The 56,576-nt window shown below is 69.6% G+C and carries 52 protein-coding genes (2 of these 52 running past the window's edge); 32 read left to right on the top strand and 20 right to left on the bottom strand.

Annotated elements, in window-relative coordinates; all coding sequences use genetic code 11:
- From NUG21_RS07085 to NUG21_RS07075, 3 genes are all read right to left on the bottom strand, one after another.
- On the bottom strand, positions 1-448 hold the 5' portion of the coding sequence (locus tag NUG21_RS07085) for a S8/S53 family peptidase (protein ID WP_263392672.1). It extends 1,400 nt beyond the left edge of the window; 448 of the gene's 1,848 nt are visible here — the first part of the coding sequence; the start codon lies at positions 446-448; its stop codon lies beyond the left edge, outside the window.
- Positions 449-765: 317 nt separating this feature from the next.
- Entirely contained in the window at positions 766-1,815 is a 1,050-nt protein-coding gene (gene queA, locus NUG21_RS07080; protein ID WP_263392671.1) for a tRNA preQ1(34) S-adenosylmethionine ribosyltransferase-isomerase QueA, read from the bottom strand.
- Between the two features lie 138 nt (positions 1,816-1,953).
- On the bottom strand, positions 1,954-2,385 hold the full coding sequence (locus NUG21_RS07075) for an Lrp/AsnC family transcriptional regulator (RefSeq protein WP_017909210.1): 432 nt from the start codon (positions 2,383-2,385) through the stop codon (positions 1,954-1,956).
- Positions 2,386-2,513: 128 nt separating this feature from the next.
- Between NUG21_RS07075 and NUG21_RS07070 the strand changes: the two genes are divergently transcribed.
- The 5 genes from NUG21_RS07070 to NUG21_RS07050 all read left to right on the top strand — a co-directional run bounded on the left by NUG21_RS07070 (position 2,514) and on the right by NUG21_RS07050 (position 9,979).
- Positions 2,514-4,010 carry an aminotransferase class III-fold pyridoxal phosphate-dependent enzyme gene (locus tag NUG21_RS07070; protein ID WP_160945770.1) on the top strand — a complete coding sequence of 499 codons (1,497 nt, stop codon included), beginning with the start codon at positions 2,514-2,516 and terminating at the stop codon, positions 4,008-4,010.
- A gap of 31 nt (positions 4,011-4,041) precedes the next feature.
- Positions 4,042-5,277, top strand: a complete 1,236-nt coding sequence (locus NUG21_RS07065) for a hypothetical protein (RefSeq protein ID WP_263392670.1) — start codon at positions 4,042-4,044, stop codon at positions 5,275-5,277.
- A 558-nt stretch (positions 5,278-5,835) separates the two neighbouring features.
- The gene (locus NUG21_RS07060; protein ID WP_263392669.1) at positions 5,836-8,133 is read left to right on the top strand and encodes a catecholate siderophore receptor Fiu; all 2,298 of its coding nucleotides are present in this window, start codon (positions 5,836-5,838) and stop codon (positions 8,131-8,133) included.
- Positions 8,134-8,196: 63 nt separating this feature from the next.
- Positions 8,197-8,889: a Fe2+-dependent dioxygenase gene (locus tag NUG21_RS07055; RefSeq protein ID WP_242080820.1), complete on the top strand. Its 693-nt coding sequence runs from the start codon at positions 8,197-8,199 to the stop codon at positions 8,887-8,889.
- A 169-nt stretch (positions 8,890-9,058) separates the two neighbouring features.
- Entirely contained in the window at positions 9,059-9,979 is a 921-nt protein-coding gene (locus NUG21_RS07050; RefSeq protein ID WP_263393049.1) for an FAD:protein FMN transferase, read from the top strand.
- A 182-nt stretch (positions 9,980-10,161) separates the two neighbouring features.
- On the opposite strand, the gene NUG21_RS07045 is transcribed toward NUG21_RS07050, so the two are convergent.
- From NUG21_RS07045 to NUG21_RS07035, 3 genes are all read right to left on the bottom strand, one after another.
- The gene (locus NUG21_RS07045; protein ID WP_160945767.1) at positions 10,162-10,890 is read right to left on the bottom strand and encodes a response regulator transcription factor; all 729 of its coding nucleotides are present in this window, start codon (positions 10,888-10,890) and stop codon (positions 10,162-10,164) included.
- A 96-nt stretch (positions 10,891-10,986) separates the two neighbouring features.
- Positions 10,987-11,595 (bottom strand): HutD/Ves family protein, encoded by a 609-nt coding sequence (locus tag NUG21_RS07040; protein WP_263392668.1) that lies wholly within the window; start codon positions 11,593-11,595, stop codon positions 10,987-10,989.
- Between the two features lie 231 nt (positions 11,596-11,826).
- On the bottom strand, positions 11,827-12,159 hold the full coding sequence (locus NUG21_RS07035) for a ComEA family DNA-binding protein (RefSeq protein ID WP_017909203.1): 333 nt from the start codon (positions 12,157-12,159) through the stop codon (positions 11,827-11,829).
- A gap of 204 nt (positions 12,160-12,363) precedes the next feature.
- Between NUG21_RS07035 and NUG21_RS07030 the strand changes: the two genes are divergently transcribed.
- The 4 genes from NUG21_RS07030 to murU all read left to right on the top strand — a co-directional run bounded on the left by NUG21_RS07030 (position 12,364) and on the right by murU (position 16,204).
- Entirely contained in the window at positions 12,364-13,854 is a 1,491-nt protein-coding gene (locus NUG21_RS07030; protein ID WP_263392667.1) for a M20 family metallopeptidase, read from the top strand.
- A gap of 250 nt (positions 13,855-14,104) precedes the next feature.
- Positions 14,105-14,374, top strand: a complete 270-nt coding sequence (locus tag NUG21_RS07025) for a GlsB/YeaQ/YmgE family stress response membrane protein (protein WP_010344083.1) — start codon at positions 14,105-14,107, stop codon at positions 14,372-14,374.
- Positions 14,375-14,447: 73 nt separating this feature from the next.
- Positions 14,448-15,476, top strand: a complete 1,029-nt coding sequence (locus tag NUG21_RS07020) for an aminoglycoside phosphotransferase family protein (RefSeq protein WP_263392666.1) — start codon at positions 14,448-14,450, stop codon at positions 15,474-15,476.
- Positions 15,473-16,204: an N-acetylmuramate alpha-1-phosphate uridylyltransferase MurU gene (murU, locus tag NUG21_RS07015; protein WP_263392665.1), complete on the top strand. Its 732-nt coding sequence runs from the start codon at positions 15,473-15,475 to the stop codon at positions 16,202-16,204. The genes NUG21_RS07020 and murU overlap by 4 nt, the downstream gene beginning before the upstream one ends.
- A gap of 169 nt (positions 16,205-16,373) precedes the next feature.
- On the opposite strand, the gene hda is transcribed toward murU, so the two are convergent.
- The 3 genes from hda to NUG21_RS07000 are packed head-to-tail and all read right to left on the bottom strand — an operon-like array spanning position 16,374 to position 19,359.
- Positions 16,374-17,093: a DnaA regulatory inactivator Hda gene (hda, locus tag NUG21_RS07010; protein ID WP_263392664.1), complete on the bottom strand. Its 720-nt coding sequence runs from the start codon at positions 17,091-17,093 to the stop codon at positions 16,374-16,376.
- Complete coding sequence (locus NUG21_RS07005) at positions 17,090-18,259, bottom strand: AI-2E family transporter (RefSeq protein WP_019796858.1); 1,170 nt, start codon at positions 18,257-18,259, stop codon at positions 17,090-17,092. The genes hda and NUG21_RS07005 overlap by 4 nt, the downstream gene beginning before the upstream one ends.
- Entirely contained in the window at positions 18,256-19,359 is a 1,104-nt protein-coding gene (locus tag NUG21_RS07000; RefSeq protein ID WP_242080813.1) for a DUF2066 domain-containing protein, read from the bottom strand. The genes NUG21_RS07005 and NUG21_RS07000 overlap by 4 nt, the downstream gene beginning before the upstream one ends.
- A gap of 106 nt (positions 19,360-19,465) precedes the next feature.
- Between NUG21_RS07000 and purM the strand changes: the two genes are divergently transcribed.
- The 4 genes from purM to NUG21_RS06980 all read left to right on the top strand — a co-directional run bounded on the left by purM (position 19,466) and on the right by NUG21_RS06980 (position 22,939).
- The gene (gene purM / locus NUG21_RS06995) at positions 19,466-20,524 is read left to right on the top strand and encodes a phosphoribosylformylglycinamidine cyclo-ligase (protein ID WP_242159394.1); all 1,059 of its coding nucleotides are present in this window, start codon (positions 19,466-19,468) and stop codon (positions 20,522-20,524) included.
- A 157-nt stretch (positions 20,525-20,681) separates the two neighbouring features.
- Positions 20,682-21,335, top strand: coding sequence for a phosphoribosylglycinamide formyltransferase (gene purN / locus NUG21_RS06990; protein ID WP_160948454.1), 654 nt, complete (start codon positions 20,682-20,684; stop codon positions 21,333-21,335).
- Positions 21,336-21,398: 63 nt separating this feature from the next.
- Positions 21,399-22,253 (top strand): DUF3108 domain-containing protein, encoded by an 855-nt coding sequence (locus tag NUG21_RS06985; RefSeq protein ID WP_263392663.1) that lies wholly within the window; start codon positions 21,399-21,401, stop codon positions 22,251-22,253.
- A gap of 2 nt (positions 22,254-22,255) precedes the next feature.
- Positions 22,256-22,939, top strand: a complete 684-nt coding sequence (locus NUG21_RS06980) for a DUF3108 domain-containing protein (RefSeq protein ID WP_019797113.1) — start codon at positions 22,256-22,258, stop codon at positions 22,937-22,939.
- Positions 22,940-23,359: 420 nt separating this feature from the next.
- Here NUG21_RS06980 and NUG21_RS06975 read toward each other — a convergent pair whose 3' ends face one another.
- Genes NUG21_RS06975 through NUG21_RS06965 form a run of 3 tightly spaced genes read right to left on the bottom strand, consistent with a single transcriptional unit; the run spans position 23,360 to position 25,237 of the window.
- The gene (locus NUG21_RS06975) at positions 23,360-23,674 is read right to left on the bottom strand and encodes a hypothetical protein (RefSeq protein ID WP_010344096.1); all 315 of its coding nucleotides are present in this window, start codon (positions 23,672-23,674) and stop codon (positions 23,360-23,362) included.
- A complete protein-coding gene (gene murA, locus NUG21_RS06970; RefSeq protein WP_017910669.1) occupies positions 23,671-24,945 on the bottom strand; it encodes a UDP-N-acetylglucosamine 1-carboxyvinyltransferase in 1,275 nt (424 codons plus the stop codon). Before murA ends, NUG21_RS06975 begins: the two co-directional genes overlap by 4 nt.
- A 49-nt stretch (positions 24,946-24,994) precedes the next feature.
- Complete coding sequence (locus NUG21_RS06965) at positions 24,995-25,237, bottom strand: BolA family protein (protein WP_160948451.1); 243 nt, start codon at positions 25,235-25,237, stop codon at positions 24,995-24,997.
- Positions 25,238-25,289: 52 nt separating this feature from the next.
- On the opposite strand from NUG21_RS06965, the gene NUG21_RS06960 reads away from it, so the two are divergent.
- The 17 genes from NUG21_RS06960 (at position 25,290) to NUG21_RS06880 (ending at position 40,697) form a co-directional block, all read left to right on the top strand.
- Positions 25,290-26,291 carry a KpsF/GutQ family sugar-phosphate isomerase gene (locus tag NUG21_RS06960; protein WP_263392662.1) on the top strand — a complete coding sequence of 334 codons (1,002 nt, stop codon included), beginning with the start codon at positions 25,290-25,292 and terminating at the stop codon, positions 26,289-26,291.
- An 88-nt stretch (positions 26,292-26,379) separates the two neighbouring features.
- Positions 26,380-26,928 carry a KdsC family phosphatase gene (locus NUG21_RS06955; protein ID WP_242159400.1) on the top strand — a complete coding sequence of 183 codons (549 nt, stop codon included), beginning with the start codon at positions 26,380-26,382 and terminating at the stop codon, positions 26,926-26,928.
- A complete protein-coding gene (lptC, locus tag NUG21_RS06950) occupies positions 26,925-27,491 on the top strand; it encodes an LPS export ABC transporter periplasmic protein LptC (protein WP_019797526.1) in 567 nt (188 codons plus the stop codon). The genes NUG21_RS06955 and lptC overlap by 4 nt, the downstream gene beginning before the upstream one ends.
- Complete coding sequence (gene lptA, locus NUG21_RS06945) at positions 27,469-28,062, top strand: lipopolysaccharide transport periplasmic protein LptA (RefSeq protein WP_263392661.1); 594 nt, start codon at positions 27,469-27,471, stop codon at positions 28,060-28,062. Before lptC ends, lptA begins: the two co-directional genes overlap by 23 nt.
- The gene (gene lptB / locus NUG21_RS06940) at positions 28,062-28,781 is read left to right on the top strand and encodes an LPS export ABC transporter ATP-binding protein (protein WP_152239442.1); all 720 of its coding nucleotides are present in this window, start codon (positions 28,062-28,064) and stop codon (positions 28,779-28,781) included. Before lptA ends, lptB begins: the two co-directional genes overlap by 1 nt.
- Positions 28,782-28,824: 43 nt before the next feature.
- On the top strand, positions 28,825-30,288 hold the full coding sequence (locus NUG21_RS06935; RefSeq protein ID WP_263392660.1) for an RNA polymerase factor sigma-54: 1,464 nt from the start codon (positions 28,825-28,827) through the stop codon (positions 30,286-30,288).
- A gap of 50 nt (positions 30,289-30,338) precedes the next feature.
- Entirely contained in the window at positions 30,339-30,656 is a 318-nt protein-coding gene (raiA, locus tag NUG21_RS06930) for a ribosome hibernation-promoting factor, HPF/YfiA family (protein ID WP_010344105.1), read from the top strand.
- 21 nt (positions 30,657-30,677) lie between these two features.
- A complete protein-coding gene (locus NUG21_RS06925; RefSeq protein ID WP_160948446.1) occupies positions 30,678-31,130 on the top strand; it encodes a PTS sugar transporter subunit IIA in 453 nt (150 codons plus the stop codon).
- A complete protein-coding gene (gene hprK / locus NUG21_RS06920; RefSeq protein WP_019795906.1) occupies positions 31,127-32,077 on the top strand; it encodes an HPr(Ser) kinase/phosphatase in 951 nt (316 codons plus the stop codon). Before NUG21_RS06925 ends, hprK begins: the two co-directional genes overlap by 4 nt.
- Complete coding sequence (rapZ, locus tag NUG21_RS06915; protein ID WP_019795905.1) at positions 32,074-32,952, top strand: RNase adapter RapZ; 879 nt, start codon at positions 32,074-32,076, stop codon at positions 32,950-32,952. Before hprK ends, rapZ begins: the two co-directional genes overlap by 4 nt.
- 146 nt (positions 32,953-33,098) lie before the next feature.
- Positions 33,099-33,491, top strand: coding sequence for a PTS sugar transporter subunit IIA (locus tag NUG21_RS06910; RefSeq protein WP_160948445.1), 393 nt, complete (start codon positions 33,099-33,101; stop codon positions 33,489-33,491).
- Entirely contained in the window at positions 33,484-33,753 is a 270-nt protein-coding gene (locus NUG21_RS06905; RefSeq protein WP_010344110.1) for an HPr family phosphocarrier protein, read from the top strand. Before NUG21_RS06910 ends, NUG21_RS06905 begins: the two co-directional genes overlap by 8 nt.
- Positions 33,754-33,811: 58 nt before the next feature.
- Positions 33,812-35,518 (top strand): phosphoenolpyruvate--protein phosphotransferase, encoded by a 1,707-nt coding sequence (gene ptsP / locus NUG21_RS06900; RefSeq protein ID WP_263392659.1) that lies wholly within the window; start codon positions 33,812-33,814, stop codon positions 35,516-35,518.
- Between the two features lie 368 nt (positions 35,519-35,886).
- Entirely contained in the window at positions 35,887-37,245 is a 1,359-nt protein-coding gene (mgtE, locus tag NUG21_RS06895; RefSeq protein ID WP_160948504.1) for a magnesium transporter, read from the top strand.
- Positions 37,246-37,505: 260 nt separating this feature from the next.
- The gene (locus NUG21_RS06890) at positions 37,506-38,324 is read left to right on the top strand and encodes a carboxylesterase family protein (protein ID WP_160948503.1); all 819 of its coding nucleotides are present in this window, start codon (positions 37,506-37,508) and stop codon (positions 38,322-38,324) included.
- 186 nt (positions 38,325-38,510) lie between these two features.
- On the top strand, positions 38,511-38,960 hold the full coding sequence (locus tag NUG21_RS06885; RefSeq protein WP_263392658.1) for a hypothetical protein: 450 nt from the start codon (positions 38,511-38,513) through the stop codon (positions 38,958-38,960).
- Between the two features lie 468 nt (positions 38,961-39,428).
- Positions 39,429-40,697, top strand: coding sequence for an arsenic transporter (locus NUG21_RS06880; RefSeq protein ID WP_263392657.1), 1,269 nt, complete (start codon positions 39,429-39,431; stop codon positions 40,695-40,697).
- 364 nt (positions 40,698-41,061) lie between these two features.
- Here NUG21_RS06880 and NUG21_RS06875 read toward each other — a convergent pair whose 3' ends face one another.
- The gene (locus NUG21_RS06875) at positions 41,062-42,438 is read right to left on the bottom strand and encodes an amino acid permease (RefSeq protein ID WP_263392656.1); all 1,377 of its coding nucleotides are present in this window, start codon (positions 42,436-42,438) and stop codon (positions 41,062-41,064) included.
- A gap of 517 nt (positions 42,439-42,955) precedes the next feature.
- On the opposite strand from NUG21_RS06875, the gene NUG21_RS06870 reads away from it, so the two are divergent.
- A complete protein-coding gene (locus tag NUG21_RS06870) occupies positions 42,956-43,438 on the top strand; it encodes a hypothetical protein (RefSeq protein WP_160946392.1) in 483 nt (160 codons plus the stop codon).
- Between the two features lie 342 nt (positions 43,439-43,780).
- Here NUG21_RS06870 and NUG21_RS06865 read toward each other — a convergent pair whose 3' ends face one another.
- The 7 genes from NUG21_RS06865 to NUG21_RS06835 all read right to left on the bottom strand — a co-directional run bounded on the left by NUG21_RS06865 (position 43,781) and on the right by NUG21_RS06835 (position 55,269).
- Complete coding sequence (locus NUG21_RS06865) at positions 43,781-46,036, bottom strand: methyl-accepting chemotaxis protein (protein ID WP_263392655.1); 2,256 nt, start codon at positions 46,034-46,036, stop codon at positions 43,781-43,783.
- A 796-nt stretch (positions 46,037-46,832) separates the two neighbouring features.
- Positions 46,833-49,091, bottom strand: a complete 2,259-nt coding sequence (locus tag NUG21_RS06860; RefSeq protein WP_263392654.1) for a methyl-accepting chemotaxis protein — start codon at positions 49,089-49,091, stop codon at positions 46,833-46,835.
- A gap of 462 nt (positions 49,092-49,553) precedes the next feature.
- Complete coding sequence (locus NUG21_RS06855) at positions 49,554-50,618, bottom strand: pectate lyase family protein (RefSeq protein ID WP_263392653.1); 1,065 nt, start codon at positions 50,616-50,618, stop codon at positions 49,554-49,556.
- A gap of 416 nt (positions 50,619-51,034) precedes the next feature.
- A complete protein-coding gene (locus NUG21_RS06850) occupies positions 51,035-53,038 on the bottom strand; it encodes a M1 family metallopeptidase (protein ID WP_263392652.1) in 2,004 nt (667 codons plus the stop codon).
- A gap of 192 nt (positions 53,039-53,230) precedes the next feature.
- The gene (locus tag NUG21_RS06845; RefSeq protein ID WP_263392651.1) at positions 53,231-54,178 is read right to left on the bottom strand and encodes an aspartate carbamoyltransferase catalytic subunit; all 948 of its coding nucleotides are present in this window, start codon (positions 54,176-54,178) and stop codon (positions 53,231-53,233) included.
- A 19-nt stretch (positions 54,179-54,197) separates the two neighbouring features.
- Entirely contained in the window at positions 54,198-54,695 is a 498-nt protein-coding gene (ruvX, locus tag NUG21_RS06840; protein ID WP_263393048.1) for a Holliday junction resolvase RuvX, read from the bottom strand.
- A 7-nt stretch (positions 54,696-54,702) separates the two neighbouring features.
- Positions 54,703-55,269 carry a YqgE/AlgH family protein gene (locus NUG21_RS06835; RefSeq protein WP_263392650.1) on the bottom strand — a complete coding sequence of 189 codons (567 nt, stop codon included), beginning with the start codon at positions 55,267-55,269 and terminating at the stop codon, positions 54,703-54,705.
- Positions 55,270-55,374: 105 nt separating this feature from the next.
- On the opposite strand from NUG21_RS06835, the gene NUG21_RS06830 reads away from it, so the two are divergent.
- Positions 55,375-56,576: the 5' portion of a DUF4153 domain-containing protein gene (locus NUG21_RS06830; RefSeq protein ID WP_263392649.1), read on the top strand. The gene runs 592 nt beyond the window's last position; 1,202 of the gene's 1,794 nt are visible here — the first part of the coding sequence; it begins with the start codon at positions 55,375-55,377; the stop codon falls past the right edge of the window.

Below are 56,576 nucleotides of genomic sequence, written 5' to 3'. Positions count from 1 at the left end.
GCGCCGCCTCGACCCCGCGCACCGACACCACCCAGTCGGCCTTGAGCAGTTGCGCCGCAGTGCGTTCCGGCATCCAGGCATAGACCGTGCTGGACACCGTGGAAAGCACCCGCTCGATCTTCACCCCCGGCAGCTGCGCGATCTGGTCGGCGAAGTGGACCATGCCGGTGCTGTTCTCGTGCGCACGGATCGCAGGATCAAGGGTGCGGTAGTCCGAAGGACGGGACTTGGCATACAGCCGCGTGGTCTCCTGCAGCACGAACGGGTTGAGGTCGATCGCGTACAGGCGCCGCCCCTGGGTGTCGGTGCGCGGCAGGGTCGCCTCCTGCAACGTGCGCTTGGCCGGGAACTTGCCGCCGCCCGTCGCGTGCGGCTGCGCGTGCGCGGAGGCGATGGCCAGGCTCGCCAGCAACGCAGCCAGCAGCAGTTCGGTCGATGTCTTCTTCATGGACTCATCCTTTGACTGGGGGATGCCCCGCTCTTCGGGGCATCGGAACAGGGGTTCCATCCATCAAGGACGAGGGGCGCACGCACCTCCCCTACCGCACGGGCGGCATCGTCTACTCAGGCAGACGCTGCACGCTGTGCATCACAGTCCGTGCATTCGTCGCATCGCCGCGGCAGCGCCGGCAAGCCGCCATGAAGTGGGCACCGAGGCCGCGATGCAACGCCGCAATCGTGCGCGCATGCACGCTGCATGACGCGCCTGACCCCACGACACGACGCACCGCGCCCGCTCGTGTGCGGGCGCGGCAACACGGCGTATCACGCAGCGCGGTCGGCGGGCGTCTCGCTGCTCCACAGCAGCATCGCATCGCCATAGCTGAAGAAGCGGTAGCGCTCGGCGATGGCGTGGCGGTAGGCGGCGAAGATGCGCTCGCGGCCGGCGAAGGCCGAGACCATCATCAGCAGCGTGCTCTCGGGCAGATGGAAGTTGGTTACCATCGCGTCGACGCTGCGGATGCGGTAACCGGGCAGGATGAAGATCTGCGTCTCGCCGGCGAACGGATGCAGTTCGCCGTCCTTGGACGCGCTCTCCAGCGCGCGCACCACCGTGGTCCCGACCGCGATCACACGCCCGCCGGCCGCGCGCGTGCGCCGCACCTGTTCGACCAGGCTGGCGCCGACGTTGAGCCACTCGCGGTGCATCTGATGCTGTTCCAGCGCCTCCACCCGCACCGGCTGAAAGGTGCCGGCGCCGACGTGCAGGGTCACGTGCCCGACCTCGACCCCGCGCGCCTGCAGCGCCTGCAGCAGCGGCGCGTCGAAATGCAGCCCGGCGGTCGGCGCGGCGACCGCGCCGGCCTCGCGCGCGAACACGGTCTGGTAGCGCTCGCGGTCGTCCAGGCCCGGCTCGCGGCGGATGTACGGCGGCAACGGCAACCGTCCGGCCTGCTGCAGCCAGTGCTCCAGCGCGCCATCCACATGGAACTGCAGCTGGTAGAACTCGCCGTCGCGGCCCAGCACCTCGGCCTCGCCGCCGGCGTCCAGGGCGATGCGTGCGCCGGCCTTGGGCGACTTGCTCACGCCTAACTGCGCCCGCGCGCGCTGGCCGCCGAGCAGCCGCTCGATCAGGATCTCGACCCGCCCGCCGGTGCTCTTCTGCCCGAACAACCGCGCCGGAATCACCCGCGTGTCGTTGAAGATCAGCAGATCGCCGGCACGCAGCAACTCCGGCAGGTCGCGCACGTGGCGGTCGGCGAAGGGCGCCGGTGCCGGTGGCACCAGCAGCAGGCGACTGGCCGAGCGCTCGGCCAGCGGCGCTTGCGCGATCAGGTCTTCGGGCAGGTCGTAGTGGAAATCGGACTTTTTCACGGCGCCGGGGACGATCGAGAGCAGGGCCGAATATTGTAGCGGCGCCGGGATTGGGGATTCGGGATTGGGGATTCGTTGAAGCAGAAGCGGGATCGCGCTCTTGCGAAGCCCCACTCCCTAATTCCGAATCCCGGCCTCTCAGCGCTCGAACTTGGTGGACAGAATGATCGATGAGGTCGTGCGCTCCACCCCATCCAGCGCACCGATGCGGTCGGTCAGTTCGTCCATGTCGTTGACGCCCGGCACCACGCCCAGCGCGATCAGGTCGAAGGAGCCGCTGACCGAATGCAGCACGCGCACCGCATCGATCTCGCGCAGCGCCTTGACCACCGAGGTCATCTTCTTCGGCAGCACGGTGATCAGGATGTGCGCGCGGATATGGCCCTGTTCGTAGTCGTCGCGGGTGCGCACGGTGTAACCGCAGATCACGCCCTCGCGCTCCAGGCGCTCGATCCGGCTCTGCACGGTCGTCCGCGACACGCCCAGGCGACGGGCGATCTGGGCGGTGGAGGCGCGCGCGTCCTCGCGCAGCAGCGACAGCAGGGCGTCGTCGGAGGCGGTGATCTTCATGGCCAGGGATTTTCGTCGAATCGACGAAATTGCGTCAATTCCTACACGGATTCACGCTGCCATTCGACGATCCTGTCCCGATAATAGACAGGATCGTCACCAGACAGCCCGCCTTCAGGAGATCGCCCATGACCGTACTCGGCCCCCTCGCCCCGCTCCGTGCCCACGCCGGCGACCGCCTGACCCACGGCCTGGACGACGCCAGCATCGAGCGGCTGGCGGCCTCGCATCCGGCGCTGCACGCGGCAATCGAGGCGGCGGGCCAAGACTACGCGCGCATCGCTGCCGAATTCGGCGAATTGCTGGAACTGGACGAAGCCGAGCAGATCCGCCATCTGCAGGCCGGTTTCGTCAATTTCTACGCCGACGACGCGGTGACCCCCTACGTGGCGCTGAGCGCACGCGGCCCGTGGGTGGTCACGCTGAAGGGCGCCGTGCTGTACGACGCCGGCGGCTACGGCATGCTCGGCTTCGGCCACACGCCGGACGCGGTGCTGGAGGCGATGGCGCGGCCACAGGTGATGGCCAACGTGATGACCCCCAACCTGTCGCAGTTGCGCTTCGAGCGCGCGCTGCGCGCGGAGATCGGCCACCGCCGCGGCGGCTGTCCGTACAGCCGCTTCATGTGCCTCAACTCCGGCTCCGAAGCGGTGGGCCTGGCCGCGCGCATCGTCGACATCAACGCCAAGCTGCAGACCGATCCGGGCGCGCGCCATGCCGGCGCCAAGATCAAGCGCCTGGTGGTCAAGGGCAGCTTCCACGGCCGCACCGACCGGCCGGGCATGTACTCCGACTCCAGCCGCAAGACCTATCTGCAGCATCTGGCCAGCTACCGCGGCGACGATGCGCTGATCGCCATCGCGCCCTACGACGTGGAGGCATTGCGCCGCGCCTTCGCCGAGGCCGAGCAGCACGGCTGGTTCATCGAGGCGGTGTTTCTGGAGCCGGTGATGGGCGAAGGCGACCCCGGCCGTGCCCTGCCGCCGGCGTTCTACGCCGCCGCGCGCGAGCTGACCCGCCACCACGGCAGCCTGCTGCTGGTGGACTCGATCCAGGCCGGCCTACGCGCGCACGGCGTGCTGTCGGTGGTGGACTATCCCGGCTTCGAGCAGCTCGACCCGCCGGACCTGGAAACCTATTCGAAGGCGCTCAACGCCGCGCAGTACCCGCTGTCGGTGCTGGCGGTGACCGAGCACGCGGCGCAGGTGTACCGCAAGGGCACCTACGGCAACACCATGACCAGCAACCCGCGCGCGCTGGACGTGGCCACCGCGACCCTGGCACAGCTGACCCCGCAGGTGCGCGCCAACATCCGCGAGCGCGGCGCCGAGGCGGTGCAGAAGCTGGAGAAGCTCAAGGCCGAGCTCGGCGGCGCCATCACCCAGGTGCAGGGCACAGGCCTGCTGTTCTCCTGTGCGCTGGCCCCGCAGTACAAGTGCTACGGCGCCGGTTCCACCGAGGAGTGGCTGCGCCAGCACGGCGTGAACGTGATCCACGGCGGCGAGAACTCGCTGCGTTTCACCCCGCACTTCGCGATGGACAGCGAAGAGCTGGACCTGCTGGTCGGGCTGATCGGCCGCGCCCTGCGCGAAGGCCCGCGCGTGGCCCAAGCCGCGGCAGCCTGAGTTCGCTCGGGGCTGCAAGCATTGCGGCCCCATGACCGGCCAGCATGGGCAGGCAATTCGCTCGTCCCGACCACAAGCGCATGCGCGATCGCCATGCGCTTGTTTTGTAGCGCTCGAGAACCGCGACCATCGCAAGACCTTCGCGTATCGAGTTGGATCGTTCGCCCGCCGTCGCTTTCAACGAATCACCTATACTGATTCGACGTCAGCCACGGTCCAGCGAATGCGCACTCCTCTTCTTCTTTCCATGGGCCTGCTCTTCGCAGCCGCTCATCCCGCGGCGCACGCCGCTGCCTTTTCCGAAGGCGAACTGCTATTCGACCAGCCCGGATGGGACTACTCCCCCAGTTCGCTCATCGATCTGGATGGAAAAGAGAAAGTGTGGTGGTGCGGTCACTTGAATGGCCATGACGTCGTCAAATACCGCGAGCGCACGGGAACGGGCAGTTGGAGCGCTCCCGTGATTGTCCTTCAAGCCAATCAGTTCTTGCGCGGCGCACGCCCGCTTACCTGGGAAGGCGTCCACACCTGCGACCCCACGGTGACCCGTGGACGCTGGAATTACCAAGGCCAGGAATACAGCTACGTGATGTACTACACCACGGAGCGGCCTGGCAGCAACGGCATCGACAATCGCATCGCCGTGGCGTTTTCCAACGATGGCATCAACTGGAAGAAGCACGACGCGCCCGTGATCCATGACGGCGACCCTGGCACCTATGGCACAGGACAATCCGTTGCCTGGAGCGCGGACGGCGCAGCCGGCATCAGAACCATCTACACCTATGTGGATGGCAACGGCGACATCACTTATTTCTACCGGGAGTCGCCGGACGCCATCAACTTCGGCGAGAAGCGCAAGCTCAGCCAGAAAGGCCTCACCTTGAACGGGCAAAGCGGCATATCGCATGCCAAGCCCGCGCTCGGCTTTGCGCCAGGATCCTACAACGGACACTATTTTTACTACATGGCCAGCGTCTGCGAGGCGCATCTGGACTCCAGCTATGGTCCCGCCTATCCCGAGTGGGGGACGGCGAAAGGCGTCTGCGTGTATCGCGCGGAAGGAGAGGACGCGTTTACCGGGACCTGGACCAAGGTGCTGGACAGCGCGCACATCAAGCCGGTGGAAGTCGAACCCGGCTTTCTGACCAACATTTACGGCAGCCTGGACGGGATCCTGCCCACGATTTCCATTCGCTATGGGTGCAGCGGATCCGGCGACCCGAACACCTGGGAGATCTGCTGGTCCGAGGGAAAACTCGACTAGCGCGTTTTCGCCTTGAGAGCGCGCTCGGGTCGAGGTGATCGACCCGATAGCGCATCCCGAGGCTGCGTCATGCCGGCATCTTTCGGTCACCGCGCGTCGCCGGCGCGCATTTCTCCACGACACGCCTGCGTACTCTGACGCCGGCGGTGTCGGCGGCCATCCTCGTAGCGACGCGCCATCCTGCGGCGTTCGCACCTTGGCCCCGCCCCGCTGTCGAGCGTAGGGCGAACATAGCCACGGACGCGCTGTCCGGCCTCGCCCTTCCGGGCAGCACTCCATCCGCCGACCGAACCCCGAACCGGGCACCCGTCCAACCGACCGGGCGGCGGACACCTGCTCAAGTGCCAACGACCATGCGGCAATGAAATCGTCGGCGCGAAACGACAAAGAGATTGCAAACAATTCGCATTTGCATGGAAAATGAACGCACTGCCCGCATCGCACTCGCGGCAGACACCCTTTCGCACTGCCGCCGACCCTGGCGCCGCGCCCGCTCCTAGTGAGGAACGGTCGGCGTCCGCGGCCGGGGTGTCATCCATCCTGCAAACCGAACCGCCCATGACCTCTCCGATCAAGCGCCGCAAACACACCGTGACCCGCCAGGCCGCGGCACCGACGACCCTCACCACCGCCATGCTGCTCGGCGGGCTGAGCCTGCTCTCCTCCGCGCACGCGGCGGCGGCCGACCAGCCCACGACGCTGGACCAGGTCGACGTGCAGGCCCAGCGCGCCAAGCGCTACCTGGTGGAAGTGCCGGATTCGCCGAAGTTCACCCAGCCGCTGATCGACACCCCGCAGACCCTCAACATCATCGGCAAGGACCTGTTCAACGAACAGGGCGCCACCACCCTCACCGAAGCGCTGCGCAACAGCCCCGGCGTGGGCACGTTCTATGTCGGCGAGAACGGCAATACCAGCACCGGCGATGCGATCTACATGCGCGGCTTCGACAGTTCCAGCAGCATCTTCGTCGACGGGCTGCGCGACCTCGGTTCGATCTCGCGCGACGTCTTCAACATCGAGCAGATCGAGGTCGAGAAAGGCCCGGCCGGCACCGACAACGGGCGTAGCGCGCCGACCGGCGCGATCAACCTGGTGAGCAAGCAGGCGCACCTGGACAACGCCAGCAGCGCCACGCTGTCCGGCGGCGACCATGGCCAGCGCCGCGCCACCGCGGACTGGAACCAGGCCCTGGGCGCCAGCAGTGCGCTGCGGGTGAACGTGATGGGCCAGGACAGCGACGCCATCGGCCGCGACCATGTCGCCAACAAGCGCTGGGGCCTGGCCTCGTCGCTGGCGTTCGGCCTGGGCACCGAGACGCGCTACCTGCTCGACCTGCTGTACGTGAAGCAGGACAACGTGCCCGACGGCGGCGTGCCGACCATCGGCCTGCCCGGCTACAGCTCGCCGGATCCCACGCGGCCGTGGCTCGGCGGCGCCGCACGCGTGGACAGCGCCAATTTCTACGGCACGCGCGCCGACCACGACGACGTGACCGCGAAGATGGCGACCTTCCGCATCGAGCACGACGTGTCCGACACGGTCAAGCTGACCAATACGGCGCGCTGGGGCCGCAACGAACAGGATTACCTGCTGTTCGCGTTCATGCCCAACGCCGCCAACCTGCGCACGCCGAATCCGGCCGATCCGGTGACCTGGACGGTGGCGCGCAGCCTGCCGACCTTCAAGGACCAGCAGTACACCCTGCTCGCCGACCAGTTGAACCTGCGCGTGGACTTCGCCACCGGCGCGGTGCAGCACAACCTCAGCACCGGCGTGGAAGCCTCGCGCGAGGAATTGCGCAGCTGGGGTCACAATCTCGTCGACCGGGCCGCCTGGCTAGCGGCCAATCCCGCCAACCTGTATGCGCCGGACTGGAACACCACGCCACTGCGCACGGCGCGCAACGGCGCGCGCAGCCATGGCACCACCACCACCTACTCGGCCTATGCCTTCGACACGCTGAAGTTCGGCGACAGCTTCCTGGTCACCGCCGGCGTGCGCGCCGACCGCTACAAGACCGACTTCGACAGCCTGGTCTGCACGTCCGCCACCTCCACCGCCGCGCCCTGCGCCACCGTGGTCGGCCTGGACACCGACATCGCCGACACGTTGTTCAGCTGGAAATTCGGCGCGGTCTACAAGGCCAACGAGGACGTGAGCGTATACGCGAACTTCGCCACCTCGCAGCAGCCGCCCGGCGGCAGCACGCTGGAACTGAGCGCCTCGGCCAACAACGCCAACAATCCGCGCTTCGACCCGCAGAAGGCCAGGACCGCCGAGGTCGGCACGAAGTGGAACTTCCTCGACGACGCGCTGTTCGCGACGTTGGCGCTGTTCCGCACCGACGTGAACAACGAGATCGTGCAGGGCAGCGACGGGCTGTACTACCAGAGCGGCGAGAAGCGCGTGCAGGGCATCGAACTGTCGGCGGTGGGCAAGCTGACCGAGCGCTGGTCGCTGTCCAGCGGCTACACCAAGCTGGATGCGCGGGTGCGGCAAGGCACGACGGTCTCGCAGGACGGCAGCCAGGACCTGGCCTACACGCCGGACAGTGCGTTCACCGCCTGGACCACCTACACCCTGCCGTTCGGGCTGACCGTCGGCGGCGGCGTCCGTTACTCGGGCGAGATGAAGCGCGGCCGCGACGGCGCGGTCGGCACGCCGGCGTTCGTGAAGTCGTACGCCGTGTGGGACGCGGTGCTGAGCTATCCGGTCAACGACCACGTGGCGCTGCGCCTGAACGCCTACAACCTGTTCGACAAGGACTACGTCGCCGCCATCAACAAGAGCGGCTTCCGCTACACGCCCGGCGCGCCGCGCTCGGTGCTGCTGACCGCCGAGGTCCGGTTCTGACCGACCGCGCCTGCCAATGCGCGGTGGACGCCCTATCCTGGGCGTCCACCGCCGGAGCGCCCGATGCTGCTGCACATTCCCGACATCCTCACGGCCGATGAGGTCGCGCGGTTTCGCCAGGCACTGCAATCCGCCGACTGGGTGGACGGCCGCGAGACCGTCGGCACGCAGGGCGCGCAGGTCAAGCGCAACCAGCAACTCGCCGATGCCTCGCCGCTGAAGCAGGACCTCGGCCAGGCGGTGCTGAGCGCCCTGGCGCGCAGCCCGTTGTACTTCGCCGCGGCGCTGCCGCTGCGCACCATCCCACCGCGCTTCAATCGCTACACCGGCGGCGGCAGCTACGGCCTGCACGTCGATGGCGCGGTGATGACCCAGGCCGCCACCGCCGCGCAGCCGACGCTGACCGTGCGCAGCGACCTGTCCTGCACCCTGTTCCTCAGCGCGCCGGAGGAGTACGACGGCGGCGAGCTGCTGATCCACGACACCTATGGCGAGCACGAGGTCAAGCTGCCTGCGGGCGATCTGATCCTGTATCCGTCCAGCAGCCTGCACCGGGTGGCGCCGGTGACCCGCGGCGCGCGCCTGGCCTCGTTCTTCTGGGTACAGAGCCTGGTGCGCGACGCCGGCCGGCGGCAGACCCTGTTCGACCTGGACACCACGATCCAGGCGCTGACCGCCAGCGGCGCGGACGCGGCAGCGCTGCTGCGCCTGACCAACGTCTACCACAACCTGCTGCGCGACTGGTCGGAGACATGAGCGCGCGCGGCGACCGCAACGCCGAACACATCGCCAGCAGAGGGTCGCGCATCGCCAGACGCGTGCGCTCTGACGCTGCATTCCCGCGTCAATTCGAAATATGAGTCACCCAGCTTCGCACACCGCGTCCCGCCCCAGCGCCGGCATCGCCACGCTGCACGGCAGCAGCATGGGCACGCGCTGGAGCGCCAGGCTGCTGCCGCCCCACGGCAGCGATCTGCATGCGCTGCGCGATGCGATCCAGGCGCAGCTCGATCTGGTGGTCGCCCAGATGAGCACCTGGGACGTGCAATCGGACCTCAGCCGCTACAACCGCGCCGATGCCGGCACCTGGCACACCTTGCCCGCCGCGCTGGACACGGTGCTGCACTGCGCGGTGGAGGTGGCGCAGCGCAGCGGTGGCGCCTTCGATCCCACGATCGGCACCGTGCTCGGCCTATGGGGCTTCGGCGCCACCGCCGGGAATCGGCGCGTGCCCGACGCCACGGCGCTGCGACAGGCCCGCGCCGCGGGCGACTGGCGCCGGCTGAGCGTCGACGCGCAAGGCCGCTGGCACCAGCCGGGCGGACTGCACCTGGATCTGTCGGCGATCGCCAAGGGCCACGGCGTCGACCTGGCGGTCCGGGCACTGCAGGCACGCGGCGTGGAAAGCGCGCTGGTCGAGGTGGGCGGCGATCTCTACGGCTATGGCCGCAAACCGGATGGGCAGGCGTGGCGGGTGCTGCTGGAGACGCCCCCGGAGGACGGCGTGCGCAGCGATGCACCGCCGCGCACGCTCGCGGTCGACGGCCTGGCGGTGGCCACCTCCGGTGACCGCTGGCACCACTTCGAACAGGACGGCCGGCGCTACGGGCACCTGCTGGACCCACGCAGCGGCCAGCCGATCGCGGCGACGCTGGCCACGGTCACCGTGGCGGCCGCCGATGCCATGCGGGCCGATGCCTGGGCCACCGCGCTCGGCGTGCTGGGTGCCGAGGCGGGCCTGGCCTGTGCCGAGCGCGAAGGCCTCGCGGTGCGCTTTCTGCTGCGCCAGGACGGTGGCGTGCAGGAACGGCGCAGCAGCGCCTTCGCCGCGCTGGCGCAGGCCTGAGCGCAGCGCACTGCTCCACGCGACGCGGTCACCAAGAACACCCGTCACCACGCGATACAACGCACCGGGCGTGTGCCGGACGACGCGCTGCGACACCACCCGCGGAGGCTGCGGTGACGACTGCGGGCTCTGCTTCGGCCGCGGCGACGCCAGGAGTGCCACACCGCCACACCCTCACGCCCTCAGCGCGCGGCCGGCAGCCCCATGCGCTGCAGTTCGAATACATAGCCCTTGCCGCGCACCGTGCGGATCCATTGCGGCACCAGCGGGTCGTCGCCGAGCTTCTGGCGCAACCGCGACACCTGCAGATCGATGCCGCGGCTGCCCGCCACTGCACTGGCCTCGCCGTCGCCCAGCGCCGTCCGCAACACTTCGCGGCTGAGCACCTCGCCCGGCTGTTCGAGGAACACCGCCATCAGCCGCAGTTCGCCCGGCGACAGCGGGATCGTCCGCCCGTCCGGCGCCACCGCCTGGTGACGCGCGGCATCGACCTGCCAACCGCCGTGTGCGGCCGGCGGCGGCTGCGTCGCACGCACCCGGCGCAGCACGGCGTTGAGCCGCGCCACCAGTTCGCGCAGGTCGGGCGGCCGCACCAGGAAGTCGTCCGCGCCCAGATCCAGCCCGATCACCCGGTCCACCGGTTCGGCGCGGTCGCCCATCATCACGATGGCGATATCGCCGCGGTCGCGCAGTTGCCGGCACAGGCGCAGGCCCTCGGCGCCGTCGAGGCCGGCGTCGAGGACCACCGCGTCGTAATGCCCGGCCGCCAATTGCGCCTGCAGGTGCGGCGCGCTGTCGGCGTCGTGCGTCTGCAGGTTGAAGCAGGCAAGGTAATCGCGGATCCGGTCGCGCAAGGCCGCGTCCGCGTCCGCTACCAGGATTTTCGCCAACCACCTGTTGTCCGAGAGCACCTGTCGGCTTCCGCTGTGCGGCCCGGATGGCCGCGCCCGCGCATTGGACGCGGTCGGCGCCGACGCCGCAAGACCCGCGCGCGGGGTCGCGCAGGCTCAGTCCGTGGGCGTCGGCGCGGCCTCGATGCGCATCGCCAGCAACTCCCCACCCCCGCTCAAAGCGAAGCGGCGCCTGGCATCGGCGGCCAACCAGGCGCTGTCGCCGGCCGCCAGTGGCGGCAGTCCGCTGGCCGCATCGAACTGCGCTTGCCCTGCCAGAAGATGAACGGCCCAGGCGACACCGGGTTCGGCGAAGAACAACATCGGCCCGACCAGCGGCCGGTGCAGCAGTTGCGTGCGCAGCCGGTCGCGTCGCCACATGAGGTTGAAATCGTGGGTCGGCCCGTCCAGCAACTCGCCGCGCAGCGGCCGCTCGCCGGCGAAGCGCAGGCGCGCATACGGGTCCTGCAGCACCTGCTCATCGCCATCGTCGAAACGCAGGCGCACGCCGTTTCCGCGCAGCAGGACCAGTTCGCGGTCGATCCCGGGGAAGGCGGAGAACGCGGCATCCTGCTCGATCTCGGCGATGGACAGGCGCAGCAGCCAGTCGTCGCCGGATGCCGGCAGGCGCAGGATCTCCCGGGTCCAGCCCAGGCCATTGCGCCAGCGTTCGCGGCGATACGCGTTGGCGGGAATCACTCGCGCGGGCAGCATGTACCAGTCCATCCACACATTCTGCACGATCGCGGCATCGGCGCCTGTCCCTGGCTAGCCGGCAGGGGCCACGCAAGACGCGCCATGCCCCCCAAAAAAACATCGCCCGGCTGCACGTCACTGTGCAACGCCGGGCGACGATGTACCTCCCTGTCGGCTTCCTGCCTTCCCCCTTCGCGTCCTGCTCAGTGAGGCTGCGGCCGCGCGTCCAGCACCGGCCCTATCCTTTCGTTGCAAATCCCTTTAACGCCTTTCCACCGGCTTGGCAGCTGCCTGCTTGGCGGCTGTCGGCGCGGGTGCCTTCGTGGCGCCCACGTCGATCCGGTCGCGGTTCCGTTCGACCGTCTTGAGTCCGATGCCTTTCACCAGGGCCAGTTCCTCGGCGCTCTTGAAAGGTCCGTGCGCCTGCCGGTAGTCGACGATCGCCTGAGCCTTGGAGGCTCCCACGTTCACCAACACCTGGTCGATTTCCTCCGCTCCAGCGGAGTTGATGTTGACTTTGTCCGCGGCGAGCGCGGAACCGGACAGCATCAGGGCAACGACCAGCGACTTCAGGACCACGATAAAAGACTGCATGGCAACGCTCCTTGTGACTTGGATGGGGACTTCGCCGGCCTTTCCTGCCGGCGTGGTCAGCATCGCTCGCCACATGGGTAAAGCCTATCGTCGGAGCGCGTCACAAACAGCAGGTAAACGGCGCGTCGCTGTGTAGGAAAAACCCTACACGGGCAGCGGGGCGTAGAATGGCTGCACACGTGTGCAATCAATTCGGAGTTTTTCATGGACAGTGCCAAGATCGACCGTTTCCTGAGCGAAAAGTGGGATGACGACATCGTCCCGCAATTGGTCGATTACATCCGCATCCCCAACAAATCGCCGATGTTCGACGCCGATTGGGTCGCACACGGCTACATGGCCGATGCGGTGGCGCTGATGGAGCGCTGGGCGCGGGCGCAGGCGATCCCCGGCCTGCAGGTGGAGGTGGTGCAACTGGAAGGCCGCACCCCGTTGATCTACCTGGAGGTAACGGCCAGCAGCGAGGCGACCGGCGAGGACACCGTGCTGCTGTACGGGCACCTGGACAAGCAGCCGGAAATGTCCGGCTGGGACGCCGATCTGGGCCCGTGGACCCCGGTGCTCAAGGGCGACCGCCTGTACGGCCGCGGCGGCGCGGACGATGGCTACGCGCTGTTCGGTTCGCTGGCGGCGATCCAGGCGCTGCAGGACCAGGGCATCCCGCACGCACGCTGCGTGGTGCTGATCGAGGCCTGCGAGGAATCGGGCAGCTACGACCTGCCCGCCTACGTCGACCACCTGGCGGCGCGGATCGGCAAGCCCTCGCTGGTGGTGTGCCTGGATTCGGGCTGCGGCAACTACGAACAGCTGTGGTGCACGACCTCGCTGCGCGGTCTGGCCGGCGGCAACTTCAGCGTCAAGGTGCTCAGCGAAGGCGTGCATTCGGGCGACGCCTCCGGCGTGGTGCCGTCGAGCTTTCGCGTGCTGCGCGACCTGCTGTCGCGGCTGGAGGACGAGGCCACCGGCAAGATCAAGGTCGAGGGCCTGTACGCCGAGATTCCCGAGGAGCGGCTGGCGCAGGCGCGCAAGGTCGCCGAGGTGCTGGGCGACGAGGTCTACAGCAAGTTCCCGTTCCTGCCCGGCATGCGGCCGATGCACGAGGACCTGTCGGAGCTGGTGCTCAACCGCACCTGGCGCCCGGCGCTGTCGGTGACCGGCGCCGACGGGCTGCCGCCGCTGGCCTCGGCCGGCAACGTGCTGCGCCCGGAGACCGCGGTGAAGCTGTCGCTGCGCCTGCCGCCGACGCTGGACGGCAAGCGCGCCGGCGAACTGCTGAAAGAGGTGCTGCTGCGCGACCCGCCGTATGGCGCCGAGGTGTCACTGGCGCTGGAGAAATCCTCCTCCGGCTGGAACGCGCCGGCACAGTCGCCGTGGCTGACCGACGCGATCGAATCGGCCTCGCAGGCAGCCTTCGGCAAGCCGGCGATGTACATGGGCGAAGGCGGCTCGATCCCGTTCATGGGCATGCTCGGCGAGAAGTTCCCCGGCGCGCAGTTCATGATCACCGGCGTGCTCGGTCCGCATTCCAATGCGCACGGCCCCAACGAGTTCCTGCACATCCCGATGGGCAAGCGGGTCACCGCCTGCGTGTCGCGAGTGATTGCGGCCCACCACGCCGCCAGCCTGCGCGGCGAGACCACCGGCAGCGCGGCGGTGGCCGGCGGCGAGCAGCATGGCGGGCACGGCTGCTGTTGAGAGGCCGGGATTGGGGAGTCGGGATTGGGGATTGGCGGAGCCGGTTTCCTGGCTGCCTGACTTCCCTGGTTTGCTGCAGGAGAGGCGTCGGTCCAAACGTGACGCCTCATCCGTGGCGTGATCGCTGGGTAGCGTGAGCGGCCAGCCCCGTTGGCTGGGCCGCCTGCGCCGCGCACGCAAGCATCGACGCCATCACAGTCGATCTGGCACGATCCGGCGCTGATTCCCTTCCACGTCCGGAACGCTCTCCATGCACACTCTGTTCGGCAGCGACAGCTGGCTCTACATCATCCTGGTGGGCTTCGTGGTCGGCCTGCTGGCGCGTTTCCTCGGCCCCAGCAGCGGGCGCTCCGGCTGCCTGTTCACCGTGTTGCTGGGCATCGCCGGCGCGTTGCTGGCCGGCTGGTTCGGCCACTACATGGGCTGGTACAGCCGCGGCGAGCCGGCGGGCTTCCTCGGTGCGTTGCTCGGCGCCATCGCCCTGCTCGCCTTGTTGCGGCTGTTCTCCAGCAAACGCTGAGGCACGCGGCGCCGCTCGCCACGGCGGCGGCGCCCGTTTACGCTGTGCGGCTCGTTTCCGCCACAGCCTGCCGATGAGCGCCAGCCCGACCGTTCCCGATGTCCTTGCGGCACGCGCCGCGCACCGCCTGGCCTGGGCGCGCACGGCCCTCGACGACGCACAGGCGACGCTGGAGCGCGCCTCGGTGGACGCCGGCCAGCGCAGCTACTGGCGCAGCCACGGCCGCGGCATCAGCCGCATCGTGATGGATTCGCCGCCGGACCTGGAAGACGTGCGGCCGTGGTTGCGTATGCACGCCCTGCTGCAGGGCGGCGGGGTACGGGTGCCGGAAATCCTGGCGCAGGACGCAGAGGCCGGCTTCCTGCTGTTGGAAGACCTGGGGCAACCGACCCTGGCCCAATGCCTGGACACGACCACGGCGGACGCGCACTTCGCCGCCGCGCTCGGCCAGTTGCTGCGGCTGCAGGCCATCGCGCCGCCACCGGGAATGGGCGTGTTCGGCGAGGCGCTGCTGCAACGCGATGCTGGGCTGTTCGAGGACTGGTTCCTGCAGCGCCACCTGGGGATCACCCTGGAGGCCGACGAGCGCGCAGCCCTGCACGGGGTGCAGCGCCAGCTCATGGACAACGCGCTGGCGCAGCCGCAGGTGCTGGTGCATCGCGACTTCATGCCGCGCAACCTGATGCCGGCAGCCGACGGCCCGGCGGTGCTGGATTTCCAGGACTGCGTGGTCGGGCCGGTGGCCTACGACCCGGTCAGCCTGTTCAAGGACACCACGGTCAGCTGGCCGCTGGCGCAGGTGGACGCCTGGCTGGCCGGTTATCACGCGCGCGCGCTGCAGGCCGGGATCCCGGTGCCGCCGCTGGCGCAGTTCCTGCGCGACGCCGAGTGGATGGGCATCCAGCGCCACCTGAAGAACCTGGGCATCTTCGCGCGGCTCAACTACCGCGACGGCAAGGCCTGGTACCTGGACAACGTGCCGCGCTTCATCGCCTACCTCGACGAGGCGTTGCCGCGGCACCCCAGCCTGCAGCCGCTGGCGCAACTGCTGCAGACGCGGATCAAGCCGGCTCTGGCGCAGCGCGCGGCTGCCGGGGCATGAAGGCGCTGATCTTCGCCGCCGGCCTGGGCGAGCGCATGCGACCGCTGACCGCGCACACGCCCAAGCCGCTGCTGGCGGTGGGCGGCACGCCACTGATCGTCTGGCACCTGCGCAAGCTTGCCGCGCTCGGCGTGCGCGAGGTGGTGATCAACACCTCCTGGCTGGCCGAACAGTTCCCGCAGACGCTTGGCGACGGCAGCGCGTTCGGGCTGCGCATCGCCTATTCCTACGAAGGCGCCACGCCGCTGGAAACCGGTGGCGGCATGCTTCACGCGCTGCCGCTGCTCGGCGAGGCGCCGTTCCTGCTGGTCAACGGCGACATCTGGACCGACTTCGATTTCGCCCGGCTGGCGCCGGAGCCGCCCGGCCTGGCGCAACTGGTGCTGGTGGACCCACCGGCCTATGCCGCGCACGGCGATTTCGCCCTGCAGGACGACGGGCGCGTCCGCAACGCCGGCGACCTGCTGCTGACCTACGCCGGCATCGGCATGTACCGCCCGGCCCTGCTGCACGACTGGCAGACCATCGCCGCGCCGGCACCCGCCGCGCCCGGCGCGCCGCCCCGCTTCTCGGTGGTACCGCTGCTGCGCGCGCAGGCCGAGCAGGGCCAGCTTCGTGGTCTACATCATCACGGCCGCTGGACCGACGTGGGGACGCCGCAGCGGCTCGCGGAATTGGATGAGGGGCTGGGAGTGGGGAATCGGGAATCGGGAATGGGGAAAAGCTGAGCTCCGCGAGCTTCGGCAGCCTCAATCGCGGCATGTGTTGTCGCTCACCCCAGATCGCAGGTTCAAATCCTGCACCCGCCACCATCTTTGCCTGCAGCGGCAATCAGTGCGTCGATTGCAACTGCTTTTTGCTTTTCCTGCTTCTGCGTACTGCTTCAGTTCTGGCGCTTCAGCTTTTCCCCATTCCCGATTCCCCACTCCCCATTCCCAGCCTCCGCAAGAACGGCACCGTCACTCGCCGCTGCGCCGCCAGCGATTCCCGGTCCAGGCGCTCCAGCAGGCCGATCAGGCCGGCCAGGTCGCGTCCGGCATGGGTCAGCAGCCAGTCGATCGCCGCGTCTTCCAGCACCAGGCCGCGGCGCTGGGCGCGTTCGCGCAGGACCGCGGCACGGCCGGCGTCGTCCAGCGGCGCCAGCGCGATGCGGGTGCACTGCGACAGCCGCGAGCGCAGATCCGGCAGGCTGAGCGCCAGGCCGTCGGGCATCGCCTGCGCGGTGTACAGCAGGGTCACCCCGGCGCTGCGCGCGCGGTTATGGAAATCGAACAGCGCCACTTCGTCCTCGCGCTGCCCGGCGATCGCTTCCAGGCCGTCGAGGGCGACCAGGTTGCGTCCTTCCAGCGCTTCCAGCGCATCGCGCAGGCGCCCGGCGGCGGCCTGCAGCGGCAGGTAGGCGGCGCTGCGCCCGGCCTGTTCCGCGGCCGCGCACACCGCCAGGGCCAGATGGGTCTTGCCGGTGCCGGCGGGCCCGGACAGGTACACCCAGTCGGCGGCGGCGCCGTCGGCCACCGCCTGCAACTGCGCCAGCAGCCCGTCCGGCGCGCCCAGATAGCGGTCCAGGCGCTGTTCCGGCGGATAGCGCAAGGCCAGCGGCAGTTGCGGCACGCTCACGGCTGATCGGGGCTGCGCGGCGGCAGTTCGATGATGGTGGTGCGCTCGGTGGCGGTATCCAGCAGGATCGCCGACTTCTCGCCCGCGTACAGATCACTCTGCCGGTACTGCTCGTGCAGGTAGTGCAGCAGCACGTTGGCCACCGCCGCCACCGGCAAGGCCAGCAGCATGCCGAGGAAACCGAACAGCTGGCCGCCGGCCATCACCGCGAAGATCACCGCCACCGGATGCAGGCCGATCTTGTCGCCGACGATGCGCGGGGTCAGCACGTAGCTCTCCAGCAACTGGCCGACGGTGAACACCACGCCGACCAGGATCAGCAACTGCAGGTCGAAGCCCTTGGCCTGCACCAGCGCGGCCAGCACCGCCAGCAGGATGCCGGTGGTGGCGCCCAGGTAGGGGATGAAGCTGATCAGGCCGGCGACGATGCCGATCAACAGGCCGAGCTTGAGGCCGACCAGGGTCAGGCCGCCGGCATAGATCACGCCCAACGCCAGCATCACCAGGAACTGGCCGCGGATGAACGCGCCCAGCACCTCGTTGGACTGCTGCGCCAGGCGGGTGATCGTGCCGACGTGGTTGCGCGGGATGGTCGCTGCCACGCGCGCGACCAGCAGGTCCCAGTCGCGCAGGAAGTAGAAGGTCAGGATCGGCAGCAGCACCAGGTTGACCACCCAGGTGACCATCGCGAAGCCCGAGCGCGACAGGTAGCCGAAGAAGGTCGCGGCGACGCCGCCGGCTTGCTGCCAGTGTCCGCGGATCCAGTCGATCAGCCGCTCCGGATCCAGCCAGGTCATCAGTTCCAGCCCGGTCTTCTGCTCCGCCCACGGGATCGCGGTGCCGATGAACCAGTCGCGCGCCTGCGGCAGCACGTCGATGAAGGTGACGATCTGCCGCTCCAGCATCGGCACCAGGATCACCAGCGCCAGCACCAGCAGCAGGACCATCAGCACGAACACCAGGGTCACCGCCATGTTGCGCGAGCGCCCGGCGCGCTCCAGGCGGTCCACCAGCGGGTCGCCGAGCCAGCCGAGCAGCAGCGCCAGCACGAACGGGGTCAGGATCGGCGCCAGCAGCCACACCACCCACAGCACGCCGACGATCACCGCCGTCCATTTCAGGCGGCGCAGGAACAGCGCGATCTCGGCTTCGGGCGACAACGTCATTTGAGGCGGTACTCCGTCGGCTCGCTGTTGAGGATCACCGGACCCTCGACCGGCGCGACCACCGGCTGCAGCGCGCCGTCCGGGCCGAGCATGCGGTTCAGGCCGGACACGCCGCTGAGCAGGTCCAGATCCAGTTCCAGGCGATCGCCGTCGGCGCGGATCGGCACGATGCGGCGCACCACCGAGGCGTTCTGCAGCGCGGCGGAGGCGCGCAGGTAGTCGTCGGCGCTGCGGATGCCGGTGATCACCACGCGGTAGATGCCGGCCGGGCCGGCGCTGACCGCCTTGGCGTAGCGCTTGACCAGGGCGTCGGCGGCACCGTCGGCGCCGCTGGCCATGGCGCGGCGCGCGTCGGCGTCGCTGGCCGACCAGGTCGACAGCACCTTGCCGCCGTCGACGAAGGTCCAGTCAGCGGTCCAGCCGCCGGCCTTGCCCCGGTAGAGCTTGCCGATCAGCTGCATCGGCGGGCTGTAGCGCGAAGACGCGCTGGCCACCGCGGCGGTGTCCTGGCGCCAGATCGCGCCTGCCAGGGCCTGCTCGGCGGCGTTGCCGGTGGGCAGGCCCAGGCGGAAGCCGCGCTCGATCGCGCGGTCGAGCAGGCTGCGCGCGGCATTGGACTGCTGCACGCCGACCAGGCGCGGGCCGCTGCCGTCGTCGATGGCCAGCCACACGACCGGCTTGGGCCGCGGCTGCGGCCACACCGGCAGGCCCAGCGCCGCGGCCAGGCCGTCCACGTCCTGCGGGCGGAAGCGCGCCACCAGGATGGTGCGGAAGGTCGGCGCGCCGCTCGGCGAGGTGCCCTGGTCCTGGCGGTAGTCGAAGGTATCGACCAGGTTCTTGGCGTTGCGCAGCGCCTGGGTCACCCCGGGCCGCGACATCACGCCCTTGTCGCCGGAGATCTTGCCCAGCACCACGCCGAGCGCGCGGGACAGCGCGCCGTTGCGGTCGCCCTCGCTCTGGCTGTTGACCGGCACTTCGGCATCGTAGGGGCCGGTGGCGCCGGCCACGTCGCCCTCGGTGCGCAGCTCGGCCTGGGCCAGGGCGGTCGCGGCGGGCAGGCACAGCGCGAAAGACAGGAGGAAGGCAAGGCTGCGGCGCATGAAGGGTCCAGTACTCGGCGTATCCGGGGCGAATTGTTGCCCGAATGCGGGCCTAGCGCCAATGCGGCCTGTTAAAATCGCCGTCTTTCCGCCGACCCCGCCGCCCGTGACCACTTCCCAGCCCCCCGCCGCCGCCCCGTTGACCTACCGCGACGCCGGCGTCGACATCGATGCCGGCAACGCCGTCGTCGAACGCATCAAGCCCCTGGTCAAGCGCAGTTTCCGCCCCGAGGTGATGGGTGGCCTGGGCGGCTTCGGCGCGCTGTTCGACCTGTCCGGCAAGTACCGCGAGCCGGTCCTGGTGTCCGGCACCGACGGCGTCGGCACCAAGCTGAAGCTGGCGCAGCAGCTCGGCCGCCACGACACGATCGGCATCGACCTGGTCGGCATGTGCGTCAACGACGTGCTGGTGCAGGGCGCCGAGCCGCTGTTCTTCCTGGACTACTTCGCCACCGGCAAGCTCGACGTGGAGACCACCGTGGCGGTGGTCGGCGGCATCGCCCGCGGCTGCGAACTGGCCGGCTGCGCGCTGATCGGCGGCGAAACCGCGGAAATGCCCGACATGTACCCGCCGGGCGAGTACGACCTGGCCGGTTTCACCGTCGGCGCGGTGGAGAAGTCGCAGTTGCTCGACGGCGCCCGGGTGCGCCAGGGCGACGTGCTGATCGGCATCGCCTCCTCCGGCCCGCATTCCAACGGCTACTCGCTGATCCGCCGCATCTACGACCGCGCCGGGCGCCCGGCCGAGTTGCAGGTGGGCGGCGTGGCCCTGGCCGACGCGCTGATGGCGCCGACCGCCCTGTACGTCAAGCCGATCCTGTCGCTGCTGCGCGACCAGGGCGAAGGCATCCACGCCATGGCGCACATCACCGGCGGCGGCCTGACCGAGAACATCATCCGCGTCATCCCGGACGGCCTGGGCCTGGACATCCGCGCCAGCGCCTGGACCCTGCCGCCGGTGTTCGAGTGGCTGCAGCGCGAAGGCGCGGTGGCCGACAGCGAGATGTGGCGCACCTTCAACTGCGGCATCGGCTTCGTGCTGGTCGCCGCGCCGGAGCAGGTGGCCGCCCTGGAACGCAGCCTGGACAGCCTGGGCCTGGCGCACTGGCAGATCGGCGCGGTCGTGGCCGCCGCGGACGCCGGCGAACGCGTCCACATCGGCTGAGCCGCGTGGCGGCAGCCAAGTGCACCTGGCGGGCCGCGGGCCGGTTCGGTGCGGCGCTGCCGGCAGCGGCGTTCCCGCCCGACACGGTGTCGGGCCGGAGGCCGCTGCAGGCGCGGCACCGCCCGTCCGCCAGTGCCCTGCCCCGGACGTTAGCCCGATGACGCTTCGCCTCGCCGTGCTCGCCTCCGGCCGCGGGTCCAACCTGCAGGCCATCCTCGCCGCGATCGCCGCCGGCACCCTCGACGCCGAGGTGGTCGGCGTGTTCGGCGATCGCCCCGAGGCGCCGGCGCTGGCCATGGTCGCGCCGGACCGGCGCTGGTCGGCGCGGCCCAAGACCTTCCCCGACCGCGCCGCATTCGACCTGGCACTGGGCGACGCCGTCGCCGCGGTACAGCCGGACTGGGTGGTGTGCGCCGGCTACATGCGCATCCTCGGCGCCGGCATCGTGCAGCGCTTCGGCGGGCGCCTGCTCAACATCCACCCTTCGCTGCTGCCCAAGTACCGTGGCCTGCACACGCATGCGCAGGCCTTGGCGGCCGGCGACGCCGAACACGGCGCAAGCGTGCATTTCGTCGTGCCGGAGCTGGACGCCGGCGCGGTGATCGCACAGGTGCGGGTGCCGGTGCAGGCCGGCGACGGTCCCGACGACCTGGCGCAGCGCCTGCTCCCGCGCGAGCACCGGCTGCTGTGCGCGGTGCTGCGGCTGGCGGCGGCGGGCCGCCTGGCTGAACGGGACGGCAAGGTCTGGCTGGACGGTCAGTGCCGGTTTAGTCCGCTGCGCCTAGATTGCGACGACGTGCTGCTTCCCTGAATGCGCTGCCGCACCCGTCCGCGGCCCCTCCCCTCCTCTCTCCCGCTCACGCCAGCCGATCCCATGAAGCTCGCTCCGCGTCCGTTCGCCTTCCTCGTCGCGTCCGGCCTCGGCCTGCTGGCGCCCATCGTCGGCGCGCAGGTCGCGCCGGCGCCCGCCGCGCAGCCGGCACCGCAGACCGCCCCGGCTCCGGCCACGCCCGCCACCAGCACCCCTGCGCCGGCTTCCGCCGCCCCGCCGGCGCTGCCCGCCGAGGCCTGGACGCCGCCGCCGCTGCAGCCGTTCGTGGCCACCTACGACGCCCTGTACAAGGGCAAGCCGGCCGGCGACGCGCGCATGGACGTGGTGCATACCGGCGGCGACCAATGGCGGGTCGACCTGGGCGTGCACGGCCGCAGCGGGTTCGCCAGCATCCTCGGCCTGAACATCGAGCAAAGCACGGTGTTCACGGTGGAGGACGGCCGCTACGTTCCGCAGAGCCAGAGCACGGTCAAGAAGGCGGTGTTCTTCGGCAAGAAGGTCACCGGCGTGTACGACTGGAAACAGGGCGTGGCGCGCTGGGACGGCGACCTGAAGAAGGACCGGCAGGCGCCGATCCCGCTGCAACCCGGCGACCAGAGCGCGCTGCTGCTCAACCTCTCGCTGATGCGCGACGCGCAGCCGGGCAAGACCATGACCTACCGCTTCGTCGACGTCGGCCGGGTGCGCGAACATGTCTACCGCGCCGCCGACCAGACCGAGACCGTGCAGGTCGGCGACATCAGCTACGACGCATTGCGGGTGTCGCGCACCAACGGCGGCCGCAATGAGACCATCCTGTGGATCGCCAACGGCGTGCCGACGCCGGTGCGCATCCTGCAGCGCGAAGACGGCGAAGACCGCATCGACCTGCGCCTGACCGAATACCAAGGAGCCTGACCATGACCCGCATCGCCCGCCCGCTGACCGCCCTCGCCGCCGCCCTGCTGGCCACGGCCAGCCTGCCCGCCCTGGCCCTGGAGCCGTTCACCGCGGACTACCAGGCCAGCTACATGGGCATGCAGGCCAACGGCGTGATGACCCTGGCCAAGGAAGGCGGCAACCGCTGGCGCTACAGTCTGGCGATCAAGAACCAGGTCGCCGACCTCAGCCAGAGCACCGTGTTCGAGGAAAAGGGCGGGCAGTTGCGTCCGCTCAGCAGCGACGACCGCTCGGTGTTCCTGATCAAGAAGAAGGCGGTGACCGCCAACTACGACTGGAGCACCGGCCAGGCGACCTGGGGCGGCGACCTCAAGCCCGACCGCCGCGGCCCGGTGAAGCTGCAGCCGGGCGACATGGACGCGCTGCTGATCAACCTGGCGATCGCGCGCGACGTCAACGCCGGCAAGACCCCGAGCTACCGCATGGTCGACGAGGGCCGCGCCAAGCCGATGACCTACCGCGTCGCCGGCAAGGAAGCGGTCACCGTCAACGGCAAGACCGAGCAGGCGACCAAGGTCAGCCGCACCGACGGCTCCAAGGAAATCGTGGCCTGGATCGTGCCGGACATGCCCGTGCCGGTGCGCATCCTGCAGCGCGAGAACGGCCAGGACGCGCTGGACCTGACCATCAAGGCGTTGCGGTAAGGCCGGGATTGGGGAATGGGGATTGGGGAATCGTGAAAGCAGCTCCCCGCCCGTGATCGCTCCCGTGTGAGGACTGGGATTGGGGAATCGGATTGGGGAATCGCAACAGCGGCTTCCCGCCCGGGTTTTTCCCATGTAGGCGCGGCTTCAGCCGCGACGCAGTGAGCCGGGATGTGGGATTCCGGATTCGGGAATCGCAACAGCAATTCCCTGCCCGTGGTGCTTCCCATGTGGGAGGGGCTTCAGCCCCGACGCGCAGATGCGAATCGTCTTGCGGAAACCCGCTGGCGACTTGCAGCAGACCCCAAGCGGCGCGCGTCGAGTCCTATCCACGGCCCATGGAGCGTGACGACCGGCCGTGCCGTTCTCTACCCCACTCCCAACGCGGGCGCCGCCTAGGCAGCGCCCTGCCCCACGCCGTTACTTCTTCTCCGCCGGCGCAGCCTTGAAGGTCGTGCGGCAATCCACGCGGATCTGCGCGCCGGTGCTGCGCCAGTAGAACGTGCTGCACTCGCGCGGGCCGTTCTGGGTGCGGCTGACGCCGACCGCGTAGAACGACTGCCAGATCTCGTCGCGGGTGACCTGGCCGTCGCCGTTCCAGTCCATGTCGCGCTCTTCGATGCCTTGGGTGATGGCGATGCCGGTGTACCAGGCATAGCCGACCCAGGCCAGCAGCACCACCACGATCGCCAGCAACACCTTGCGCCGGCGGCTGAAGCGGCCGCTGAGGATCATGCGACGCGCCGGATGGACGCGCCCAGCGCCCCCAGCTTCTCCTCGATGTTCTCGTACCCCCGGTCCAGGTGGTAGATGCGGTCGATGGTGGTGTCGCCGTCGGCGACCAGGCCGGCCAGGATCAACGAGGCCGAGGCGCGCAGGTCGGTGGCCATCACCGGCGCGCCGCTGAGCCGCTCGCTGCCGCGCACGATCGCGGTGTGCCCTTCGATCTGGATGTCCGCGCCCAGGCGCAGCAGTTCGTTGACGTGCATGAAACGGTTCTCGAAGATCGTTTCGTTGATCACGCCGACGCCGTCCGCCACGCAGTTGAGCGCCATGAACTGCGCCTGCATGTCCGTGGGGAACGCCGGATACGGCGCGGTGGTCAGGCTGACCGCGCGCGGGCGCTTGCCGTGCATGTCCAGGCGGATCCAGTCCTCGCCGGTCTCGATGCTGGCGCCGGCCTCGGTGAGCTTGTCCAGCACCGCGTCGAGGGTGTCGGCGCGCGCGCGGCGCACGGTGACGCTGCCGCCGGTCATCGCCGCGGCGACCAGGAAGGTGCCGGTCTCGATACGGTCCGGCAGCACCGCGTGGCGGCCGCCGGACAGGCGCTCCACGCCGTGCACGACGATGCGCGAGGTGCCCGCGCCTTCGATCTTCGCACCCAGCGCGATCAGGCAGTCGGCCAGGTCGCTGACCTCCGGCTCCATCGCCGCGTTCTCCAACACGGTGGTGCCGTCGGCCAGGGCCGCGGCCATCAGCACGTTCTCGGTGCCGGTGACGCTGACCATGTCGAACACGTAGCGGCCGCCCTTGAGCCGGCCGTTGCTGCTGGCCTTGATGTAGCCGTTCTCGACGCTGATCTCCGCGCCCAGCGCCTGCAGGCCCTTGATGTGCTGGTCGACCGGGCGCGAACCGATCGCGCAGCCGCCCGGCAGCGACACTTCGGCCGCGCCGAACTTGGCCAGCAGCGGGCCCAGCACCAGGATCGAGGCGCGCATGGTGCGCACCAGTTCGTACGGGGCGACGTGCTGGTGGACCTTGCGCGGGTCGACGGTGATCGCGCTGCCGCGCGAGAGCGTGCCTTCGTCGATGGTGACTTCCGCGCCCAGCTCGCCGAGCAGCTTCACCGTGGTGATCACGTCGTGCAGTTGCGGCACGTTGGTGATCTCCACCGGCGCATCGGCCAGCAGGGTCGCGCAGAGGATCGGCAGCACGGCGTTCTTGGCGCCGGAAATGTTCACTTCACCGTGCAGCGCGTTGCCGCCGGTCACTACGATTTTGGCCATGGGTCTCGTGGGGGAAAGGGAAAAGGGGAGAAACGGGCACGCGGGCGGCTCAGCCGTCGGCGCGCTCGGCCTGCTCGGGGGTCAGGGTGTTCAGGGCCAGCGCGTGGATCGCGCCGCCCATCAGATCGCCCAGGGTGGCGTAGACCATGCGGTGGCGCGCCAGCGGCAGCTTGCCGGCGAAGGCGTCGCTGACCACGGTGGCCTCGAAGTGCACGCCGTCGTCGCCCTGCACCTGCACGCGCGCGCCCGGCAGGCCGGCCTCGATGAGTTTACGGATGGTATCGGCGTCCACCGGGCTTTCCTCCTAAAATGGTCGGCCATTCTACCCTCCGACCGGCACCCGCATGGATGTATCGCCCCTGTCTCCCACGACGCCCGACGACGCCGGCCTGATCGCCAGCGGTCGCCGCGTGGTCGAGATCGAGCAGGCCGCGCTGGCGGCGGTCGGCGCCCGCATCGGTGCCGAGTTCGCGGCCGCGTGCCGGCTGATCCTGGGCTCGCGCGGGCGCGTGGTCGCCACCGGCATGGGCAAGTCCGGCCACGTCGCGCGCAAGATCGCCGCCACCCTCGCCTCCACCGGCACCCCGGCGTTCTTCGTGCACCCGGGCGAAGCCGGGCATGGCGACCTGGGCATGATCACCGACGCCGACGTGGTCCTGGCGCTGTCCTACTCCGGCGAGTCCGACGAGATCCTGATGCTGCTGCCGGTGCTCAAGCGCCAGGGCAACGCGGTGATCGCGATGACCGGCCGCGCCCAGTCCACGCTGGCGCGCGAGGCCGACCTGCACCTGGACGTCAGCGTGCCGGCCGAGGCCTGCCCGCTGGACCTGGCGCCGACCTCCAGCACCACCGCCTCGCTGGCGCTGGGCGATGCGCTGGCGGTGGCGCTGCTGGACGCGCGCGGCTTCACCGCCGACGACTTCGCCCGCTCGCACCCGGCCGGCAGCCTCGGCCGGCGCCTGCTGCTGCACATCACCGACGTCATGCACCGCGGCGACGAACTGCCCAAGGTGCGCGAGGACGCCAGCCTCAGCGAGGCGCTGGTGGAGATGAGCCGCAAGCGCCTGGGCATGACCGCGGTGGTCGACGCCGACGACCGCCTGCTCGGGCTGTTCACCGACGGCGACCTGCGCCGCGCCCTGGACAGCGCGCTGGACGTGCGCCAGACCCGCATCGCCGAGGTGATGACCCGGCAGCCGCGCACCATCGGCGCCGACCAGCTCGCCGCCGAGGCCGCACGGCTGATGGAGACCCATCAGATCAACGGCCTGATCGTGGTCGACGCGGCCGACCGCGCGGTCGGCGCGCTCAACATTCACGACCTGTTGCGCGCCAGAGTGGTTTAACAGGCTGAACCCGTTCACTGCCCGCGGCGCCCCACGCCGCTGGCCCTGGCCGCTGGAAAGCCGGCCTCCCCGCCCCGATATCCCGAACATGCCCTATTCCCCGCTGGCCGACCTCCCCGCCGACCTGATCGACCGCGCCGCCCGGATCCGCCTGGCGTGCTTCGACGTGGACGGCACGCTGACCGATGGCCGCCTGTACTACGACCGCGACGGCAACGAGAGCAAGGCCTTCCACGTGCTCGACGGCCAGGGCCTGGTGCAGTTGCGCCGGCACGGCATCGAGGTGGCGCTGATCACCGCGCGGCCGAGCCTGGCCGCGGAGAAGCGCGGCCAGGAGCTGGGCCTGCTGGTGCAGATCGGGGTCAAGGACAAGCGCGCCGGAGTGCAGGCCCTGTGCGACGAGCGCGGCATCGGCCTGGAGCAGGTCTGCTTCATGGGCGACGACCTGCCCGACCTGGCGCCGTTGCGCGTGGTCGGCCTGGCTGTGGCCCCGGCCAACGCCCACCCCTGGACCGCCGAACACGTGCACTGGACCACCCGTGCGCGCGGCGGCGAAGGCGCCGCCCGCGAACTGTGCGACGTGCTGCTGGCCGCCCAGGGCCACGTCCCCACCCTGCTGCAGGAGCATGGCGCATGAACTGGCGCACCACCCTCGGCGGCCTGCTGCTGGTCGGGGCGCTGATCAGCGGCTGGTCGGCCTGGAACCAACGCAGCAAGCCGAGCCGCAACCCTTCCGACGAAGCCAGCGTGGACTACATCGCCCGCGACTTCGAGATCGTCAGCCTGGACAAGCAGGGCAAGGAAGCGATGACCCTGCGCGCGCCGCAGATGGAACGCAGCCGCGCCGACCAGACGATGTCGATCGTGACCCCGCTGTTCCTGCTGCCCGACGCCAACGGCCAGCACTGGGAAATGCGCAGCAAGACCGGCTGGGTCAGCGCCGACGGCGACGAACTGCGCCTGCGCGGGGATGTGGCCGGCGACAGCCCCAAGGTGCCCAGCATCCCGCCCACCACCTTCCGTACCCAGAGCCTGGACGTCTTCCCGCAGACCAACAGCGCGCGCACCGCCGACCCGGTCACCATGACCCGGCCCGGTATGATGCAGACCGGCGTCGGCTTTCAGGTCGACCTGAAATCCCGGCAGTACAAGCTCCTTTCACAGGTCAAGTCCCGTTATGAACCGAACGCTGCCCGCTAAGCTCGCCCTGCTCGCCCTGCTTCTGCCGACCCTGGCGCTGGCCAAATCGACCGACCGCAACCAGCCGATGGACATCAAGTCCGATGCGCAGGACGGCAACATGATGGCCGACGACGGCAAGGTCCGTTTCTTCGGCAACGTCGTGATCACCCAGGGCACGCTGGAAATCCATGCCGATACCGCCGACCTGTTCCGAAAGAACGGCGACATCGACCGTGTCGTCCTGACCGGCAAGCAGGCCACCCTGAAGCAGGAACTGGACGACGGCTCGCCGATGGACGCCGTCGCCGACAACATCGACTACAAGGTGCCGACCGACACGGTGATCCTCACCGGCAATTACCGGATGACCTCGCCCAAGGGCACCAATGCCGGCCAGCGCATGGTCTACAACACCAAGAGCGGCGACATGCAGGGCGGCGGCGACGGCACGCGCGTGCACACGGTGATCCAGCCGAAGAACGCGGCCGCTGCGCCGGCCGGCGCGCCTGCGAACGGCGCCAAGCCCGCCGCCAAGCCTGCCGCGACGCCCGCCAAGCCGGCGAAGCCGACCAAGCAAGGAGGCCAGTGATGCTGCTCGCCGAAGGCCTGCGCAAGCGCTACAAGCAGCGCGAAGTGGTGCGCGACTTCGCGCTGACCCTGGAGGCCGGCGAAGTGGTCGGCCTGCTCGGCCCCAACGGTGCCGGCAAGACCACCTGCTTCTACATGATCGTTGGCCTGGTCGACGCCGATGCCGGGCGCATCGTGCTCGACGGCAACGACATCACCGCGCTGCCGATGTACAAGCGCGCCAAGCTCGGCGTCGGCTACCTGCCGCAGGAACCATCGGTGTTCCGCAAGCTCAGCGTCGCCGACAACATCCGCCTGGTGCTGGAACTGCGCGAGGATCTGGACAACGCCGGACAGGAACGCGAACTGGTGGCGCTGCTGGACGAACTGCAGATCAGCCACGTCGCCGACCAGCTCGGCGCCAGCCTCTCCGGCGGCGAGCGCCGCCGCTGCGAAATCGCCCGCGCGCTGGCGGCCAAGCCGCGGCTGATGCTGCTCGACGAACCTTTCGCCGGCGTCGACCCGATCTCGGTCGGCGAAATCCAGCGCATCGTCACCCACCTCAAGCAGCGCGGCATCGGCGTGTTGATCACCGACCACAACGTCCGCGAAACCTTGGGAATCTGCGACCGGGCGTATATCCTCAACGAGGGCAGCGTGTTGGCGCAGGGGGCGCCGGAAGCGCTGCTGGCCAACAGCGACGTGCGCCGCGTCTACCTCGGGGAAACCTTCAGGCTCTGACCGCGCACGCGCCGGCTACGCTCCTTCCGCGCTCGGTACAGGCATGAAAGCACGGCTGCAGACATCGCTGGGACAGCACTTGGTCATGACGCCGCAGTTGCGTCAGGCGATCAAGCTGTTGCAGATGTCCAGCGCCGAGCTGGAAGTGGAGATCGCCGAGGCGGTGGAGAGCAATCCGCTGCTGGAATGGTCCGAAGACGCCGCACCGGCGTTCGAACGCAGCGAAGGCGCCGACCAAGGGCTTGACCACGACCACGCCGCAGGCGACACACGCAGCGACGGCGATGGCGACCGTGGCGAGGCCGCGCCGGCTGCCGACGGCGCCGACTGGTCCGACACCGAATCGGCCTGGAGCGGCGGCAGCGGCGGTTCGTTCGACGACGACGACCTGGGCAGCGCGGCCGAGCGCGTGGCCGAGCCGGACACCCTGATCGACCACCTGCTGTGGCAGTTGCACCTGTCGCCGCTGTCCGCGCGCGACCGCAGCATCGGCGCGGCGCTGATCGATGCGCTGGACGACCACGGCTACCTGCGCGAGCCGCTGTCCGCGATCGCCGAGACCCTGCGCCCGGACATCGCCGCCGAGGAGGACGAGATCCTCACCGTGCTGCACCAGATCCAGCGCTTCGACCCGGCCGGCATCGCCGCGCGCACCTTGGGCGAATGCCTGACCCTGCAGCTGGACACCCTGCCCGAGGACACGCCGGGGCTGGCGCTTGCCCGCACCATCGCCCATGGTCCGCTGGAACGGTTGCCGCGCAGCGGCGTGGCCGGGCTGGCCCACGAGCTCAAGCGCCCGACGGCGGAGGTCGACACCGCGGTCGCGCTGCTGCGCTCGCTCGACCCGCGCCCGGGCAAGCAGATCGGCGAGCTGGGCGGCGACACCTACGTGGTGCCCGACTGCGTGGTCTGGCGCCAGCGCGGGGTGTGGCATGCGGCGCTGTCGGCGCACGCCCAGCCCAAGGTCACCATCCACCGCGGCTACGAGCGGCTGATCCGCCAGTGCGGCGAAAGCGACGCCGGCTACCTGCGCGGGCAACTGCAGGAAGCGCGCTGGCTGCTGAAGAGCCTGGAGGCGCGCGGCGAGACCCTGCTCAAGGTGACCCGCTGCCTGCTGAAGCAGCAGGCCGGCTTCCTGGAATTCGGCGAACAGGCGCTGCGTCCGCTGACCCTGCGCGAGATCGCCGGCGAACTGGGCCTGCACGAAAGCACCATCTCGCGCGCCATTGCCCGCAAGTACGTGCGCACCCCGCGCGGCACCATCCCGCTGCGCGCCTTCTTCGCCTCGGGCATCGACACCGACAGCGGCGGCGAAGCCTCCAGCACCGCGATCCAGGCGATGATCCGGCGGCTGATCGATGCGGAGAATCCGCGCAAGCCGCTTTCTGACGCCAAGCTGGCCGACCTGCTGAAAAGTGCCGGGGTCCCTGTAGCGCGCCGCACCGTGGCGAAGTATCGTGAGGCCATGAACATTTCCGCCTCCCACGAACGCGTCCGAATCGGCTAGCGGCGGCGGCGATGGTTCATAGGTGTAAAACCCGAACCAAGGAGTATCCGATGCGTATCGAGACCTACGGCCAGCAGATCGAAGTCACCCCCGCCCTGCGCGAGTATGTGGAGACCAAGCTGCAACGGCTGAAGCGACACTACGAGGAAACCATCGAGGTCCGCGCCCAACTGGCGCTGCGCAAGCCCGACCATCACGTCGAGGCCACTGTCAACGTCCCCGGCCGCACCCTGCACGCCGACGCCAGCGCACAGACCATGTACGCGGCGATCGACCTGCTCGCCGACAAGCTGGACCGGCTGATCATCAAGCACAAGGAAAAGAAGCACGACCACCATGCGGCCGAGGTGCGCGACAATCTCGCGTGATCCTCCCCACGTTGCGCCGCCATGCCCTTGACCGATCTGATGGCGGCCGTCAGCACCCAGGTGCTTCCGGCCGCCGATCGCGACACCCTGCTGCACACCGCCGCCGGTCTGCTGGCCTGCCAGCAGGCCGGCGCCGATGAACTCTTCGCCAGCCTGCGCGAGCGCGAACAGCTCGGCAGCACCGCCATCGGCCATGGGATCGCCATCCCGCACGGCCGCGCGCCGGACCTGGATGCCCCACGCGGCGCGCTGCTGCGTTTGCTGCAGCCGATCGATTTCGATGGCCAGGGCACCCTGGTCGACCTGATCTTCGCCATGGCCGTGCCCGCGCACTACACCCACCAACACCTGATGCTGCTGTCCGAACTGGCCGAACAGTTCTCCATCGAAGAGTTCCGCGACGCCCTGCGCAACGCGCCGGATGCCGCCGCACTGTATGCGCTGCTCGGCGGCGCGCCACGGGCGGCCGCATGAACACCAGCATCGACGCACGCGAACTGTTCGACCAGCAGCGCGACCGCCTGGGCCTGCGCTGGATTGCCGGGCATAAGGGCGAACACCGGGTGCTGGAGGCCGGCAATGCGGTCTCGCGGCGTCCGTCGCTGGCCGGCTATCTCAACACCATCTACCCCAACAAGGTGCAGATCCTCGGCACCGAGGAACTGGCCTGGCTGGACTCGCTGGACGCGCGCCAGCGCTGGGAGACCATCGAGAAGATCGTGCAGGTGCGGCCGCTGGCGCTGGTGGTCACCAAGAACCAGTCGTGCCCGGAAGACCTGCGCGCGGCCGCCGACGAATCCGATACGCCGCTGTGGGTCTCGCCCAAGCGCGGCCACGAACTGCTCAATCACCTCTCCTACCACCTGGCCCGCACGCTGGCGCCGCGGGTGATCCTGCATGGCGTGTTCATGGAGATCTACTCGATCGGCGTGCTGATCACCGGCGAGGCGGGTTCGGGCAAGAGCGAACTGGCACTGGAACTGCTCAGCCGCGGCCACCGCCTTGTCGCCGACGACGCCCCGGAATTCACCCAGATCGCCCCCGACGTGCTCGACGGCACCTGCCCGGAACTGCTGCAGGACCTGCTGGAAGTGCGTGGGCTGGGCGTGCTCAACGTGCGCGAGATGTTCGGCGACACGGCTGTAAAGAAGAACAAGTACCTTCGGCTCATCGTGCATCTGACCCGGCCCATGACCGAGCCCACGCCCCACGGCTACGAGCGCCTCACCGGCGATTCCGGTACCCGCCACGTGCTGGACCTGGACGTACCGCTGATCACCCTGCCGGTGATGCCCGGCCGCAACCTGGCGGTGCTGACCGAGGCCGCCACGCGCCTGCACATCCTGCGCACCAAGGGCATCGACCCGGCGGCGATGTTCATCGCCCGCCACAGCAACCTGCTGGAGCGGCGCAATCCATGACCGCAGGCGCCAACACCTCCACCCTGGTCATCGTCAGCGGCCTGTCCGGCTCCGGCAAGTCGGTGGCGCTGAAGACCTTCGAGGACCTGGACTACTACTGCGTCGACAACCTGCCGGTGGAACTGCTGCCGGCCTTCGTCAAGAGCCTGGTGCGCGAGGACGCCGGCCCCAGCAAGCTGGCGGTGGGCATCGACGTGCGCAGCCGCCACAGCGACCTGACTCAGTTGTCGCGCTGGCGCGAGGCAGTGGCGCAGTTCGGCCTGGACGCCCGCCTGCTGTTCTTCGACGCCAACGACGAGGCGCTGATCAAGCGCTACGCCGACACCCGCCGGCGCCATCCGCTGTCGCACCAGGGCCTGTCGCTGCCGGAGGCGATCGAGCGCGAGCGCGCCCTGACCGAGCCGCTGCGCGAGGCGGCCGACGCGGTGATCGACACCAGCACGCTCAACGTGCACCAGCTGCGCCGGCGGGTCACCACCGAGTTCGCGCTGTCCGCCGAGAACACCCTGTCGCTGCTGTTCGAGTCCTTCGCCTACCGGCGTGGCGTACCGGCCGAGGCGGATTTCGTGTTCGACGCGCGGGTGCTGCCCAATCCGCACTGGGACCCGGAACTGCGCCCGATGACCGGCCGCGACAGCGGCGTGCGCGAATACCTGGACGCGCAACCGGACGTGCAGCGCTACACCGCGCAGCTGATCGACTTCCTCGACACCTGGCTGCCGCGGCTGCGCAACGACACCCGCAGCTACGTGACCATCGCCTTCGGCTGCACCGGCGGCAAGCACCGCTCGGTGTATCTGGCCGAACGCCTGGCCCGCCATGCCCGCGAACAGGGCTGGCCGGAAGTGGCGACCTTCCATCGCGAGCAGGATTGATCGAAAAGCCGGGATTCGGGATGGGGATTCGGGATTGGCAAAAGCGGCATTGCGCTGGCTCTTGCGGATCCCCAATCCCGAATTCCCAATCCCGCCCCCCCCCCCAGCCATTCCCTGTGCCTTGCCTGACCTGTTAACGTTCTCCCATGGCTTGCGGCATTCTCCTCATCACTCATCCCGGGATCGGCACGGCGCTGTTGCGCGTGGCGACCGGACTGTTGCGGCAGTTGCCGCTGAAGACCGAAGCGTTCGACGTGCCGTTCGATGCCGACCTGGATGCGCTGCTGCCGCAGGCGTCGGCGGCATTGCGGCGGGTGGACGACGGCGATGGCGTGCTGGTGGTGACGGATCTGTATGGCGCCAGCCCGAGCAATCTCGCCGCGCGGCTGGCGCGCCTGGGCACGCCGGTGCGGCGCGTCTCGGCGTTGAGCCTGCCGATGCTGCTGCGGATCATGAACTACCCCGAACAAGGACTGGAGCAGTTGCCCGCGACCGCCGCCGCCGGCTCGCGCAACGGCGTGGTGATCGACGATGCTTGAACGCGAACTGCTGGTCTCCAACCGCCTCGGCCTGCACGCCCGCGCCACCGCCAAGCTGGTGCAGACGCTGTCCTCGTTCCGCTGCAATGCCACGCTGGCGGCCAAGGGCCGCGAGGTCAACGCCAAGAGCATCATGGGCGTGATGCTGCTGGCCGCTGCGCAAGGCACGCCGGTGACGGTGCGGGTGGACGGCGCCGACGAAGCCGAGGCGCTCAAGGCCGTGGTCGACCTGTTCGAGCGGCGCTTCGACGAGGACAGCTGAGCATGCGCCGCCGGCGGCCGCAGGCAGGGACGCGGTGCCGCCGCACGGGGCACGCGCGGTGAGCGTGCGCATCGCCGGCCATGGCGCTTCGCGCGGCAATGCCCTGGGCCGGGCGCGGGTGCGCCTGCCGCATGCGCTGGAGGTGGCCGAGCAACGCATCGGCGCCGCGCAGATCCCCGAGGAACTCGATCGCCTGCACCGCGCGGTGGACGCCGCGCGCGAGGAGATGCACGGCCTGCGCCAGCGCCTGCACGGCGCCCTGGCCAAGGAGGTCGGGGAATTCCTCGACCTGCACGCGCTGCTGCTCGACGACCCGGAGCTGCTGCACGGCCTGGACGAACTGATCCGCACCGGCCGCTACAGCGCCGACTACGCGCTGCGCCTGCAGCGCGACCGCCTGGCGACCGTGTTCGACGACATGGAGGACGCCTACCTCAAGAGCCGCATGGACGATCTGGACCATGTGATCGGGCGGATCCATGCGTTCCTGCAGAAGCGCCAGCCGGACAGCGAAGGCCTGGCCGGCGAGATCCTGGTATGCGAGAACGTGGCGCCGTCGGAACTGGCGCAACTGCAGGCGCAGGGCGTGGTCGGCATCGTCACCAGCGCCGGCAGCACCCTGTCGCACAGCGCGATCCTGGCGCGCAGCCTCCACCTGCCGCTGGTGGTCGGCGTCGCCGACGCGCTGCAGAAGATCAACGACGGCGACGTGCTGATCATCGACGGCACCCAGGGCGCGGTGCTGGTCGACCCGACCCCGGACGACCTGCGCGACTACCGCAGCCGCGTGCGCGAGCAGGCCAAGCTGCAGCGCAGCCTGGGCAAGCTGCGCTCCAAGCCCAGCCGGACCCGCGACGGCGTGGACATCACCCTGCTGGCCAACGCCGAGTCGCGCGACGACGTCACCCGCGCGCACGCGCTCGGCGCCGACGGCCTGGGCCTGTACCGCACCGAATTCCTGTTCCTGCAGCGCGACGCGCTGCCCGACGAGGAAGAACAGTTCCGCACCTACCGCGACGCCGTGCTGGGCATGAGCGGTCGGCCGGTGACCATCCGCACCCTGGACCTGGGCGCGGACAAGGCCGATCGCACCGGCCTGACCATGAGCAACGAAGAAAACCCGGCGCTGGGGCTGCGCGGCGTGCGCCTGTCGCTGGCCCGGCCCAAGGTCTCCGACACCCAGTTGCGTGCGCTGCTGCGCGCCTCCGCCTACGGCCCCGTGCGGGTGCTGGTACCGATGGTCAGCGCGCGCGAGGAACTGTTGGCGATGCGCCGCCACCTCAAGCGCATCGCCGCGCAGCTGCGCCGCGATGGCCATGCCATCGCCGAGCAGGTGCAACTCGGCGCGATGATCGAGGTACCGGCGGCGGCGCTGGCCCTGGACACCTTCATCGACACCATCGACTTCCTGTCGATCGGCACCAACGACCTGGTGCAGTACCTGCTCGCCGCCGACCGCAACAACGAGGCGGTGGCCGAGCTGTATTCGCCGCTGCATCCGGCGGTGCTGCGGCTGATCGCGCAGGTGATCGCCACCGGCCAGGCCCACGGCAAACCGGTGCCGGTGTGCGGCGAAATCGCCGGCGACCCGGCCCTGACGCCGATGCTGCTGGCGCTGGGGCTGCGCGAGTTCAGCCTGCACCCGGCGACGATGCTGGAAGTGCGCCAGGTGATCCGCGACACCGACCTGCAGGCCCTGCGCCAGCGCGGCGCCAAACTGCTGCAGGCCCGCGACCGCAAGGGCATCGAGCGCTGGCTGGCTTGAGAGCCGGGATTGGGGATTGGGGATTGGGGATTGGGCAGGATGTCCTTCCTCTGATCGCAGGCAAGCGATTTTCTGAAAGGCGCGCCGCTTGGTCTCTGCGTGCACAGCGCTCTTTCTCGTCAAGAAACCCATCGATCTTCTGTAGGAGCGGCTTCAGCCGCGACGGGCGTTCCCGGGAATGCCGTCGCGGCTGAAGCCGCTCCTACATGCGCAGACGTCCGCATGCGGAAACCCGCAAATCCCCAATCCCGACTCCCCAATCCCGGCCGTCCACTGTGCTTCCCGCAACATGCAGGCGATAATGTTGGGATGAACATCTGACCGACCGCGTTTCTCCGGAGCGCGGCCTCACCCCAAGGGAGCAGCGCATGGCCGACGCCGTCCGCCACGACAAGACCGCGCGGCAGCTGCGCATGCTGTCCGATGCGCTGGACAGCGGGCGCCTGGGCCCGGTGCGGCGACTGGTCAATACGCTGGCGCCGGCCGAGATCGGCAACCTGCTGGAGTCGTTGCCGCCCGGCAAGCGCGAAGTGGTGTGGGGGCTGGTCGATCCGGAGGACGACGGCGAGGTGCTGGTCCATGTCGGCGAAGAAGTGCGCGAGAGCCTGCTCGCGGACATGGACCCGGACGAAATCGTCGCCGCGGTCGAAGACCTGGACATCGACGACCTCGCCAACTTGGTTGAGGACCTGCCCGACACGGTCATCGACGAGGTGCTCAAGTCGATGGACCGCGAGAACCGCGAGCGGCTCGAGCAGGTGCTGTCGTATCCCGAGGACAGCGCCGGCCGCCTGATGAACCCGGACGTGGTCACCGTGCGCGCCGACGTCAACGTCGACGTGGTGCTGCGCTACCTGCGCCTGCGCGGCGAACTGCCGGACCACACCGACCACCTGTTCGTGGTCAGCCGCCGCCACCAGTACCTGGGGCGGGTGTCGCTGGCGGCGCTGGTCACCCACGAGGACTCCACCCCGATCAACCGGCTGATCGACGACGAGCAGCCGGCCATCGACGTCGGCGAAGGCGCCGACGAGGTCGCGCGGCAGTTCTCCGACCACGACTGGATCTCCGCGCCGGTGGTGGACGACAACAACATCCTGCTCGGCCGCATCACCATCGACGACGTGGTCGACATCATCCGCGACCAGGCCGAGCACCAGGCGATGAGCGCCGCCGGCCTGGACGAGGACGAGGACCTGTTCAGCCCGGTGCGGCGCGCGTTCCGCCGCCGCCTGCTGTGGCTGACGATCAACCTCGGCACCGCCTTCATCGCCTCCAGCGTGGTCGGCCAGTTCGAGGGCACCATCGCCAAGCTGGTGGCGCTGGCCGCGCTGATGCCGATCGTGGCCGGCATGGGCGGCAACGCCGGCACCCAGGTCCTGGCACTGATGGTGCGCGGCCTGGCGCTGGGCCAGATCGGCGCGTCCAACGTGATCGTGCTGCTGCGCAAGGAGCTGGCGGTGGCCCTGATCAACGGCCTGTCGCTGGGCATCGGCCTGGGCCTGATCGTGCTGCTGTGGTTCAAGCAGCCGCTGCTGTCGCTGGTGATCGGCTCGGCGCTGACCATCAACCTGCTCACCGCCGCCCTGGGCGGCGTGCTGGTGCCGTTGACGCTCAAGCGCCTGGGCTTCGACCCGGCGCTGGCCGGCGGGGTGATCCTGACCACGCTGACCGACGTGATGGGCTTCCTCAGCTTCCTCGGCCTGGCCACCCTGGTCCTGCTGTAGCGCGTGTCCGAGCGACGGGCGCGGCTCGAAGCGGCCGCTGCGTTCGTCGCGCAGCCGTGATCGGCGGGCGCGCCTGCCGGCCGCGATCGCCGCGCGGCGGATCGGGCGCATCCACCGCCCGCTGCCGCCATCCGCCCCTGCATGGCGCGAGCACGCTGCGCCGCCCGTCGGCTGACTGCCGCATGTCCGCCGCCCTTACCCGGGTTGTCGTGGAGACGCCCAGGCCACGATACTGCGGCCTTCCCACCCGAGGGCCGGCCATGTCGATGCGTTCGTTGCTGCTTCTGCTGTGCCTGTCGATGGTCGGATGCAGCAGCTTGCCCAGCGACCCGGCGACCGGCCACTTCGTCGGCCGCCAGCTCACCCTCGACGGACGCGTCTACCGCTACCAGGTATTCGTGCCGGCGCCAGCGCATCGCCAGGGCCCGGTGCCGGTGGTGCTGTTCCTGCACGGCTCCGGCGAGCGCGGCGACGACGGCCGCGACCAGACCACCGCCGGGCTGGGCCCGTACCTGCGCCGCCACCTGGCCGATTTCCCGGCGCTGGTGGTGATGCCGCAAGCGCCCGATGGCGAGGAGTGGAATGGCGTCAACGCGACCATGGCGCTGCAGGCGCTGGACGACAGCAGCGCCGAGTTCAACGGCGACCCGCAGCGCACCTACCTGACCGGCATGTCGATGGGCGGCTACGGCACCTGGGAGATCGCCCTGAAGCAACCGCAGCGCTTCGCCGCGCTGGTGCCGATCTGCGGCGCGATCCTGTCCCCGCACGAGGACCGCGAGTATCTGGTGGTCACGCCGGTGGCCTATCTGGCCGATCCGTATACGGCGCTGGCGCAGCGCCTGCGGCACGTGCCGGTGTGGATCTTCCACGGCGCCCAGGACGACGTGGTGCTGCCGCACGACGATCGCAAGATCGTGCGTGCGCTCAAGAACGTCGACGCCGACGTGCGCTACACCGAATACCCGCAGGGCAACCACAATGCCTGGGATGCCACCTACCGCGATCCGAAGATGTGGCAGTGGCTGTTCGCGCAGAAGCGCAGCGACGCCGGCAACGAGACCACCGCCGACAAGTAAGCAGCTTCCACCATCGGCGCGCGTGCCAGGTGGTGCCCACGACAGTCCGCGCAACCAGGGCCCGCATCGACGCAACGCTCAGCGTTCATCCAAGGGCGTCCATACGATCTGCCGCCGCGTCGTCGCGGCCTGTGCAGCGAGCCCACCAAACCGCGTACAGTCCGCGCTTTCGCGTACAGGCCAAGCATGGCGACCACCCCTTCCGCATCGCAAACCGCCTTCCGCGCCCGCCTGCGCGCCCTGGATCCGAGCGCCGCGACGATCGCCGGCGCGGGCATTCCGCCGTTGCTGGTGCCGGCACATGACGACGCCGCGACCTTGCAGCTCAGCGACAGCGGGCGCTGGCTGTTGCAGGTGCTGGACGCGCTGGACGCCTTGCACCAGGCCACGCAAGTCACCCGCCTGTCTGCCGATGCGCTGCGCCGCGACCAGAAGTTCGCGCCACCTGGGCGCCCCTCGCTGCACCTGGTGCAGTTGCGCCAGCAGCAGGCGGCCGCGCAGCAGGCGCTGCGCCGTGCCAACCAGGCGCTGGCCCAGGCTGCGGCCGGCTTCGTGCGCGGCGCCGGGCTGACGCCACCGCCACGGACCGGGCCGGTGGCGTTCGTGCAAGGATGGATCGCGCGTCATCTGGGGTAAGGCCGCCACGCGGCGTGGGGCGCATGGCTGGCGTCCATGGCGGCGCGCCATGGGTGAAGCGGGCGAAGGTCGGTGCGGTTCTGCAGGAACGGCGCTCGCGCGCCCTCCCGGGATCCGCCGCGATCGCGGCTGACGAAAGACGACGCCACTGCCCATGGCATGCGCCGCGTGCGAGCCAGAAGCGCCGGCAACTACGACGTTACACACGGCACCGCGACCGCATTGCATCGCGTCGTGCGGCGGATGTGCCGAATGCGCCACGCAAGGCGCGTCTACGCAAGCTAAACCGCAAGCGCCAGGCCGTTCGCGCCGGCCTGGGTTGGGCCTGTCCCGCTGCTATCCTGCACGCCCCTCGGACTCCGCTGCCCGACGCCCCATGCCCGTGCCCTCCCCCGCTGCCCGCCCCTGCCCTGCCCCTGCGGCCTCTTCGCGCGTGCGTCTGCCCGCACGCGCCACGGCAGCGGCGGCATGAGCATGCCCGGCGCGCACACGGCCAATCTCGCCACCTGGAGCATCTGCGCGCTGGCCACCGCCGGGGTGATCACGCGGCCGTTCAAGCTGCCCGAGGCGTGCTGGGCGGTGGGTGGCGCGCTGCTGCTGATGGCGTTGGGACTGATGCCTGGCGGCGAGGCCTGGCAGGCGGTGCTCAAGGGCCTGGACGTCTACCTGTTCCTGATCGGCATGATGCTGTTGTCGGAAACCGCACGTGCCGAAGGCCTGTTCGACTGGGTGGCGATGCATGCGGTGAATCTGGCCAAGGGCTCGCCCCAGCGCCTGTTCGCGCTGGTGTTCGGCGTCGGCATCGTGGTCACCGCGTTCCTGTCCAATGACGCCACCGCGGTGGTGCTCACCCCGGCGGTGTACGCGGCCGCGCGCAAGGCCGGGGCCAAGCCGCTGCCGCTGCTGTTCGCCTGTGCGCTGATCGCCAACGCCGCCAGCTTCGTGCTGCCGATCTCCAACCCCGCCAACCTGGTGCTGTACGGCGGCAAGATGCCGACCCTGGGCGCGTGGATGGCCGCGTTCGCCCTGCCGTCGCTGCTGGCGATCGCGGTGACCTTCGTGATGCTGCGCTGGGCCGAGCGCAAGGACCTGACCGGCCGCTGCGCCGCGCGCGTGGACACGGTGCCGTTGACCCGCGGCGGCACCTTCGCCCTGGTCGGCATCCTCGCCACCGCAGTGCTGCTGGTCGGCGTCTCCGCGCTGGGTCTGGACCTGGGCCTGCCGACCTGCCTGGCCGGCCTGGCCACCCTCGGCGCGGTCTGCCTGGGCGGCCGGCAGTCGCCGCTGCCGATGGCCAAGGCGGTGTCGTGGGCGGTGCTGCCGCTGGTGGCTGGCCTGTTCGTACTGGTGGAGGCGCTGTCGCGTACCGGCGTGATCGGCCTGCTCGCACGCACCCTGGCCGACGCCGCCGCGCACTCGCCGCAGGCCACCGCCGGCGTCGCCGGCACCCTGCTGGCGTTCGGCTCGAACCTGATGAACAACCTACCGGCCGGCCTGATCGCCAGCACCACCGTCGCCCAGGCGCAGCCGCCGCAATTGGTGGTGGACGCGCTGCTGATCGGCGTGGACTTGGGCCCGAACCTGTCGATCACCGGCTCGCTGGCGACCATCCTGTGGCTGACCGCGATCCGCCGCGAAGGCGAGGACGTGGGCTTCTGGCGCTTCCTCAAGGTCGGCGCGCTGGTGATGCCGCCGGCGCTGCTGTGTGCGTTGGGCGCGCGCCTGCTGCTGGGCTGAGCGGCGCGCGTGCACTTGGTGAATTGCCCATGGCCAGGCGCCCGGGACGGGCGCCAAGGCCTGGCGTGCAGCGACCGTCCATCGCAACGCGTCGCGGCTGAAGCCGCTCCTACGACGGCAGCGACAGCGCGCAGAATTCCACTGTAGGAGCGGCTTCAGCCGCGACAGGCCTTACCGCGGACACCTGCTGCGGTTGCTCCATGAAAGGCAACAGGCGCCGCTGCTACGGCAGCACACATGACGCGGGCGAAGCCCCCTGTGGAAACGACGTCAGTCGCGACGCGCGCGACGCCATCGGCCATCGCCCCCGTCGGGACTGAAGTCCCTCCCACAACGGTGCGACACACCGATGCAACGCGCCGCCCTACCCCGCGCGCAACCGCCGCGCCACGCCGCTGACCAGGGCGATGACCGCGGTCAGCGCCGCCATCGACAGGAACTGCGTGCGGGTGTCCGGCGAGGCCACCAGCAGGCCGAAGATCAGCGCCAGGATCGCCAGCGCCAGCACGGTGAGCACCGGATAGCCGCGCATGCGGAACGGCAGGCGGGTGCCGGCGCGGTCGGCGCGCGCGCGCAGGATCAGCTGCGACAGCAGCGAGATCGTCCACACCAGCAGGCAGGTGGCGCCGACGATGTTCAGCAGCACCGGCAACACCCGGTTGGGATACAGCAACTCCAGCACCGCGGCGACGAAACCGAACAACACGCTGGCCAGCACCGCCAGCCACGGCACCTGCTGCCGGCTGGACGCGGCCAGCGCGCGCGGCGCTTCGCCGCGCTGGGCCAGCGAGAAGATCATCCGCGAGGCGCCGTACAGATTGGCGTTGAGCGCCGACAGCAACGCGATCACCGCGATCAGGGTGATGGCGGTGGCGGCGCCGGGGATCCTGGCCACCTGCAGCACCGCAGCGAACGGCGAGCTCAGCGCCTGGCTCTGCCACGGCACCACCGCGATGATCACGCTCAGCGAGCCGATGTAGAACACCAGGATGCGCCAGGCGACCGTGCGGATGGCGCGGGCGATGCTGCGCTCCGGGTCGGCGGTCTCGGCCGCGGCCACCGCCACGATCTCGGTGCCGCCGAAGGCGAACACCACCACCAGCAGCGCGGCACCGATGCCGGCCAGCCCCTTCGGCGCGAAGCCGCCGTTGCCGGTGACGTTGGACAGGCCCGGCGAGGCCACGCCTGGCAGCCAGCCGGCCAGCAAGGCGATGCCGACCAGGATGAAGCCGACGATCGCCGCCACCTTGAGGATGGCGAACCAGAATTCGAACTCGCCGAAGTTGCGCACGCCCAGCAGGTTGATCGCGGTGAACGCGGCCATGAACGCGATCGCGGCCAGCGGCACCGGCAAGCCCGGCCACACCGTGGCCAGCAGGCCGGCCGCGCCCACCGCCTCGGCGGCGATCACGATCACCAATTGCAGCCACCACAGCCAGCCCACCGTGGCGCCGGCGGTCGGCCCCATCGCGTCGGCGGCGTACACCGAGAACGCGCCGCTGGCCGGCTTGGCCGCGGCCATCTCGCCCAGCGCGTTCATCACGATGATCACCAGCGCGCCGGCGACCAGGTAGGAAATCAGCACCGCCGGCCCCGCCGCGCGCACGCCGACGCCGGAGCCCAGGAACAGGCCGGCGCCGATCGCGCTGCCCAATCCCATCATGATCAGTTGCCGCGGTTTCAGCGCGTGGCGCAAGGCGGGTGCGGCGGCGGGCGGGACAGGCGCGGACGAATGCGGCATCGGCTCGGTCGGGTGCGGAAAACGCGACACGATACAGGCTGAGGGCGACGACGTGCGGCTGCGCACGCGTTTGGCCGCTTGCGGCCGCGGATCGGCCCGCAGCAGCGGGATGGCTGCTGCAACGCAGCGCGGATCCGCGCACGCGGCCGCCGCTGGACACCACCCGCCGGGCGCCGGCGATGACCGCCCTGGCTTGCTGCCTGCCCCGACCACGCAGCGCCACCGCCGCGACCGCACGAAGTGCGGAAATACCAAACAACCACTCCCACCGTGGATTTCCCGCATCTCGTTGATTTTGCGTGTTGACAGCGATACTAACGTCAGAAATACTGAACTCGACGCCAGCCAGATCTCCTTTCTCCGTACCTGCCGATGAGCGCGCGAACACGGAGCGAAGGGACGGCAGGCGACGACGGACCGGGAGACGGCCCGTTGCGGGCGCTCCGGCCGGCAAGGACCACGGCTGCCGCTCGTCCCATGGCGTACAGGTCCGTACATCCAGACAAGGAGAGACACCATGATCAAACCGCTGCTCACCCTGACGATGCTGGCGGCCACGCTGGCCGTTCCAGGCCTGAGGGCCGCCGAGCGGGCGCCGCTCAACGCCGCCGATGCCATCCAGGGCATGGGCGAACGCCTGCCCATCGGCAAGAAGAACGTCAGCCTGTCGCCGTTGTTCAAGGTCTACACGTTCGAGAAGGCCGGCCTGCGCTTCGTGCAGATCAACTCGTTGCAGGACGAGGTCATCACCGTGCTCAGCGCCACCCCGGGCACCGAGGCACGGCTGCCGATCGGCAGCGCCGCCGAGGAGCAGATGATCGCGGTCAACGACGCGAAGAACCAGCCGCTGGGCATGGTCACCGCCGCGGCGAGCTGCCCGTGCAACGCCACCGTGGTCTACCGCGACGCCACCACCACCATCGTGGTGGTCTACGGCTCCAACGGCGAGTACATCACTTCGTACGTCATCAAGACGCCGCAGACCAAGCCGCCGCAGTAAGCGCCGAGCGCGTGCCGCGGCCGCACCCTGCGGCCGCGGCACGATTGGCGGCTGGCGCTGATGGTTCCGGTCGCTCGATGAGGAGCGGTCGCCACCGCGCCTCGGTGAGTGCATGGCCTTCGCAGGTTGCATCGTCCCGCCTGCCCTGCCCAAGGAAGAATCCCTGGGGCAATGTGGTGCTTCGCACCGCACGTCTCCGCACCCGGCCCACCGCTCCGCCGCCTGCCTGCCTCGCATCCGGCGCTCCATCGCGCACGCTAGGAGGCGCCTGGCAAACGCAAGCGGCCGCCTTCCGAGAAAGGCGGCCGCACGCGAGCCGTCCGGCGCACGGACCGCGCTGGCTCAGAACTCCTGCCAATCCTGGTCCAGCGCCACCGCCGCCGCGAACGCCGGCGCGCGCCGCGCCGGCGCGGCCGCAGCCAGCGGGCGCGGGCTGCGCGTGGCGGTCGGCGCAACATGCCTGGCGCGCGACGGCGACGGTGCTGGCGACGGCGTTGCGGCATGCGCGCCCTCCAGCTTGAACAACGCCACCGCCTGGGTCAGCTCCACCGATTGCTGCTCCATCGAGCGCGCTGCCGCCGTGGCTTCTTCCACCAGCGCCGCATTCTGCTGGGTGCTTTCGTCCATCTGCGTGACGGTCTGGTTGACCTGCTCGATGCCGGCCGACTGCTCCTGCGAGGCGGCGGAAATCTCGCCCATGATGTCGGTGACGCGCTGCACCGAGGCCACGATCTCCTGCATGGTGCTGCCGGCCTTGTCGACCAGCGCCGAGCCTTCGGCGACGCGGGTCACCGAATCGTCGATCAGCGTCTTGATCTCCTTGGCGGCGTTGGCCGAACGCTGCGCCAGCGTGCGCACTTCGCTGGCGACCACCGCGAAGCCGCGACCCTGCTCGCCGGCACGCGCCGCTTCGACAGCCGCGTTGAGCGCCAGGATATTGGTCTGGAACGCGATGCCGTCGATCACGCCGATGATGTCGGCGATCTTCTTGGAGGAGGCTTCGATGCCGCTCATGGTCTCGACCACCTGACCGACCACCGCGCCGCCCTGCGAAGCGACCGATGCCGCGCCACTGGCGAGTTGGTTGGCCTGGCGCGCGTGTTCGGCGTTCTGCTTCACGGTGGAGGTCAGTTCTTCCATCGACGCGGCGGTTTCTTCCAGGCTGGCGGCCTGCTGCTCGGTGCGACGCGACAGGTCGTCGTTGCCGGTGGCGATCTCGCTGGCCGCGGCATTGATGCTGACCGCGGCGGTCTGGATGCGGCCGACGATGCCGGTCAACTGGTCGGCGGTGGCATTGGCGTCGTCGCGCATCCGCGCGAACACGCCGTGGAACTCGCCGTGCATGCGCGCAGTCAGGTCGCCGGCGGCGATGGCCTGCAGCAACGCCGAGAGCTTGCCCAGGTTGCGGTCGCTCACCTCCATCATCGCATTGAGGTCCTGCACCATCAGCCGGAAGTCGTGCTGGAAGTGCACCGCATCGCCGCGGGCGCTGAAGTCGCCGGCCGCGGCCGCCGCGGCCAGGCGCTTGATCTCGGTGTTGATCGCCAGCAGGCTGGCCTTGGCCGCGTCCATCGATTCGTGCAACACCGCACGACTGCCCGGCAGGCGGCGCGCATCGCGGCGCAGGTCGCCGTTGGCGTATTCGTTGAGCACGCCGATGGCATCGACGATGGCGTCCAGGTGCTCGAACATCATGGTGTTGATGCCCTTGCTCAGCTCGCCGTACACGCCCGGGAAATCCTGCGGCATGCGGTGACTGATGTCCTTGTCGGCATGCAGTTCGATCATCAAGGCGGTTTCGCTGGAGAAACGCTGCAACTGGGTCTGCATGCCGCCCATCGCCTGCAACAGGCGACCGGGTTCGTCGCGCGCCTCGGTGGCCACGTCGTTGTCCAGCCGGCCGTCGGCGATGGCCTCGGCGGCACGGGTGGCGCGGTTGAGCGGCACGGTCAGGCTGCGGGTAATCAGCCAGGCCAGCACGCTGCTGACCAGCACCACCGCCAGGCCGCCGGCGATGAGCATGGCGCGCCCACGCGCCATCGCCGCCGTCGCGGCCGCATAGGCCTCGTTGCTGCGGGCAGCCTGCAGATCGGCATAGCGGGCGATGGCGTCCTGCCACTTCTGCGTCAGCGGCGCGGACTCGCCCATCAGCAGGGCCAGTGCCTCATCCGGCTTGTAATGCATGCCCAGATCGATGACGCGGTTGTTGACGTCCACGGTCTGCGCGCGGGCGCGATCGACCTCCGCCAGCACGGCCTGGCTCTGCGCACCGCTGGGAATGGCACCCGCCCGCTTGCGCGCTTCCTGATAGCGCGCGCGCTGCTCGGTGACGACCTTGGCGAAGCGGATGTTGTCCTCCTGAGAGGTCGGCAGCACGATGTTGCGGACATTGATGGCCACGGCCGAACTGGCGTTGAGCATCTCGTTGGAGGCGCGGATCGCGGCGATGTTGCGGTTGACGATGCCATCCAGCCGCTCGCGCGCCTGGAACAGGGTGAACAGCCCGGCGACGACCAGCGCCGAGGACAGCAGGATGAGGAGGCCGAACGCGGTGGCGAGCCGGGCGCCGACGTTGTAGCGCTGAAGGAATGCAATCATGAAATGACCTGTTTGGGGGAATGAGGGGCAGTGGGCGCCCCGGACCACGCACGCCGGCCAATGGCCGTTGCGCGCGCCGGCATCGAAACAGGATGAACAAATCGTGAAAAAGCGTTTTGAATCAGACGCTTGATGCCGCATCCCGCTCAATGTGCGGGCGAAGTAACGGCTCCCGGCGAAGGGACTTGAGGGGCGATTGCGGACAATTTATTGAACGCCCTCAGGCACATCACAAGGGTGTGGAAAGCCCATTGACGCCTCGCCCGAATCGGCGTTTTTGCGTGAAGAACGCGTGCACGTTGTGTTGCAATCGCCGGCATGGGGCTTGCTTACGGCGCAATCGACCACGAGGAAAAATTCTCCGATTACTCCGCTGCACAGGGATCTCGCAGCGCGTTGCGCCGGGCGACGAATGCGATCGCAGTCACATGGTGGTGTCAGCGCAATCGTCGAGGCGGAGCGGCAGCCGCCTCGAGGCATTTCAATGGGGGCGTCACCCTCAACGCGACGCGCTGGCCACACAGCGGCGATCGTGGACGTGAAGCAGCATGACGGCGCGTCCACATTGGGACGCGCGCGCGAGACGAAGCAGCGCCAAGAGCGGCGCATTGCGCACGCTCGGCGGCATGGGCTACGCCTGGATCGGGCCACGACGCTGACAGGCACGACTTCGTGAACGCAGCAGCAGGCGTCCGGAGCGACTGGATGCATCACCGGCAGCAGCAGGCTGCCGTGCCGGCCTTCGACAGCGCGGGCGGCGCGCGTTGCGCGCCCCGCCCGCCGCACGCCCCTGTGCTCAGAACTCCTGCCAATCCGTGTCCAGCGCCACCGCCGCAGCCGGCTGCGCCGCGCGCCGCACCGGCGCGGGCGTGGCCGCCACCGGGCGAGCGCTGGGCTTGCCGGCAGCCGGCGCGGTGGCGAGGTGCCGCGGCGCCTGCGCCACCGGCGTGGCCGTCGAGGTGTCCAGCTTGAACAGCGCCACCGCCTGGCTCAGTTCCACCGCCTGCTGCTCCATCGAGCGCGCCGCCGCACTGGCCTCTTCCACCAACGCCGCGTTCTGCTGCGTGCTCTCGTCCATCTGCGTCACGGTCTGGTTGACCTGCTCGATGCCGGCCGACTGTTCCTGCGAGGCCGCGGAGATCTCGCCCATGATGTCGGTGACGCGCTGCACCGAGCTCACGATCTCGTCCATGGTCTTGCCGGCCTGGTCGACCAGGGCCGAGCCTTCGGCGACGCGACTGACCGAGTCGTCGATCAGGCTCTTGATCTCCTTGGCGGCGCTGGCCGAGCGCTGCGCCAGCGTACGCACCTCGCTGGCGACCACCGCGAAACCACGGCCCTGGTCGCCGGCACGCGCGGCCTCCACCGCGGCGTTGAGCGCGAGGATGTTGGTCTGGAAGGCGATGCCGTCGATGACGCCGATGATGTCGGCGATCTTCTTGGAGGCCGCCTCGATGCCATCCATGGTGCTCACCACCTGGCCGACCACCGTGCCGCCCTGCGAGGCCACAGCGGCGGCGCCGGCGGCGAGCTGGTTGGCCTGGCGCGCATGCTCGGCGTTCTGGCGGACGGTGGAGGTCAACTCCTCCATCGAGGCGGCGGTTTCTTCCAGGCTGGCCGCCTGCTGCTCGGTGCGCCGCGACAGGTCGTCGTTGCCGGCGGCGATCTCGGTGGCCGCGGCGTTGATCGACACCGCCGAATGCTTGATGCGGCCGACGATGCCGGCCAGTTGTTCGGCGGTGGCGTTGGCGTCGTCGCGCATCTGCGCGAACACGCCGCGGAAATCGCCGTGCATGCGCGCGGTCAGGTCGCCCGCGGCGATCGACTGCAGCAGCGTCGACAGCGCCTGCAGGTTGCCGTCGGCAGTGGCCATCAGCTGGTTCAGGCTGTCCACCATCACCCGGAAGTCGTACTGGAAACGCTCGGCATCGCCGCGTGCGCTGAAGTCGCCGTCGGCAGCGCAGGTCGCCAGTTGCTTGATCTGCCCGTTCATCGCCGACAGGTTGGCCTTGACCTCGTCCATGGTCTGGCTCAGCACGGCTTCCTCGCCGGGCAGGCGGTCCATGTCCTGCGACAGGTCGCCGATCGCATAGCGGCCCATGATCTGCGCCAGGCGCGTCTTCACCGCCAGGTGCGAGGCCACCAACGCATTGGTCTCGGCCGCCATGCGCCCGTAGTCACCGGGGAAGGCCTGCGCTTCGATGCGATGACTGACCTCGCCGGCATCATGGCGCTTGGCCATCTCCAACTGCGCGCCGATCAGGTTGCTGACCTGCTGCTGCATGCCCTGCATCGCGACCAGCAGGCGCCCGGTCTCGTCGCGCGCGTCGGTGTGCACGTCGTTGTCCAGCTTGCCATTGGCGATGGCCTCGGCGACGCGGGTGGCACGGGTCAGCGGCACGGTGAGACTACGGGTGATCAGCCAGGCCAACAGGCCGCTGACGATCACCACGATGGCGCCGCCGGAGAGCAATAGGGCACGGCCGCGGTCCATGGCCGCTTCGGCGCTCGCATACGCCTGGGCGCCCTGCTCGCGCTGCCGGTTCGCATAGACGTTGAGCGCATCCTGCCATTGCTGGGTAGCCGGCGCGGCCTGGGCCATCAACACCTTCAGCGCGTCGGCGTCCCTGTCCTGTATGCCCAGGTCCAGCACCTCCTGGTTGGCGACCCGCGTCCGCGCATAGGCATCGTCGATCGCCTTGCGCATCTGCACGCCGACCGGGCTGGTATTGGGGATCGCGTAGAGCTTGTCGTGGATCTCGCCGTAGTAACGTCGCTGCTCGTCGACGACCTTGGCGAAACCCTCGTTCTCCTCGTGCGTGGTCGGCAGCACGATGTTGCGCAGGTTGATCGCGATCAGCGAGCTGGCGTTGCGCATCTCGGCGGTGTAATCGAGGATCTGCATGCGCCGATTGACGATGGTGTCCATCATGTCGCGTGACTGTTTCAACGTCAGCAGGCCGGCGACGACCAGGGCGCAGGACAGCAGGATGAGGACACCGAAGGCGCAGGCAAGCCGCGTCCCGACGTTGTAGCGTTGCAGGAAACCGATCATGGGGAGTACCAAGTGAGAAAGGGGTGGAGCCCCCGCGTCACGACCTGGGATCGCGCAAGACACTGCCAGGCGGAAGGCCTGATGCGATGCGACGGAGAAGAAGACAAGGCCACTTCCAGCACGGCCGCATCGGGAATGTCACGTGCGGGGACTCGCTTTAGGTAGCGGCCGCCGCGCGCAATTCTTGATGCGCAACTGTGCATACTTCTTGAACTCCCTCAGCATCGTGACCCCGATGTGCATGCCCGTGCACGCGGGCACTGAAAACCGCCGGATCGCGTCAATTCTGCGTGAAACAACGGTAAGACTGGCACCCCTAGGGTGCGAAACCAGCTCCGCCGCGCACCAACGGGGGGCGTTCTGCCAAATTCCTGAAATGCCGCAAACGGCACACATCGTGTGACAATTTTATGACACGCGCAAGGACGGCCTCCGCGCCGCGGCGCGCGGAGGCCGTGCGTTTCACTCGGCCAGATTGGTGCCGGCACCGGCGGTGGCGATGACCTTGGCCTTGACCTGCGCGGCGGGGATGGCCGTGTATAGATAGCCCAGCGGTTCCGGAAAGGTCTTGGACGAGATCCAGGTCGTCGCGTTGGCGTAGGGCTTGCTGGTGCTCTGCGGCACCGTCCAGGTGATGCCGCCGCCCACGTAGTTGTTGATCAGGTCCCAGTAGCCGATCTCGCTGCTGTCGCGCGAGGTGACCGGGTTCTTGATGTTCTCGAAGTAGTTGGCTTCGATCAGCGCCACCCCGCCCATGCGCACGTTGATGCCGGAGGTGAAGACGTTGTTGAAGTAATTGTTGTAGATGTGGCTCAACCCGCGCCGTTGCAGCGGCAGGCGCGATTCCACGTTCTCGAAGCGGTTGTGGTGGTAGGTGGTGCGCGCGGCGGCGTTCTGGGTGTCGCTGTCGCTGTAGCCGTTGAGCGCGACCTTCTGGTAGTCGTGGATGTAGTTGTACGACACGGTGACGTGGTTGACGCCCTTCTTCATGTCGATGCCGCCGTCGAAGGAGGCGTCGCCGGCGCCGGGGCACTTGGTCAGCGAGGCGAAGATGGTGTTGTGGTCCACCCAGATATTGGACGGCTGGCCGCTGGAATTGCCTTCCAGGGAAATCGAATCGGCATCCTCGCCGCCCGGCAGCAGGCCGATGGTCATGTTGCGGATGATGACGTTGTGCGCGTTGCCGACCACGCGCAGGCCGAAGTTGGCCGAGGACCCGTTGGCGCCCTTGATGGTGATGTCGCGCTTGTTCTTGATCTGCACGGTCTTGGCCGGCAGTTTCCATTGCGTGCACACGTCGGTGATGCTGGCGTAGTTGAAGCTGCCGGTGTAGTTGAGCACCAGGCCGCCCGAGCCGGCGTAGTTGTCGATGGCTGCCTGCATCGCCTCCATCGTGGCGACGTTGACCGGGATGGCATTGCCGCCGCCGGTGGTATTGGCCCCGTAACCGATCGGGCCGGCGAAGGCCGGAGTGGCGCCTACGGCCAACGCGAGCGCCAGTGCGCCTGTTCGGAATTGCTGCTGCATGCGGTGTCTCCCAGTTGTCGCGATGAGTGCAGGACGCATGGCATCGCGCATGCGCCGGCACAGGGGCGTGGGGGCCGACGCATTCTTGGAATGCGCGCGGCGGCCCACGCAATCGCCGCGGCACCGAACTGGAATCCCACCCTCCGTTCGCTGCACGGGACAGGACAAGCGGACACGCACGGTCCGCGGGAGACAGCCAGCGACAGGCCGGGACAGGCCGTCTACACGCGCGCCGCGTGGCGTGCAGGCAGCCGGCAATGCCGGCGAACGCACGCACATCGCACGCATCGCCAGCGACGCCGGTGCACTGCATCGGGACAAGCGCGCACTGGCGGCGCGCAACGGCAGATGTTGCGGCCGCAGCACGTTTGCGCGGCCATCCGACACCGACGACGGCGCGAATGGCCGCGGCGCGATCAGCTCACCGTATCGAGGCGGTTGTCGCTGCGGTCGGCATCGGGCAGCACGTGATCCGGATCCAGGGTCACGTGCAGCACCTTCTTCGTGCTCGGCACGCGGATCTGCGGCTGGGTCTGCTGCATCCAGGTCTCCACCGGCACGCGCTGGTCCAGGTGGCTGCCGTCGGCGAAGTCGATGCGCAAGGTCGCCGGCATCACCAGCTTCTGGCGGCTGCGCAGGGTCACCAACAGGCCCTTGGCCGGGTCGTGGTCGACATAGCCGGCCGTGCGCACGCCCATGTCCAGCTGCCAGTTGTTGACGTACCAGCCGCGCCACCACCAGCTCAGGTCCTCGCCGGCCTCGCTCTCCATCAGCCGGAAGAAATCCGACGGCGTCGGATGCTTGTAGGCCCAGGTGGCGATGTACTTGCGGAACGCCGGATCGAAGCGCGCCGGGCCGAGGATCTGTTCGCGCAGCAGCACCAGGCCCAGCGCGCCCTTGAAGTAGGTCAGCGGATGCCGGTAGGTCTCGCTGGTGGCATCGGCGCGATCGAGCAGGGTCGGCGCCTGCGCGTCGGCCAGCAGCGGCAGGATCTCGTCCACCGGGTTGCCGCCGCCGGGTGCGTATTCGCCGTCGCGCTTGGGCGCGAATTCGCCGTGGTTGATCGCGTCGGAGGCGTAGACGTCGATGAAGGTGTTGAAGCCCTCGTCCATGAAGGCATGGCGGCGCTCGTTGGAGCCGACGATCATCGGAAACCAGCCGTGGCCCAACTCGTGCGCGGTGATCCAGAACAGTTGCTTGCCGCCGTCCTCCATGTCGTCGAAGACGATGCCCGGATACTCCATGCCGGCGCCGTGGCCGCCCAGGTTCACCGCCGCCGGCCACGGGTACGGATACCACTGCGAGAAGTGTTCGATCGACGCTTTCACGAACTCGGTGGAGCGGCCCCACTTGTCGGTGCCGACCGCGCTGCGCGGATACACCGACATCGCCAGCGCATGCTTGCCCTCGGGCAAGTTGATCCGCGCCGCATCCCAGACGAAGGCCGGCGAAGCGGCGAAAGCCACGTCGCGGGTGTGGTCCATGTGGAAGCGCCAGGTCTGGGTGCCGCTGGCGCTGGGCCGGCTGTCCGGCTTGCCCACTTCATCGGCGCCGCGGATGGTCACCGTCTTGTCGCTGGCAGCCGCCTGCGCCAGGCGCTGGCGCTGGGTGGCGGTGAGCACCTGCGCCGGATTCACCAGTTCGCCGGAACCGGCGACCAGGTAGTTCCACGGCACCGTCACCGCATAGTCGAAATCGCCGTACTCCAGGTAGAACTCCGCCCCCAGGTAGGGCTGGGTGTCCCAGCCGCGCAGGTCGTCGTACACCGCCATGCGCGGATACCACTGCGCGACCTCGTAGATGTCGCCGTCGGCGGTGGGCGTGACCGCGGTGCGCCCGCCCCAGGTGCCGGGGACGGTATAGGCGTAGTCGATGTGCAGCTTGAGCGCCTTGCCGCTGGCCAGCGGCTGCGGCAGGTCCACGCGCATGCGCGTGTCGTCGATCAGGAAGGTCGCCGGCACGCGCTTGCCGCCCTGCTCCAGTTCCACCTTGGCGATGCGGTAGCCCTCCGTGCTCTGCGGCGCGGGCCGGTCGGCACGCGCGGCGCGCAAGGTGCGGGCGCGCGCATCGGCGCGGTACAGGTTCTGGTCCAACTGCAGCCACAGCACGTCCAGGGTGTCCGGGCTGCGGTTGCTGTAGGTGATGGTCTCCTGGCCGCGCAGCGTGTGCGTGGCCGGCTCCAGGGTGGCGTGCAGGTCGTAGTCGGCGCGGTTCTGCCAGTACTGCGGGCCGGGCACGCCGCCGCCGCTGCGGTAGGCGTTGGCCGGCTGCGGCAGTTGCAGCGGTGCGAACAGCGCCTGCGGATCGTAGGCGCCCGGGCGGTCCGCGGCGTTGGTGGCGGTGGCGGTGCCGGCCTGGGCGGCGGCGGCAAGCGGGAGGCAGGCCGCGGCGAACGCAGCGCGGCGCAGAACAGGGATCATGGTGGCGTCCGTGGGGAGGATCGCCGCCGATGGTAGGCCGAATCGGGAGGGCGCGGATGTGCCGATCGCCATCTGCGGCAGCGGATATCTGGCAAAACGGGGGAGGAGCGGCTTCAGCCGCGACGGGCTTTACCGGGAATGCCTGTCGCGGCTGAAGCCGCTCCTACGACAGCAGGGAGACACTTGCCAGGCTCAGCCCAGCAAGGTCTCCAGCACCGCCATGCGCACCGCCACGCCGTTGGCGACCTGGCGCAGGATGCACGACTGCGCGCCGTCGGCGACCTCGTCGGTGATCTCCACGCCGCGGTTGATCGGCCCCGGGTGCAGCACCACCGCGTCCTTGGACGCGCGGCGCAGGCGCTCGGCGGTGAGGCCGTACTGGACGTGGTAATCCTCCAGCGAGGTCACCAGGCCTTCCTCCATGCGCTCGCGCTGCAGGCGCAGCATCATCACCGCGTCCACGCCGTCGAGCATGGCGTCGAAGTCGTCGCCGACCACGCAGCCGTCCAGGGTGCCGTCGTCCGGCAGCAGCGCGCGCGGGCCGCACACCCGCACTTCGCCGGCGCCGAGGGTACGCAGCGCGTGCAGGTCCGAGCGCGCCACCCGCGAGTGCTTGACGTCGCCGACGATGACCAGCTTGAGCTTGGAGAAATCGCCGCCCTTGGCGTGGCGCAGGGTCAGCATGTCGAGCAGGCCCTGGGTGGGATGCGCGCTGCGGCCGTCGCCGGCGTTGATCAGCGCGGTGCCCTCGCCCGCGGCTTCGGCCAGGCGCTCCACCGCGCCGTCCTCCGGATGGCGCACGATGAAGCCGCGCACGCCCATCGCTTCCAGGTTCTTCAGCGTGTCGCGCGCGGTCTCGCCCTTGCGCGTGGACGAGGTGGAGGCATCGAAGTTCAGCACGTCGGCGCCGAGCCGCTGCGCGGCCAGGTGGAACGAGCTGCGGGTGCGCGTGGACGGTTCGAAGAACAGCGTGCACACCGCGGTGCCGGCCAGCACGCTGCGCTTGCCGACCCGGCCCACCGCCGCGTCGCGGATCTGCCCGGCGCGGTCCAGCAATTGCAGCAGGGTCGCGCGCGGCAATCCTTCCAGAGTCAGCAGGTGGCGCAGGCGCCCGTTCGAATCGAGTTGCGGATCAGTCATGGCGGGTCCGGGCTGGGGATCAGGAAAGGGGAATGGCGTCGTCGGGCGCGGCCAGCCAGCGCTCGACGATCACCGCGGCGGCCACCGCGTCCAGCGTGGCGGCATCGCGGCGGCGTTTGCGGCCGGCGGCACGGTCCACCGCGAAGCGTTGCGCGGCCTCGACCGAGCTGGAGCGTTCGTCGACCAGCACCACCGGCAGGCGGTAGCGCGCGCCGAGCTCGCGGGCGAAGGCATGCGCGCGCTTGCGGTTGGGCTGGTCGGCACCGTCGAGGGTGAGCGGATCGCCGACCACCAGGCCGTGCGGCCGCCATTCGGCGTGCAGGCGGTCCAGCGCCGGCCAGTCCGGCCCCTGCGCGTGCACGTCGATCACCGCCAGCGCGCGCGCGCCGGTGCCGAACGGGCTGCCCACGGCCACGCCGATGCGGCGGTGGCCGACATCGAAGCCGAGCACGGTGCCGTCGCGGCGGATCGTCGCAGGCGCGGCGCTGGCGGGCGCGGGCGCGCCAGCCTCAGGCAGGCCGGACTCAGGCATGCCCGCTGTAGTCGGTCAGGCGAAACAGGTCCACGCCGATGCGTCCGGCGGCGGTCTGCCAGCGTCGCTCCAGCGGCAGCTCGAACAGCAACTCGGCATCGGCGGGGGCGGTCAGCCAACTGTTCTCGCCCAGTTCGTATTCCAGTTGGCCGGCGCCCCAGCCGGCGCAGCCCAGCGCGACCACCGCGTTGCGCGGCCCCTCGCCACGCGCCATCGCCTCGAGCACGTCGCGCGAGGTGGTCAGGAACAGGCCGTCGCCGAACGCCAGGCTGGAATCCCAACCGTGCGCGCCGTCGTGGATGACGAAGCCGCGCTCCGGATGCACTGGCCCGCCGCTGAGCACCACCTGCTCGCGCAGCGCGGCATCGATGGTCTCGATGCCCATCTGCTCCAGCACTTCGCCCAGCGTGTATTCGGAGGCGCGGTTGACCACCACGCCCATCGCGCCGTTCTCGTCGTGCTGGCAGATCAGCGCCACGCTGCGGGCGAAGTTGGGATCGGACAGCGCCGGCAGCGCGATCAGCAGTTGGTTGGCCAGAGGCGTGGGCAAAGCGCACATGGCCCCATTCTATCGTCCCTCCCGGGTGCGCGCTGCCCGTGCTGCGGCGGGCTGCCATAATCCGCCCGATCGCGGCCCCGACCGGCCGCCCAGGAGCACGCACGCATGGACACGCCCCCCGACCTGCCACGCCAGACCCGCGCCTTCATCGTGCTGGTGGCCCTGCTGCAGGGCGCACTGCTGTACCTGGCGCAGCGCGGCGCCGAGAGCGGTCTGTGGCCGTTCGGCTCGCTGGGCGGACGGGTGTGCTGGTACACCCTGGTGCTGACCGTGCCGACCATGACCCTGCTGTCGGTGCGGCACCTGGGCGCGCTGCGCCTGTGGCAGCACACCATCGCGGTGGCGGTGCTGGTGGCCGCCCTGTCCGCCTGGGCCGTCTGGAACGCCACCGGCGCCCCCGGCCTGCGCGCCAGCGAGGTGCTGGGCCCGTTCGGCGCGACCGTGGCGCTGGCGATGTTCGTGCTGCTGCCGTGGCTGCAATGCCGGCTGCAGCACGGGCGCTGGCAGGCGCCGTACCGCGACCTGTTCGAGCATGCCTGGCAGAACGCGCTGACCCTGGCGCTGGCGCTGCTGTTCGTCGGCATCTGCTGGCTGGTGCTGTGGCTGTGGGGCGCGCTGTTCGCGCTGGTCAAGCTGACCCTGTTCCGCGACCTGTTCCGGCAGACCGCCTTCGTCTACCTGGCCACCGGCACCATGTTCGGCCTGGGCCTGCTGATCGGCCGCACCCAGCAGCGCGCGGTGCAGGTGATGCGGCAGATCCTGTTCGCGATCTGCACCGGGCTGCTGCCGCTGCTGGCGTTCGTGGCGGTGCTGTTCGCCCTGAGCCTGCCGTTCACCGGCCTGCAGCCGCTGTGGGAGACCCGCGCGGCGGCCAGCATCCTGATCGCGGTGGTGGTCACGCTGGTGGTCTTCGTCAACGCGGTGTACCAGGACGGCACCGCCGAGGCACCCTACCCGGCCTGGCTGCAACGGGTGATCGACGCCGGGCTGCTGAGCCTGCCGCTGTACGCCGGGCTGGCACTGTACGCGCTGTGGCTGCGCATCGATCAGTACGGCTGGAGCGCCGAACGCTTTGCCGGCGTGCTGGTCGCGGTGGTCGCCTGCGGCTACGCATGCGGCTATGCCTGGGCGGTGCTGCGGCCGGGCGCGCGCTGGCTGCAGCCGCTGGCGCCGGTGAACCGAGCGCTGTCGTGGGTGGTGATCGGCCTGGCGCTGGCGGCCAGCTCGCCGTTGCTGGACCCCTACCGAATCGTCGTCGGCGACCAGGTGCAGCGCCTGGCCGACGGCCGCACCAGCGCGGCGCAACT

It is taken from the genome of Xanthomonas sp. CFBP 8445 (assembly GCF_025666235.1).
GTDB classification, from domain to species: Bacteria; Pseudomonadota; Gammaproteobacteria; order Xanthomonadales; family Xanthomonadaceae; genus Xanthomonas_A; species Xanthomonas_A indica.
This window is presented reverse-complemented; position numbering and strand designations above follow the sequence as displayed.

Coding starts and splice junctions, on each gene's coding strand:
- NUG21_RS07050 (WP_263393049.1), top strand. CDS start 9,059: ATGGGCACGCGCTGGAGCGCCAGGCTGCTGCCGCCCCACGGCAGCGAT.
- NUG21_RS06835 (WP_263392650.1), bottom strand. CDS start 55,269: ATGTGCGCTTTGCCCACGCCTCTGGCCAACCAACTGCTGATCGCGCTG.
- NUG21_RS06845 (WP_263392651.1), bottom strand. CDS start 54,178: ATGACTGATCCGCAACTCGATTCGAACGGGCGCCTGCGCCACCTGCTG.
- NUG21_RS06890 (WP_160948503.1), top strand. CDS start 37,506: ATGTCGATGCGTTCGTTGCTGCTTCTGCTGTGCCTGTCGATGGTCGGA.
- lptA (WP_263392661.1), top strand. CDS start 27,469: ATGAACCGAACGCTGCCCGCTAAGCTCGCCCTGCTCGCCCTGCTTCTG.
- NUG21_RS07055 (WP_242080820.1), top strand. CDS start 8,197: ATGCTGCTGCACATTCCCGACATCCTCACGGCCGATGAGGTCGCGCGG.
- NUG21_RS07030 (WP_263392667.1), top strand. CDS start 12,364: ATGGACAGTGCCAAGATCGACCGTTTCCTGAGCGAAAAGTGGGATGAC.
- NUG21_RS06905 (WP_010344110.1), top strand. CDS start 33,484: ATGCTTGAACGCGAACTGCTGGTCTCCAACCGCCTCGGCCTGCACGCC.
- lptB (WP_152239442.1), top strand. CDS start 28,062: ATGCTGCTCGCCGAAGGCCTGCGCAAGCGCTACAAGCAGCGCGAAGTG.
- NUG21_RS06955 (WP_242159400.1), top strand. CDS start 26,380: ATGCCCTATTCCCCGCTGGCCGACCTCCCCGCCGACCTGATCGACCGC.
- NUG21_RS06870 (WP_160946392.1), top strand. CDS start 42,956: ATGATCAAACCGCTGCTCACCCTGACGATGCTGGCGGCCACGCTGGCC.
- NUG21_RS07020 (WP_263392666.1), top strand. CDS start 14,448: ATGAGCGCCAGCCCGACCGTTCCCGATGTCCTTGCGGCACGCGCCGCG.
- NUG21_RS06885 (WP_263392658.1), top strand. CDS start 38,511: ATGGCGACCACCCCTTCCGCATCGCAAACCGCCTTCCGCGCCCGCCTG.
- raiA (WP_010344105.1), top strand. CDS start 30,339: ATGCGTATCGAGACCTACGGCCAGCAGATCGAAGTCACCCCCGCCCTG.
- NUG21_RS06910 (WP_160948445.1), top strand. CDS start 33,099: ATGGCTTGCGGCATTCTCCTCATCACTCATCCCGGGATCGGCACGGCG.
- NUG21_RS07065 (WP_263392670.1), top strand. CDS start 4,042: ATGACCGGCCAGCATGGGCAGGCAATTCGCTCGTCCCGACCACAAGCG.
- NUG21_RS07000 (WP_242080813.1), bottom strand. CDS start 19,359: ATGCGCCGCAGCCTTGCCTTCCTCCTGTCTTTCGCGCTGTGCCTGCCC.
- mgtE (WP_160948504.1), top strand. CDS start 35,887: ATGGCCGACGCCGTCCGCCACGACAAGACCGCGCGGCAGCTGCGCATG.
- NUG21_RS07005 (WP_019796858.1), bottom strand. CDS start 18,259: ATGACGTTGTCGCCCGAAGCCGAGATCGCGCTGTTCCTGCGCCGCCTG.
- NUG21_RS06880 (WP_263392657.1), top strand. CDS start 39,429: ATGAGCATGCCCGGCGCGCACACGGCCAATCTCGCCACCTGGAGCATC.
- NUG21_RS06850 (WP_263392652.1), bottom strand. CDS start 53,038: ATGATCCCTGTTCTGCGCCGCGCTGCGTTCGCCGCGGCCTGCCTCCCG.
- NUG21_RS06860 (WP_263392654.1), bottom strand. CDS start 49,091: ATGATCGGTTTCCTGCAACGCTACAACGTCGGGACGCGGCTTGCCTGC.
- NUG21_RS06980 (WP_019797113.1), top strand. CDS start 22,256: ATGACCCGCATCGCCCGCCCGCTGACCGCCCTCGCCGCCGCCCTGCTG.
- NUG21_RS07075 (WP_017909210.1), bottom strand. CDS start 2,385: ATGAAGATCACCGCCTCCGACGACGCCCTGCTGTCGCTGCTGCGCGAG.
- murA (WP_017910669.1), bottom strand. CDS start 24,945: ATGGCCAAAATCGTAGTGACCGGCGGCAACGCGCTGCACGGTGAAGTG.
- rapZ (WP_019795905.1), top strand. CDS start 32,074: ATGACCGCAGGCGCCAACACCTCCACCCTGGTCATCGTCAGCGGCCTG.
- NUG21_RS06855 (WP_263392653.1), bottom strand. CDS start 50,618: ATGCAGCAGCAATTCCGAACAGGCGCACTGGCGCTCGCGTTGGCCGTA.
- NUG21_RS07025 (WP_010344083.1), top strand. CDS start 14,105: ATGCACACTCTGTTCGGCAGCGACAGCTGGCTCTACATCATCCTGGTG.
- NUG21_RS07035 (WP_017909203.1), bottom strand. CDS start 12,159: ATGCAGTCTTTTATCGTGGTCCTGAAGTCGCTGGTCGTTGCCCTGATG.
- NUG21_RS06985 (WP_263392663.1), top strand. CDS start 21,399: ATGAAGCTCGCTCCGCGTCCGTTCGCCTTCCTCGTCGCGTCCGGCCTC.
- lptC (WP_019797526.1), top strand. CDS start 26,925: ATGAACTGGCGCACCACCCTCGGCGGCCTGCTGCTGGTCGGGGCGCTG.
- NUG21_RS07040 (WP_263392668.1), bottom strand. CDS start 11,595: ATGGACTGGTACATGCTGCCCGCGCGAGTGATTCCCGCCAACGCGTAT.
- NUG21_RS06975 (WP_010344096.1), bottom strand. CDS start 23,674: ATGATCCTCAGCGGCCGCTTCAGCCGCCGGCGCAAGGTGTTGCTGGCG.
- NUG21_RS06875 (WP_263392656.1), bottom strand. CDS start 42,438: ATGCCGCATTCGTCCGCGCCTGTCCCGCCCGCCGCCGCACCCGCCTTG.
- murU (WP_263392665.1), top strand. CDS start 15,473: ATGAAGGCGCTGATCTTCGCCGCCGGCCTGGGCGAGCGCATGCGACCG.
- NUG21_RS06935 (WP_263392660.1), top strand. CDS start 28,825: ATGAAAGCACGGCTGCAGACATCGCTGGGACAGCACTTGGTCATGACG.
- NUG21_RS07070 (WP_160945770.1), top strand. CDS start 2,514: ATGACCGTACTCGGCCCCCTCGCCCCGCTCCGTGCCCACGCCGGCGAC.
- hprK (WP_019795906.1), top strand. CDS start 31,127: ATGAACACCAGCATCGACGCACGCGAACTGTTCGACCAGCAGCGCGAC.
- NUG21_RS06925 (WP_160948446.1), top strand. CDS start 30,678: ATGCCCTTGACCGATCTGATGGCGGCCGTCAGCACCCAGGTGCTTCCG.
- NUG21_RS07060 (WP_263392669.1), top strand. CDS start 5,836: ATGACCTCTCCGATCAAGCGCCGCAAACACACCGTGACCCGCCAGGCC.
- purN (WP_160948454.1), top strand. CDS start 20,682: ATGACGCTTCGCCTCGCCGTGCTCGCCTCCGGCCGCGGGTCCAACCTG.
- NUG21_RS06960 (WP_263392662.1), top strand. CDS start 25,290: ATGGATGTATCGCCCCTGTCTCCCACGACGCCCGACGACGCCGGCCTG.
- NUG21_RS06865 (WP_263392655.1), bottom strand. CDS start 46,036: ATGATTGCATTCCTTCAGCGCTACAACGTCGGCGCCCGGCTCGCCACC.